This is a genomic window from Psychrobacter communis, from assembly GCF_014836505.1.
GTDB lineage: Bacteria > Pseudomonadota > Gammaproteobacteria > Pseudomonadales > Moraxellaceae > Psychrobacter > Psychrobacter faecalis.
Genome location: NZ_JACSQR010000009.1, coordinates 1 through 57,671, shown reverse-complemented (window position 1 = coordinate 57,671; position 57,671 = coordinate 1). Strand labels below are relative to the sequence as shown.

Genomic DNA, 57,671 nt, shown 5'->3' with positions numbered 1-57,671 from the left:
ACGCTGAGACATTCACGACAGCGCCACTGGCATTGACTGTGATGGTCAAGGTAGCACGCTGCGTCGAGCCTTTTGCTGCTGTCGGCGGATTATAGTTGCGTTTGATTAAATTGATGATTTCACTATTACTGGTGCCGCGACTACCGCTTGATGCCGAGCGACTGCTACCCTTTGCAGTACTGGAAGTGATGGCGTCACCAGACAGTGTTGATTGTCCATCATCTCCTAAGCTAAGGGTCTGTCCTGCGCTACCTGAGCCGCCCGTATTGATTTCTATATTTTTGTCATTGGCAGTAGGGCGTTTAATCTTAGGCGGATTGTTTTGTTTATTACGAAAATCTCGCAGCCTTTTTTGCTCTTCTATCAGCTGCGCTCTTCTTTCTTGTTCAACCTGATCATGCTCATCTAGTACAGATTCGTCCAACTGCGCTGCCCACTCAGCCATATTGCGCTCATATTCTTGATTTTGCTCAAGTAGGCGCTGGTGTTGCTCTTCGCTCATCAGCATCGGGCGAGGGTTCACCGCCTCGTCAGAACGAGTAAAAACAGGCACGCGCTGTGAAATCGGCTCGTTTGGATTGTCGTAGCTGACGCTGTCATCAAAGCTGGTTTCTGGCATATTAGTTGCTGAGCCACTTGCACCGCTATCGGCTGGCATCGCGCTCGCCGCTGCGGCACGATTGGCCAGTATCTCGCCTTGCATCTCAGCCAATTGCTCAGGAGATATCATCACGGTTTCGATGCTACCTGCGGTCTCGACTTCCATGTTTTGATACGTATAAGCCAGTATGCCAATCACAAGACCGTGTGCCAACAAGCTTAAAAGTGTCGGTAAAGTCAGCCCGTTACCTTCAGGTTCGGTCGGTACATAAACGGTGGGCGCATTACGCATAGTTGGGATACTCAAATACGATATTTATCAAATGAACGACTTTATTATAACCAGCTGAGCCAATCAAAGTTAATCTAAGAGCAGGGTAGACAGATTATAAAGAAGGGGCGGGTAACGGTGCACCTGTCAATAGTCCTACCTTTTGGATGCCTGCTTGTTGCAAAGTTGCCATCAGTGTCATGATAGCGCCGTACTGATTGTTTTTATCAGCGTTAATCATCACTTGTAAAGGCTGAGCGCCAGCATCGGTATTTTGATTTTGTAAGTTGGTTAAGGTATCAATCAGTTCCGGCTCACTAATCGGCAGGTCGATATTGTTCTCATAACTGATAAAAATCTCGCCGCTATCGGTCAAGGAGACAATCACAGGCAGCTGACTTTGACTGATGGTATTGGTTTGCTCTTTTGGCAAATCAACATCGACGCCCGTTATCAGCATTGGCGCGGTGACCATAAATATCACCAGCAGCACGAGCATGACGTCGATATAAGGAACGACGTTCATCTCCGCATTTAGCGCTTTTTTCTCACGGCGATAAGGGCTTTGTTTCATAGACCATTTACCTGAGTACTTTGGCTATTTTGAACGCTTTGATTGGTTTGGCTTACTTGCGTACCCGCTTGCGGAATCTCAATACTGGTCTCGCGCTGTAACATGCCTGTCATCTCGTCACAAAACAGGGCACGAGAGTCGTATAAGCGGCTCGCTTTGGCGGTAAAATGGTTATACGCCAATACCGCAGGGATCGCGGCAAACAAACCCATAGCAGTGGCAATCAAAGCTTCGGCAATACCGGGCGCCACAGTCGCTAAGGTCGCTTGCTCGCTTTGTGACAGTCCCAAAAATGCATTCATAATACCCCAAACGGTACCGAATAAACCGACATAAGGCGCCACCGAACCAATACTTGCCAGCGTCGTTAGCCCCGACTCTAACAATTGCTGCTGACGACCCAATCCAACCCGCAGCTTACGCTCAACGCCGTCAATAATGTCGTCTTTAGGCTGACGTTTTTTATGCATTCTTAGGTATTCAGAGAACCCAACATAAAAAATTTGTTCAAGCCCTTGGCGCTCAGGCGAGCCTTGGACGCCTTGATACAGCTTTGCCAAATCTTCCCCTGACCAAAACCAGGTTTCAAACTGCTGGTCAAAATTTCTGGCGGTACCAAGACGCGCACTCATACGAAAAATAATCACCCAGCTGAGCAATGACGCTAATAACAATAATGCCATCACAATCTGTACCAATAAACTGGCTTGGGTGATTAGGTCGATAATATTTAAGGATTCAGGCATGTAAGCGGCTCATGGATAATGAATAATAGTTAATCTAATAACGGGTTTTATATCAACCCGTTAGTGTACTGCTAAATCACGCAAATATCATTAATAATATGTTAATAGCAGTGCATAAATCGCTCTCAATAAATATATGAAAAAAATAATGACAGCACGAGTATTTTATAATATTGTCCATATGGTCAACTAATTTGCACTCTTATACTAAGAAGATGCGCCATACATTGAAATTTTGAGCGAATTTCACTAGAATGTTATGGTTTGTTGCTGTCATTTTTCATGATGGTTCGTATTTACCAAATTATGTGTGGCTAACGGATTAAAAACATCGTCTCTAACCTTAGTGTATCAGCGTCATTTACAGTCGCAATCTGGAAGCGTCATTTATCGTCGCAATTTGGGTGTATTTTATATGTTTGTTTTAAACGCAGTATCGAGCGTCGCAATTTGGAAGCGACACTTATCAATACAGTTAGATAATGATAATTTACTTACTGCAATTTGGAAGCGACTCTTATGAACGCAATCGAACGCTATTTTGGTATCAATGGTCAAAACACCACGATCAAAACCGAGATTTTAGCCGGTGTAACCACGTTTTTGACGATGGCTTACATTATTTTTGTCAACCCTAACGTCCTTGCTGACGCTGGTATGGATAAAGGTGCGGTGTTTGTCGCTACCTGTCTTGCCGCCGCAGTTGGGTGTTTTATTATGGGGATTTATGCTCGCCTGCCAGTCGCGCTAGCCCCCGGTATGGGACTCAACGCCTTTTTTACGTATGGCGTGGTTTTAGGAATGGGCTACGCGTGGCAAACGGCACTTGGCGCCGTATTTTTGTCCGGTTGTATATTTATATTATTAAGCCTTTTTAAAATTCGTGAATTGATTATCAACTCTATTCCGGACAGTATTAAACAAGGCGTAGTTGCTGGTATCGGTGCATTTTTGGCCTTTATCTCCTTACAAACCGCAGGCGTCATCGTCAATAATGATGCGACGTTAGTGGGACTGGGCGATATGACCGCGTTCTCACCTGCGATGGCGGCATTGGGCTTTATTGTTATCGTTGGCTTGTCGCATAAAAAAATACCCGGCGCGGTAACGATAGGGATTTTATTGGTAGCGCTTATCAGCTTAATTACTGGTAACACACAATTCACTGGCATTATATCGGCACCGCCACCGATAGCGCCAACGCTGATGCAGCTTGATATTGCTGGCGCATTTGACGTAGCGATGATTAGTGTTATTTTTGCCTTTTTATTCGTCGATTTATTCGATACCGCCGGTACCTTGATTGCAACGACCAGTCAAGCAGGCTTAATTGGTAAGGATGGCAAAATACCTAATATGGGCAAAGCGCTACTGGCAGATTCGAGCGCCACGGTTGCGGGTACGCTACTAGGTACCTCATCGACCACCAGCTTTGTTGAGAGTGTGTCAGGTATTGCAGCCGGAGGACGTACTGGATTAGTCGCTGTGACGGTCGGGGTGCTATTCTTATTAAGTATGTTTTTTGCTCCACTTGCTGGTATGATTCCAGGCTATGCAACAGCAGGCGCTATTTTTTATGTCGCTGTACTGATGATGGGTACTCTAAAAGATGTTGATTGGTTAGATCTAACAGAGGCGGCGCCCGTTGTCGTTGTGTTGTTGTTTACACCATTAACCTACTCAATCGCTGATGGTATCGCGCTTGGATTTATTACCTTTGCTGCTATTAAAGTCGTCGCCGGTAAGTTCTCTGACGTGAGCATTCCCGTTTGGATATTAACGGCCGTGTTACTTGCGAAGATTGTGTTTATCTAAGATTGCAATTTAAATTACAGTCATTTTCAGTCATTTGATAAATGCTCAGCTTTGCTCATTAAACCCTTCTTATTTTAAATGAGAAGGGTTTTTTATGCGAAAAGAAAAATACTATAAACAGCTATATTCAGCACGAAATAAAATGATTACGTTATTAATTCGCTCATACTCTGTATGGGTTTAAATTAAATGGATGAGATAAATAAAGACAAGTCATTGATTCAGAAACGATTAATTGGCTATAGTAAACATAAATTTATAACTAAAGCGTCACTTCTGGTAAGAAGTTAATAACCATTTGTTTTTAAACAGTATTTTGTTTGGTTAAAATAGGTAAATTCGTTAGTTGGAAATTTTTTTTCATGCTACTATGTCGAGGTTAAGCGCATCACCTCAATCAACGCCGTAGAGGTTTTTCTTACAGTGAATTAGTATTCTATAAGATGACAGATAAGTGTTTATTAGGCTTTAAGTTTCCATAAAACTCAGATGTTATAAATGTTAGATTTTATGAACGTAAACCTCTATGAAACGTCACTTGTCTTTGAGCATCACCTCCTTTCACTACTAACAAGAAGAAGGCACTAATGCCGCTTAGCTGTTTGTTGTTGCCTTTATATTGTTAACGTAGCCCGTTTAACACTAAAACGACCTACTTGACCGTTTCCAGCCTATGCTGGATTTTCTCGTTTTATAATGGCGCTGTTTGGTCTTTTGTATATTGCTAATTGGCTTATTTCTATAGTTGTTATTATTTATCCACTATTCGATATCAAAGATGTTTGTTATCAAGAATAGTAGGGATGAAATTTTAAGAATGTTTGACAATAATTGCCGCTATATCTTTAGCAATCAAAGCTCCCACCGCACCATTTATTATGGTTTTTAAACGATAGTTATGGAGTTGTTATGAACCCAGTAGACCAATTTACCCCGCAAGAGCCGATTTTATTTAATCCGCTCGATATATTAAAGCCCGCTTATCTCGGTCAATCGTCGAACGAGCTGTTCTCCCGTATTTCACCTTTATATAGTGTGGACGAGGAGCGCTGGTTGACGGACTTGTTGCCGCTCGCCAAACCAACGGATGCCGAGCGTGAAGGGGCTGCTACGCAAACTCGTCAATTGGTCGAGCATGTGCGTAATGATGGCAAAGCCGTAAAAATGGTTGATTCATTATTGCTTGAATATAGCCTTGATACCCAAGAAGGTATCTTGCTCATGAGTTTGGCAGAAGCCTTGATTCGGGTGCCAGACAATTACACCGCTGATGCGCTTATCCACGATAAAATGAGCGTCGCTGACTGGAAAAAACACATCAAAAATGACAATGGTTTTATGGTCAATGCCTCGACGTGGGGCATGATGATGACGGGCCGCGTTGTCAGTATTGATCGTGATACTACCGCTGCTGGGTTTTTGGACCGTATGACCAAAAAAATGGGCGAGCCGGTCATTCGCAGCGCCATGCAAAAAGCCATGCGCATTATGGGACATCAGTTTGTGCTTGGCGAAACCATTGAGGGCGCCAACAAAAACAGCCAGCCTTATCGTAATAAAGGCTATACCTATTCGTTTGATATGCTAGGTGAGGCGGCGATTACCCATAAAGATGCGGAAAAATACTTTAACGATTACCTGCATGCGATTAAAGCGACGGCCAGCATCAAGGTAAAAGAAGGTATGCCAAAGCCGTCAGTGTCTATTAAGCTATCAGCATTGCACCCGCGTTATGAAGCGACGCAAGAAGCGCAAGTGATGGGACTATTGCGTCAGCGTTGCTTGTTATTGATTGAAGCGGCTCGTGAGGTCAATGTCGATATCAGTATCGATGCCGAAGAAGCAGACCGGCTTGAGATTTCTTTAAAGCTGTTTGAGTCTCTTTACCGTGATAATTTAACCGCCGGTTGGGATGGCTTAGGGTTGGTGGTACAAGGTTACTCTAAACGTGCGATTGCCGTTCTGACGTGGCTTGCGCGTTTGGCAACTGAAGTCGGTGACCGTATTCCGGTGCGTTTGGTAAAAGGCGCATACTGGGATACTGAAATCAAACTGGCGCAGCAAAAGGGACTGTCCGGCTATCCGGTCTGGACCCGTAAAGAAGGCACGGACACCGCTTATCTTGCCTGTGCGCGCTTCTTATTGTCAGAGCATTTGCGCGGTTTGATTTGGCCACAGTTTGCTACCCATAATGCGCACACGCTTGCTTCAGTGATGACTATGAGCGCGCACCGAGAGTTTGAGTTTCAGCGTCTTCATGGCATGGGTGATGCACTTTATGACCATATTCTGCAAGCTTATAAAATCCCTGTTCGTATCTATGCACCCGTTGGCGCTCATAAAGACTTGCTACCGTACTTGGTACGCCGTTTACTAGAAAACGGTGCCAATAGCTCGTTTGTGCATCAGTTATTAGATAAGTCTTATCCGATTGATAAGCTAACGGTACACCCGTACGATAAGTTATTGACCAATGCTACTTTGCATAATCCTGATATTCCGTTGCCGCTAGATATCTATGGCGCGCGCCGAGCCAGCTTTGGCCCTAATATCTTTGTAGAGTCGCAGTGGCTACTATTCAAAGCCGCTATCGATAGCCATTTGCATAAAACCTGGTCGGCAACTTCTATTATTAACGGCAACGCAGTTGATGCACATAAAGTCGATGGCAATTCTGAAAAACTTGAGTCGCAGACCGTACGTGCGCCTTGGAATCATGAAGTCATCGCAGGTAAAGTCACCTACGCCAATGCTGATATTGCGCAGCAAGCCATTGATGCTGCCATTGCAGGTCAAAGCGTATGGCAAGCCGTACCTGCGGCAAAGCGCGCTGCTATTTTGCGCAAAGTAGCGGACTTGTATGAAGAAAACTATGCTGAATTGATGGCGCTTTGCCAAATCGAAGCGGGTAAAACCATGCAAGACGGCATTGATGAAATCAAAGAAGCGGTTGATTTTTGCCGTTTTTATGCCGATGAAGCAGAACGTCTCGACGCCAAGGTTTATGAGTTTACCGACTTAGCAGGCAAGCAATCACGTCAAGTGTATAAGCCGCGCGGCACCTTTGTTTGTATCAGCCCGTGGAATTTTCCCTTGGCAATTTATACTGGTCAAATCATGGCGGCACTTGCCGCAGGTAATACTGTGGTTGCTAAGCCTGCCGAGCAAACCAGCTTGATCGCGCATTTTGCTGTGCAGCTGATGTATCAAGCTGGCGTGCCGGAAGACGCTTTGCAGTTTGTCGTTGGCGCTGGCGAAGTTGGCGGCACATTGACCGCTGCCGATAATATTGCAGGCGTTATTTTTACCGGTTCAACCCAAACGGCGCAGCGTATCAATCAGAGCCTGCATCAGCAAGTCAGTGGTGAGTTGCCAGTATTGATAGCCGAAACCGGCGGTCAAAACGCCATGGTTGTCGATTCAACCGCATTGCCCGAGCAAGTGGTTAAAGATGCGGTATTATCTGCCTTTGGTTCGGCAGGTCAGCGCTGTTCTGCGTGCCGTATCTTATGTGTGCAAGAAGAAGTAGCGGACAATTTAATCGAGCTGTTACAAGGAACGATGGCTGAATTGGTCGTCGGCAACCCATTGTATGCGGCAACCGATGTCGGTCCAGTGATTGATGCCGACGCCAAGCAAAGTCTGGACGCGCATATTGAACGTATGGCAGCTGAACCAACGGCGACGATCTTGGCGCAGACGCCGATGAGCGCAAGCTCAGTGGTTAGCGAAGAGCGCTCTACCTTTGTCTTGCCAACCGCGATTGAGGTAAAAAGTATCGATGTGATTGGCGGCGAGCACTTCGGTCCGATATTGCATGTGCTACGTTATCAAGCGCGTGATTTAAATAAGCTTATTGATGCGATTAATAGCACGGGTTTTGGTTTGACTTTAGGTATCCACAGCCGTATTGAAAACATTGCTGAGCATATCGAGCGCCGTGCCTTTGTCGGCAACACTTACATTAACCGCAACCAAATCGGTGCCGTCGTTAACGTGCAGCCGTTTGGTGGTTGTGGTCTGTCTGGTACGGGTCCAAAAGCTGGCGGGCCGCATTACGTCGCTCGTCTGATGCAGCTGTGTACTGAGTCGAACACGGCGGTAGAAAATAATAGCACTGAAACCCAAACCCAAATCGCATAAGGAGTAGCAAGATGGCGAATGAATTTAAAAAGAATCATGCCCAAGTTTGTGAAGCTTGGCGGTTATTAAGCGCAGTAGAAAGAGCAACTTATCTGCAAGCGGCTGTTGCTAAATTGGCTTTGCTTACTGGTGACGCCAATAAAGCCCAGCGTTTATTTGCCCATTTATTAAATGCTGCGCCGATGCTCGATGACGTGCAGCGTATGACGGGCGCAACAGGTGAGTCCAATGATTTGTACGTGACTGCTCGCGGCAAAACCATGGTTATCGGCGGCGAATCTGCTCGCGCGATGGCGGTACTTGGGCAATTGGTTGCAGCTTTACTGACTGGCAACGAGGTGATACTGCATTGTCCAAGTCAGAGCGAGATGTGTGTTGAAGCGGCAAAAATATTGCATGACACTGGCATCAGCGATGATGTCTTAAGCGTTGCCAATGATTCGCAAACCATTACACTGCTATATATCGATCGATTGGCGCAAGTTGCGGTCGCAGGCAACCAAAGCGAAGTGCAAGCCATCAGCCAAGAGCTTGCTAAGACCGATGGTATCTTGACGCAGGTCATTGCGGTCACTGATATGGAGGGGATGTCAGAGATGCTAACGCCCGATTATCTGTACCGCTTTGTCACTGAGCGGGTGAGGACCATTAATACCACAGCGATTGGCGGTAATGCCAGCTTGCTCGAGCTTGGCACCGAGTAAGTGCTGTAAAGCTAAATAAAAAAACTAGGATTGTATAAGCGGCGGTCAGTAGCCATTTTCCAAGCAATTTGGGAAATGATTACTGACCGTTTTTTTATTGTTTTATGAAAAATTAAGGATAAAATTAATCAGAAAGGTTAGCTAAAAATATATAGTATTAAAAAGTTTTTGAATTATTAAACAAAATAATGTGCTTTTTTGAGTTGTAAGTTAAATAAAGTTAGTGCTAGTATAAGTTAACCGTTTAGTCAGCATTTATTCATTGAATGCTAATAGACAGCTTCAACACGGAATGTTGAGGTACTTTAAGCTAAAAAGGAGTGTGACCCATGCTTATATTCTCCGTTTTTTCGATAGGGTAGTTAGCTTTACCTTTACCTATACCCGACCTTTATGACCGCTTTTTAATTGACGCATAGATGATTGGTGAATTAAAAAGTTCAAACCGCAAACCGATTAAGCCTGAGCAAGTCAGTAGTCAGATAGGCAGTCAGCTTATTCAATACCCGTATAACTATCAGTATTGATGTAGGTATGATGATCGTCATCGTATAAACTTTATTAACATGATAATTGAATACTACCTTAGGGCGGTGTCGTAATCACGCCTAACCTTTGCAGATATTGATTGTTAACATTTTATATTCGATTTCAGATAAAACTATAGTTTTTATCTGCCTTTTATTCTGACAGCCGAGCGTTGCTATGATTCGTTTTTATTTGAACGGTCAGTACAAACAAGTCACTGATCTAAACCCGAACACCACCGTTCTTGAGTATCTACGCCTGCATGAAAAGCAAACCGATACCAAGGAAGGCTGCGCGAGTGGCGACTGCGGCGCGTGTACCATCATGGCGCAGCGCTTGCCTGCTCATGACGCAGACCAATCTACGCAAGCACCTTTTTATACCCTTAATGCTTGTATCACGCTACTGTCATTGATGGATGGTCATCATCTGATGACCGCCGCTTATATCGCAGATAATCCTACCAATCACCCAGATCGCGCCTTATTGCACCCAGCTCAGCAAGCCATGGTCGATTGTCATGGCTCGCAGTGCGGCTTTTGTACGCCTGGATTTGTCATGACGCTGGCAAGTACTTATGAAAACCATCGTCTGCAACTGGCAGCAGGACTGGCATCGGACGATCTTAGTTACGATGATATTGTCGCTGCTATATCAGGAAATCTGTGCCGCTGTACCGGTTATCGTCCTATTATCGATGCAGGTTTAGCGATGGGTAAGATTGGCAAGCAGCGCGATGTTGAGCAAATCATTGCTAAAGATTTAACGATAAAGCTGGCAACCGATGCGATGGCAAACGGTAAAAACGCTGCTACAAATACCAGTAAAACTATCACGCCTGCACTCACTAAAGCATCACGCAAACTTTTTATTCCGCAGTCCATTGACGAGCTTAATCAGGTGTTAGCCGCGTATCCAAACGCAACCATTTGGGCAGGTGGTACTGATTTAGGGTTAAGTGTGACCCAGCACTTGGTCGATCATGAGGTAATTGTGCAGCTATCAGCGGTTGAGGCGCTAAAAACTTGGTCGCTACAAGATTTACATCAACATACTGATGAGAAATCCGGCGTTAATGCGGATAAGGTTAATAATGAAATAGCGGCAGCCCCATTTTTAGTATTGGGCGCGGGCATGAGTTATCAGCAACTGCTGCCTGTCCTTGAAGAGTATTTTCCAAGTTTTGCGCATTTATTTGAACGCATTGCCTCGCCGCAAATTCGCAATATGGGCACCATTGGCGGTAATGTCGCTAATGCTTCGCCGATTGGCGATTTGCCGCCGGTTTTATTGGCATTAGATGCACAAATTCATTTGCGTCATTGCGCAGCTATCGAGGGCAGTGAGGCTGATAAAAATGGTTATATTGATGAGATTATACCTTTGCAGGCATTTTTCTTAGATTATAAAAAGACCAAACTGCGCGCTGGCAGTTATATCGTCGCGCTGCATATTCCACTGTTACAAGACCATCAGCATTTATATGTTCATAAGGTAAGTAAGCGTTATGAAGACGATATCTCTGCTTGCTTATTGGCAGCTAGAATCGATTTGTCAGCAGATGGGTTAACGATTAAGGATGCAAAATTCGGTCTTGGCGGTATGGCGGCGATTCCTTTATTGGCGACAAATTGTCAGGAAATGCTGGTTGGGCAATCTGTTGAGGTTGCCAGTTTTGAGGCGGCAGCGCAAAAGTTGGCGTTAGATGTCTCGCCCATGACGGACATTAGAGCCAGTCGCGAGTATCGTATGCATGTCGTGCAGCGCTTAATGATTAAATGCGGTAAGCAATTGGTCGCGGATATACAACCTGCGAGCGCTTAACGTTTATCGCCATTTGTAAAGAATACAAGGAAGAGACACTATGAGCCATCATTCTTCACTATTTGACAGTTATAGTATACGCCGACAGCGCCCGCCAAAAAATAAAATCGGTACGGGAGTTAAGCATGACAGTGCTATCAGCCATGTGATGGGAACGGCCACCTACGTCGATGACATGCTAAAACCGCAAAGCACCCTGCATTTAGCGATTGGTAAAAGCACTAACGCCCATGCCCGTATCTTACATATGGATTTGAGTGCAGTATGGGCGGCCGATGGGGTGGTCGATGTCATTACGTTTCAGGATTTGCCTGCTAAGACTGATATCGGACCGGTATTTGATGGCGATCCATTAATGGTAGATAAAATCACCGAATACGTCGGTCAAACCTTATTTGCTGTGGTCGCAACCAGTCACCGTGCCGCCAAAAAGGCAGTGCTGAATGCGCTGATAGAATATGAGCCATTAGCAGCCATTTTGACTATCGATGACGCCTTAGAGCAAGAGCAGTTTGTACGGCCGAGCCACTTTATGCAGCGCGGTGATACGCAAGCTGAGCTAAAATCAGCACCGACGCGTATTGCAGGGCATATTCATATGCTTGGGCAAGAGCATTTTTATCTTGAGGGGCAAGTATCATACGTTGTGCCTTGTGATGATGGCGGTCTTGAAGTTTATACGTCGTCGCAGCATCCAAGCGAAGTGCAGCAACTGGTCGCTGAAGTAGTCGATTTACCCTTTCATGCGGTGACTACCATTGTCCGTAGAATGGGCGGCGGCTTTGGCGGTAAAGAAACGCAAGCTGCGGCGTGGGCGTGTCTGTGCGCTATCGTGGCTAAGCGCCAAAATATGCCAGTCAGTATGCGCTTAGATCGACAAGATGACATGGTGGTGACTGGTAAACGGCACGAGTTTTCCAATCGCTATGAGGTCGGCGTCAATGAAGACGGACAGATACTTGGCGTCGATATGCAGCTAGCAGGACTATGTGGCTATTCGCCTGATTTGTCCGATGCTATTGTCGATCGGGCGATGTTTCATTGTGATAATGCTTACTATTATCCGGCCGCGCAGATAGCAGGTCACCGCTGCAAGACCCATACGGTATCTAACACTGCTTATCGCGGTTTTGGTGGGCCACAAGGTTTGCTAACCGCTGAATATATGATGGATCACATTGCTTATACGTTAGGTAGAGATCCGTTGCAGGTACGTCTAGCAAACTTATATCAAAACGGTCAAAGCACCCATTACGGTCAGCCGATTGAGCATTTTGATTTGGGGACTATCATGCGGACGCTCGCACAGGATAGCGATTACGATAAGCGCCGTCAGCAAATTATCGAAGCAAATAAAAAGGCTGAAGCTGAAGGCAATGATAAACGCTGGGGTCTAGCGTTAACGCCAGTGAAATTCGGTATCTCATTTACCGTGCAAACCCTCAATCAAGCTGGCGCTTTGGTACTTATTTATACCGATGGCACGATTCAAGTCAATCATGGCGGCACCGAGATGGGTCAAGGGTTATATATTAAAATTGCCCAAATCGTTGCTAATGAATTTGATGTCGATTTAGATACGGTAAAAGCCACTGCTACTCGCACCGATAAAGTGCCAAATACCTCGCCGACGGCTGCCTCATCGGGTACGGATATGAATGGTAAAGCGGCGCAAAATGCCTGTATCACCATTAAAAATCGTTTGCTTGAGTTTGCTGCCGAGCATTTTCAAGTCAATGCCGAAGATGTCCGTTTTGAGCGCAATCACGTTTATATCGGTGCTAAAGAGGTGCTTACGTTTGCAGATTTTGTCTTGCTCGCTTACCAGCACCGTATTAGCTTGTCTTCGACTGGCTATTACAAAACGCCCAAGATATTTTATGACCGCTCAAAAGCGTGGGGTCGACCATTTTTTTACTTTGCCTTGGGCGCTGCCTGCGCAGAAGTTGAGATTGACACTTTAACAGGAGAGTACAAAGTGCTGCGCTGCGATATCTTGCACGATGTCGGACAATCGATTAATCCTGCAGTTGATATTGGTCAGATTGAAGGAGGCTTTGTGCAAGGTATGGGCTGGCTGACCACTGAGGAGCTTATTTGGGATAAAAAAGGCAAGCTTGCTTCTAACAGCCCCGCTAATTATAAAATTCCTACGGCACATGATTTGCCTAAACAATGGCGCGTCAAACTGTTTGATCGTAAAAATGAAGAGCAGACCATTTATAATTCTAAAGCCGTTGGTGAGCCACCGTTTATGTTAGCAGCGAGCGTTTGGTGTGCGATTAATAATGCCATCGCAAGCTTGGGTAATTATAAGAAAAATCCAGAGCTGACTATGCCAGCGACGCCAGAGGCCGTACTAAAAGCCGTTATGCGTCTACAAGGTCAAGCGTGGGAAATCGCTTCTAAACCAGATACCGAAACTATTGAAAGCTTAACGCCAGCTGACGATGACTGCGGCATTGATGACGATCGCGTATTGCCGCAGCAAGTACCGCATGCGACAGACACGACACCGCCTGCGTCTGAAGGTCAATTGTTTGATGAAGAGCCTGAGGCGATAGAAAACCCCAACGTCTCAACGGCTCGTGGACCTGCGCACAGTGAATAAGTCACTTATCACGCCAATGCCACCAACGAAATGGTATGAGGGACTGGCGCAATATCAGCAGCAGGGGGTTGCCCATGTTTTAGCGACGGTCGTTGCCGTCAATGGTTCGGCACCTCGCGAACTACAGTCTAAAATGATTGTCACGCTCGATGACTGCTGCGATACGCTGGGCGGTGGGAGTTTAGAGCATGATGTAACGCTAACAGCGCGGCAACTATTAAATGGCGAGCTTGAGCCAAATAATTCGAAAGCTTCCTCTCAACCATTAAAAGCAGGCAGGTCTACAAAAGCACAAGCGGTACGCCGTGAAGCAGTCTACAGCAAACATTATCCATTGGGCGCTAAGTTAGCACAGTGCTGCGGTGGTAGCGTGACGGTGATGTTTGAATGCTTTCATTTGACACCGCCGATGTCGCTATTGGTCTTTGGTGGCGGCCACGTAGCTACCGCATTAATGAGTATACTGGCTGAGCTGCCATGTCAAGTCGATTGGATAGACAGTCGCTCTGAGATGTTTGAGCGTTATTTGAGCGCTGAATCTGGCACAGCGGACGGACAGGCAAATGACCAATTACCAGCGCATATTCGTGTGCATATTGACGACGATCCGGTTGACTTTATTCGCCCATTTTTGACCAATGGCGCTCGCAGACTATCTACAAATAAAGGTACGCAATATTTTATTTTAGTCATGACTCATGATCACAGTCTTGATTTTGACTTGGTGCGCGCGGCTTTAGATTGTTTGCTAGCTACTGATTCAAAGACTGCATTAAAGGAAAGCAGTGCGCGGCCTTATGTCGGCTGTATCAGCTCGGCAACCAAAGCCAAGCGCTTTAAAGAAAAGTTGCTACAGCGCGGTTATAGCGAAAAAGTCGTTGATAAGGTAACGATGCCAATTGGCCTTGAGATTGGCGGTAAAGAACCAATGGCCGTTGCGGTATCTATCGCCAGTCAAATTTTGCAGCTGTATCATCAAGCATAAATATTATTTCTAATTAACATTTATCAGTAAAACTTTATTGCCTTTTACTCTATTTAGGTGAGACGCCTTTATGACCATACATATTTATCAAGCACGACTGCTGCATTATCTAACCGAAGACAATCTGGCTAAAAGAGAAAAAAGCACCAACAGCAGTGATACAAGCACTAACGATACACATGCCAATGATGCCACACTACCAGTGGTTGATAAAAACGTCATATTGCGCCCTGTAATCGCAGGTATTAATGTTTATCCTGAGTATATTGCCGAAGGTGCTTTGGTCGTCGATGATGTGAGCGGTCGCGTGCTAGACTATGGCAGTAAAAATGTGATTATGGCGCGATATGCTAGTAGTAGCGCACAACAGAGCAAAGCGCCCGTACAGATTCACGATTATCAAGACAAGCTAATCATGCCAGGCTTTATTGACACTCATGTGCATTATCCGCAGATAGATATGATTGCCGCCTTTGGTGAGCAATTGCTTGATTGGCTCAACAATTACACCTTTGTCACCGAAGCCAATTTTGGTGATCTAAAAGTTGCGCACGATACCTCAAAGTTCTTTTTAAACCAGCTGCTTGCCAATGGTACGACCAGCGCTTTGGTGTTTTCGACCAGTCATCCTGAGTCTGTTGAAGCGTTTTTTGAAGAAAGTACTCGCCTAAATACGCGCATGATTACCGGTAATGTACTGATGGATCAAAATGCGCCCGAGCATTTGTGTGTACCGACTGAGAAAGGTATCCGCGATTCGCAAAATATCATTGATAAATGGCATGAGCGCGGCCGCCAGCATGTGGCGATTACGCCAAGATTTGCCATTACCTCGACGCCAAAACAGCTGCAAATGGCGGGTGAGTTATATCGCAGCTATGACAGTGTGTATCTGCAAACGCATCTGGCCGAAAACCTGGCTGAAATTGCCTTTGTACGTGAGCTTTATCCCAAACACATGGGCTATCTCGACGTTTATCATGATTTGGGGTTACTGGGAAGGCGAACTACTTTAGCGCATGGCATTTATCTTGAAACACCCGAGTATGAGGTGCTGCGTGATACTGGTACGCAAATTGCCCATTGTCCAACGTCTAATTTGTTTTTGGGTAGTGGTCTGTTTGATTTATCTAAGACTTTACGTTATACCGGCGTTAGTATCGCCACCGATGTAGGGGCAGGAACCAGTTTGTCGATGCTGACGACGTTATCGGAAGCTTATAAAGTGCAACAATTACAAAACAACCCATTATCCGCGCATCAAGGCTTGTATCATATTACTTTAGGTAACGCGCAGTCGCTATTATTAGACAATAAAATTGGTAACTTTATGCCGAATAAAGAAGCGGATTTTGTGATAATAGATATGGGCGCGACAGAGCTACTCGCGCGCCGTATGATGCAGACAAAATCACTCGATGAGCAGTTATTTGTGCTGATGATGCTTGGCGACGATAGAGTGATTGAAGAAACAGTCATTGCTGGCATGAGCCGTTATAAAAAAGGCGCGGTATAAAAAAGAGGTGACATAAAATAAGCTGACAAATAGCCAGCTTATTTCAAGGTGAATTTTTTAAATAACAATCATAATTGGCGAGTGGTTATAGGTATTATATTACTCAGCGTAATCTAACCATACCCAACCATTCTCTAACCATTCGCTCAAATCGTCTGGGTCAATACCCTTAACATCTTGAATTTGTAAATGCTCACCATTGGCCAAACGCATTAGCACAGCGGCCGCTTCCGCATCCAAACCATCAAGGCGCTGACCGTTGGCATATAGCGTCACGCCATCATTGGTTTGGCTATACAGCAAACGATTGCTATAGTCGGCTTGTAGTGTCGCGCCATCTGATAAAGCCTGCATCAACTCATCGGTATCTAGTGTTTCTTCTGGCACCAACGCATCATATTGGCGCTTGCTGACAACTTCGGATACTGCTTGACGAATGATATCGTCGCCGCGCTCAGTTTGCAGCATTTGTAAGAGCTGGTCTTTAATCGCCTCGATACTGCTTGCTGTCAATTCACCTGACGTTTGCAAAGATTGAGGCAGTAGCATTGGTATAAATAAATCGCTATCGTTGGTAGCAATATCAGCCAGACTGTCGATGATTTGCATCAAGTTCGGACGACGGCAACCAAAAGAGAAGGTTAAGCAATCATCTTGCGCAACGCCAAAGTGCGATAATTTTGGTGGCACATAAAGCACATCACCCGCTTCTAGTATTTCGTCAAAAATAATCTCGCCCATATCATCAAACAAGCGAATCGGCTCATCGGCGACAAACTCAGTGTTTTTATCACAAAATTTGCCAAGCTGCCAACGACGCTGACCGTAGCCTTGCGCTAAAAACACATCGTAATCATCATAATGCTTGCCGACTGAGCCGCCCTTTGGTGCATAAGACACCATGATATCGTCGCGTTGCCACTGCGGGATAAAATCAAACGCTTGCCACAACTGTCCGAGCTCAGGCGACCATTGTTCAAGGTTTTGTACCAGTACCGTCCATTGTTCAGGCAAATTGTCAAAATCGCTTTCAGTTAAGGGACTTTTTTTAAGTTGCCATTGCGCTAGGCCGTCTTGCTTAGTAGCGGCTTGGGTGAGCAGGCGTGCAGCCGCGTCTTCTTCAATAGCAAGACCAAGCATATCGTCTGGCTCAAACATGTCAATTAGCTGCGGTAAGCCTTGCTTAATAAGGAGCGGTTTTTTTTGCCAATATTCACTTAAAAATTGCTCAGGCGTGATAGAGTCGGGCAAGCAAAGAGGAATTGTGGTCATTGATAAATCCATGTCTAAAAATGGGTATAAGAGAAATAACAAGAGATGCTTTATAGGAAAGTTTTAATAGTTTATGATTATCGCCTAGCTGATAGCGAGTATTACCGTATGAATAGTTGCTGTCAGAACACCTCATCAATCGTAGGAAGTTTATGAAAAAATTACATTTTATCGTTATTATCGCCAGCGTATTTTTATTACAAGCTTGTGTGCACAAGGTTGTGACCGTGCCAGCTAAAATCGCTTATAAAACCACCAAAGGCGTGGTCAAAGGCACAGTGGCGGTCGGTAAAGCCATCATACCGGGCGACAGTGATGACGATGATAAAAAAGATAAAAAATAAAACCTTACCCATTAACTAACTGTCTTTTAAGACAAGTAATAGTAGGTAAGGTTAATGTTTTTCTTAATATAAATGAATAGGCAGTCCTACTCATTTATATTTATTTCAAAATATGTCCGCTAGCTACTTCAAGCTTGATCAGAGATTAAATCTTAGCAATCCAGTCTTTAATCGTGCGAGCTTGCTCAGCGGCATTACCAGTATAAGTCGCAGGCGTCAGTTCACGTAGGCGCGCTTTATCGCTATCTGAAACCGCAGATAATTCATCGCTTTCTACGAAAGTCAGCATGGCCTCACGTGTCATGGCATTGCCACGGGTCAAGGCTTTAAGTTTCTCGTACGGGTTCTCAACACGGTAACGACGCATGACCGTCTGAATCGGCTCAGCCAATACTTCTTGCGCGTTATCCAAATCGTCATTTAAACGCTGTGCATTCAATTCAAGTTTACCAACGCCTTTTAAGCACGCATCATAAGCAATCATACTTTGCGCCAGCCCAACACCAATATTGCGCAGTACAGTCGAGTCTGATAAATCGCGCTGCATACGTGAAATCGGTAGTTTTTCACCCAAATGTGCAAGCATCGCGTTCGCCACGCCTAAGTTACCTTCTGAGTTTTCAAAATCAATGGGGTTGACTTTATGCGGCATGGTTGAAGAGCCTACTTCACCGTCTTTTAGGCGCTGCTTGAAATAGCCTAAGCTAATATATTGCCAAATATCACGGTTAAAATCGATTAATATAGTATTAAAACGTTTGACTGCATCAAACAATTCAGCGATATAGTCATGCGGCTCAATTTGCGTGGTGTACGGGTTAAACGTTAGCGCTAGATGCTGGTCAATAAACTGCTCAGCGTGTGCTTGCCAATCAACATCAGGGTATGCTGAGAAATGGGCATTATAGTTACCGACTGCGCCATTGATTTTACCGAGTAGCTCTACTTGCCCAATTTGCTTGATTTGACGGGCTAAGCGATAAGCAACGTTTGCCATTTCTTTACCGAGCGTCGTTGGACTGGCCGTTTGACCGTGCGTGCGTGATAGCATTGGCTGGTCAGCATGAGTAATCGCCAAATCAACAATGCTATCGGTCACTTGCTGCATTTTTGCAACCACAATTTCGCGGCTGTCTTTTAGCATCAATGCGTATGACAAGTTATTGATATCTTCACTGGTACAAGCAAAGTGGATAAATTCTAGGCTATCTTCTAACTGCTGATTGCCGCGGAATTTGTCTTTGATAAAGTATTCAACCGCTTTTACATCATGGTTGGTGGTCGCTTCGATATCTTTAATCGCTTGCGCGTCCGCTTCGCTAAAGTCGTCAACGATGCTGTTTAGAAAGGCATTGGTATCGGCATCAAACGCTGCTAATTCACCAATTGCGCTATTATCTGCCAATGACTGCAACCAACGAATCTCGACGGTAACGCGAGCTTTAATCAGACCAAACTCAGATAGATAAGGACGCAAGCTGTCGGCTTTAGAAGCGTAACGGCCATCGATTGGAGAGAGTGCGGTAAGTGGAGTCATAGTGATGCCTCAAATAGTTGTCAAAAGTAACAGGAGTAAAAGTGATAAAAATAAGCAAAAATGAAGAAAGGTTGAAAGTTATTTAAAATCAAAACCCACAAGGCGCATCGATAGCGGCAATCACACCGCCACCAAGACACACCTCATCGATATAAAATACCGCTGATTGACCAGGCGTAACGGCTCGTTGCGGCTCATCAAATACCACACGGACTTCACTGCCATCATCATTTAGCGCGTAAACACGGCAGGCCTGATCGGGCTGACGATAGCGAGATTTTGCCATACAGCGTAAGCCTTCCGTGCTAAAAATATTGGCAGGCGGCAAGCCTTCGACCCAGTCAAGCTTATAAGCTTGTAGCTCATTACTCATCAGCATCGGATGCTCATGACCTTGACCGACGATCAAACGGTTTTTAGCCAAATCTTTTGCTAGTACAAACCAAGGCTCTTCTGGACGGTCTTTGACGCCGCCGATACCGATGCCGCCGCGCTGACCTAAAGTATAATACATTAAGCCATCATGCTGACCTATCACATGACCGTCGTCGGTGACGATATCGCCTTTTTGTGCTGGCAAGTATTGTTGTAAAAAGTCTTTAAAACGGCGCTCACCAATGAAGCAAATACCAGTAGAATCTTTCTTTTTAGCCGTCGCCAAGTCATGTTCTTCAGCGATTTGACGCACGACTGGTTTTTCAAGCTCGCCTACCGGGAATAGCGTCTTAGCGATTTTATCGCCGCCGACCGCATGTAAGAAGTAGCTTTGGTCTTTATTATTATCTAGTCCACACAAGAGCTGGGCGACGGTTTCACCGTTGTTATTTTCATAGTTCACGCTGCGGCGCGTATAGTGACCAGTGGCAATATAATCAGCACCGAGGGTCAACGCATAATCTAAGAACGCTTTAAATTTGATTTCTTTATTGCATAAAATATCTGGATTTGGCGTGCGTCCGGCTTTGTACTCTGCTAAGAAATGCTCAAACACGCGATCCCAATATTCCATCGCAAAATTAGCGGTGTGCAGCTTGATACCGATTTTGTCACATACCGCTTGCGCATCTGCTAGGTCGTCCATCGCCGTACAGTATTCGGTGCCGTCATCTTCTTCCCAGTTCTTCATAAACAGACCTTCCACTTTAAAGCCTGCTTGCTGGAGCAAAACGGCAGATACGGAAGAGTCGACGCCGCCTGACATACCAACGATGACGTGCTTGCTGCTAGGATTGTCAATATTGGCAAGCGTCAAAGGACGATGGATGCTAAAAGCGTCTGAAACGGGTAGACTTGAGGTGTTTGGCGTGGCTGACATAGAATTGCTCAACAATTTATACCTTACCCAAAGTATAAAATGCCCCTATTCATCGATAAAAAGACTAAGAGTGATAGACTTAGTCAGCGGATAAGGTCATCTCATTTTTTGGACGGGGTATTTTGGACTGGGTATTGTGATAAAATAAGCGTCATATTATAACAGTTAATCGTAAGCGGTGGCGAGCTATGCACGCTCATGTTGTCTAAAAGCGCTTTAGAAATTTAGATAGCGGTTCTAAATTATTTTAATCACTCTTCATTCACTTAGTAATTCACTTGGAATAATAATGATAAAAATTGGTCAAGGTATCGATGTCCATGCGTTTCATAATACGGGCGAGCAGCAGCAATATGTGATATTAGCAGGCGTGCCGATAGAGCATACCCATAGTTTGCTGGCACATTCTGATGGCGATGTGGTGCTCCATGCGCTTGCTGACGCACTGCTTGGTGCATTGGCACTTGGGGATATTGGGCAACATTTCCCAGATACCGATGCCGCGCACGCCGGTTTGGATTCGCGCGTCCTACTCCGTTATGTGTATGGTAAAGTCCAAGCTGCCGGTTATACTTTAGGCAATGCTGATATTACTGTGATGTGTGAGCGCCCAAAATTGGCACCCTATAATTTGGCGATGCGCGAAAATATCGCCAGTGACTTGCAAACAGCTGTGAGTAATGTCAGCATTAAAGCCACAACGACTGAAAAATTGGGCTTTACCGGTCGCCAAGAGGGCATTATGGCCAATGCCGTGGTATTATTGGTACCAAATATGATGATGTCTGACGACAATATGGATAGCAATACTATTTCTGATGTTAACGTTTCAGATGCTAATATGCCTAATGTTTAATCCCTAATGGCTTAGTAGTCAGTCATGATGGTTGCAATAAACGGCAATCGCCCCATGTAGCAGCCACAGGCCAAATTTAGCGTGACCTATCTTTTTTTGATAATAGTTTTAATAAATAGGAGCTTTTATGAGTGAGCAAACCCCAAATACTGCTGCAAACGATGTTGAACAGCTGATTCGTGATCAAATCAAAGACAATAAAGTCATCCTTTATATGAAAGGCACACCGCAGTTTCCACAGTGTGGTTTTTCTGCCAAGTCGATTGAGGTTTTGACCCAAATTGGCCGCCCGTTTGCTTATGTTAATATTCTAGAAAACCCAGAAATTCGTGCTACGTTACCGAAGATTGCTAATTGGCCAACGTTCCCGCAATTATGGATTGACGGTGAATTGATGGGCGGTTCAGACATCATTTTGCAAATGTACCAATCAGGCGAGCTAAAACCTTTGGTTGAAGCCAATAGCCCAGCTGCTTAATGGTTAAGCGTTTTTATTGGGCAGTTGATAAGCCTCAATAAATCATTTAGAAATTGCAGCAAAGTAAACCTGAATAGCCATTTCTCTTCATGAAGAAAGGCTATTCGGGTTTTTTATTGTCTATGCAATTTATTGTTTTTATCGCTTTTAGCCCCATATAGTGTCCAAGATAAATATATTTTGCCTAAAAGCGAGAGTTATATGAATAATCACTTAGCAAACACCGAATTACCAAATACAGAATTAACGGAGCAGCAGGAGGCGGCTGAACAAGCGGCTATCGAAAAACGCCGCGAGTATTTAAAAAACGAATCAACCCGTTTAATCGATATGGCGGGCAATGAGCCAAATTCTGCTCTTAAATGTATCCATCAGCTTAGCGTAGCAGGCGGCGCAACCGAAGCGACTTATATTGCCATTGAGCAGCGTATCGTCGCGGATCAAGATGCAGCTGGTGCTTATCATTTGGCATTATTGGCACAAAACACCCCTGATTTACCCATCGATGCGCGGCAACTTATTGAGATGGTTGTGCTAAAGGGTGATAACGCTCAGCGTTTGGCCTTGCTAAAAAACTTGCCATTGCCGCCAGTTGAGATGATTAAAGAGCAAATCTTGGCGACCAATGACGGCGACGCTATTGGGCAGATGAATGCCTATTTGCAGATTAACCCAGAAGCTTACGGCAGCCACCATATGCTGGCCAGTGGGCAGGCTGACCGCATTGTACCACTCAGTCCTGGTAAATAAATCCATTCGAGGTTTATCAAGCTTTTATTGATGCATCTTTATGATTAATGGCAATAGCAGTTAATTTAAATAGTTTTTCGTATAACGTTTTTTAAACGGTAAAAAATTGTTATAATTACCGGCTATTTCACCCATCTTTAATGGCTCATCTGAGTCGTTATCTCTTTTTTAAATTCGACTGACGCTTATTGACCAGCAGCCATGCTATGCAGCGATAGCCTCTGGCTCACGGTTGCGTCGAGAGTCAAGTGAGGCATACATGCAATACCCAAAAAATTACGACGTGGTAGTGATCGGCGGCGGTCATGCTGGCACAGAAGCAGCTTTGGCGGCCGCACGTATGGGTGCGCAAACGTTACTCTTGACGCATAACATTGAAACGCTAGGGCAGATGAGCTGTAACCCTGCGATTGGTGGTATTGGTAAGTCGCATTTGGTACGTGAGATTGATGCGCTTGGCGGTGCGATGGCACTGGCGACTGACAAATCTGGTATCCAGTTTCGAGTGCTTAATAGTCGTAAAGGTGCTGCCGTGCGTGCCACGCGTGCGCAAGCGGATCGCATTCTTTATAAAGCCGCCATTCGTCATACGTTAGAAAATCAGCCAAATCTTGATATATTCCAACAAGCAGCAGATGATATCTTAGTCGAAAATGGTCGCGCGACCGCTGTTGTGACGGCAACGGGGATTGTTTTTAACACCCAAACTGTGGTGCTGACTTCAGGAACGTTTTTAGGCGGTGTCATTCATATTGGTTTGGAAAATTCAAAAGGTGGACGCGCAGGCGATCAGCCTTCTATCAAGCTTGCAGATCGTTTACGTGAATTGAAATTACCGGTGGGTCGCCTAAAGACCGGTACACCAGCACGTATTGATGCGCGTAGCGTTGACTTTAGCGTGATGACAGTGCAGCCAGGCGATACACCGCTGCCGGTGATGAGCTATATGGGCGATGTGTCCATGCATCCTGAACAGGTCAATTGCTATATCACCCATACCAATGCGCGCACCCATGACATTATCCGTGAAAACCTAGACCGCTCACCGATGTTCTCAGGCAAAATCGAAGGCGTTGGGCCGCGTTATTGTCCATCAATTGAAGACAAGATTCACCGTTTTGCCGATAAAGACAGCCATCAAATCTTTATTGAGCCCGAAGGTTTGACCACGCATGAGCTATATCCAAACGGTATCTCAACTAGCTTGCCGTTTGATGTGCAATTAGACTTTATCCATAGTATGAAGGGTCTTGAGAACGCACACATCACGCGTCCCGGCTATGCGATTGAGTATGATTATTTTGATCCGCAGAACCTAAAACCAACGCTTGAGACCAAGTCAATCGACCGCTTATACTTTGCCGGTCAAATCAATGGTACAACAGGCTACGAAGAGGCGGGCGTCCAAGGTTTATTAGCCGGCACTAATGCGGCATTGGTCACCTGTGAAAACAGTGAATTTGATATTTGGACGCCGCGCCGCGATGAAGCCTATCTTGGCGTACTGGTCGATGACTTGATTACGCATGGTACCACTGAGCCATATCGTATGTTTACCAGCCGCGCCGAATATCGTTTGCTACTGCGTGAAGACAATGCTGATCAGCGTTTGACTGAGACTGGTCGCAAGCTTGGTTTGGTAGATGATGTGCGCTGGCAGGCTTATCAAGAAAAAATGGAAGCCGTTGCTACCGAAACCTCGCGCCTCAAAGATATTTGGGCAACTCCTGCTAATGCTTTAGGTCAGCAAGTGACGGCGCAGACAGGCGAGGTGCTGTCTAAAGAATCGACTGCGTATGATTTATTAAAACGTCCGCAAATACATTTTACTGATATCGCGGCGATTACTGGTTCAGAGGTTGATAGCCAAGTCGGTGAGCAGATTGAGATTTCTGTTAAATACGCCGGCTACATTGACCGTCAGCAAGAAGATATCGATCAGATGAAGCGTTTGGAAAATACTGCCTTGCCAATGGATTTTGATTATAGTGTGGTGTCGGGATTGTCCAATGAGATTGTGCAAAAGCTGGCGCAAATTCGTCCTGCCACGCTTGCCCAAGCGGGACGCATCAGCGGGGTCACGCCTGCCGCCATTCAGCTATTGGCGATGACCGTCAAGAAGCAGAAAAAAGCCCAAGCAGCGTTAAACTCATAATAATGGTTTAGCAAATCTTAAAGCTTTAAACTGTGTTTATAAAAGAAGCCCGTAATGACAAAGCGTTATGGGCTCCTTTATGGCAAATACCTTAACAATTTCAAAACAGTTTCCTGATTTAAAACTTGATAATTTAAGACGTGCTCGTTTAAGAGTAGGATAAAAGAAAAATAATTAGCAAGGAGTAATGATATGCCTTACGATAAATTATCTGAACTGCCCGATTCGGTAAAAGGTAATCTGCCTAAGCACGCGCAAGAAATCTTTTTGGCCGCATTCAATAGCGCCAGTAAACAATATGACGATGAATCACGCTGGTTTGCTACCGCATGGGCCGCTGTCGAAAACAGTTATGAGAAAAACTCGGACGGCAAGTGGGTGAAAAAGTCTGATTAGGGCGTGTTTTCATTTTAAAATTTTAACCATTTTTAGCCCATTTAGATATACATCGATTGAATTGAGAACACGCCCTCGTATTCAAAGCAGCAATAGCGGCGTTATATACACTATAATAAAATAGCTTTCCGTTATCCAAGCTAACCCATTTTAAAATACCTACTCACCATTGCTGTTTATTTAACAATATAGCTTTGGATATATTCATAACCTGAGCTTATTTATGACCGCTGCTATTATTTTTGCCATTACCATCGTATTGCCCAACCTTGTTTTGATGTGGTTGGGTTTTTTTATGCAAAGGCGCGGTGAGGCAAGCCAAGCTTTTATCGATCAAGCATCCAGCTTTGTCTTTAATTATTGTTTACCGTGCTTACTGTTTTTTAGCGTGGTTGATAGCGAGGTCGATTATGCCAAACAAATGACTTTAATCATTGCTGGTATTGTTGTGACCTTTATTTTGTTTATAGGCGCAGAGATTTATGCCAAGGCTTTTGTCGATAAGCCTGCCGACCAAGGGGTGTTTGTACAAGGTATCTTTCGCAGTAATATGGCGATTATCGGTCTGGCAACCGTCGCCAACGCTTATGGAGAGCAGGGTTTAAGTATTGGTGCCGTCTATATGGGCGTGGTGACGATATTGTTTAATATCTTAGCGGTCATTACCTTAAGTCGGGTGTCCAAAAGCGCCGACGATACATGGGTCAGTCGTAGCATAATGATTGTCAAAAAACTGTTTACCAATCCGTTAATTATCGCCTTGGTCGCAGCTTTTGCTTATAAAGCCCTGCCGCTGCCGCCTATTGGCGGCGTCATTCATACCACTGGCGATTTACTAGCTGCGGTGGCATTGCCATTGGCGCTGATTTGTGCGGGTGCAAGTATTGATTTAAAGTCGATGTTGCATCCGTCAGGTTTATCCATGCAAGCCAGTATTGGACGTATTGTGATTGCGCCTATAATCGCTATCGCAGTCGGATTGGGTTTTGGCTTATCAGGCGTGCATATGGGTGTGCTGTTTTTGATGGTGGCGTCACCGACGGCGGCGGCCAGTTATGTGATGGCGAAAGCCATGGGCGGTAATGATATATTGGCGGCCAATATTTTAGCATTTACCACCGTGGTGGCAATGTTTGGTATGGCGATTGGTGCGGCGATATTACGCGGATTAGGGTGGATATAGCATCGATAATAATGTTAGGTATATGAGAAATGCTTTCGCTTTTAATAAAAATAAAAACAGTCGTTATAAAAAAGTCCCCTTTTTAAATTAGAAAAGGGGACTTTTAAGATTTATTGTCGTTATCTCACATTGTCTTTATCATGATTATTCACGCGGCGATGTTTGCGTTTAGGGCTAACACGATACGTCAAATAACCGCCAATAATCAAGACCACAATAAAAGCGACGATGTATAAAAATATTGATGAGCCGATAAAGGCAGAAGGTTCCATGACCATAATCTCCTTAAGGTTTATCAATAATTATGCAAGCGGCGCGGGTTATTGTAAAGTAAACAAGTTTAACTCAGATGTAAGTTCCAGTGAACGCAGACGTGCTGCCTGGTCATAAACATTGGCGGTGACAATTAGCTCATCTGGTTGATACTTTGCGATAAATTCTGCCAGTTTTGGTTTGACCGTTTCGACAGAACCAACAAATGACACCGATAAAGCGTTGTCTACCATCATTTTTTCCGCAGGGCTCCAGATGCTGTCCATATCATGAGTTGGCATAGGCATTTGTCCACGCTCACCGCGGCGCAAGCGGACAAAGCTTTGCTGCGCTGAGGTAAAGTGATAATGCGCCGTTGCGTCGTCGTCAGCCAGTAGCAGGTTAGCCGCCAGCATTACATAAGGCTTATCTAGATGCGCTGATGGTTTAAACTGTTCGCGATAGGCATTAATCGCTTGTGCCATCATCTGCGGCGCAAAATGCGAGGCAAACACATAGGGTAGGCCTAAATGCGCTGCTAGAGTGGCGCCAAAAAGAGACGAGCCCAGTATCCAAATAGGAATATTAGATTTCGCCCCTGGGAATGATTGCACAGGACTGTCATCGGTGCCATCACCTAAGAAATACATGAGCTCTTGGACGTCTTGCGGGAAACGATCGGCATCTTGCATTTGACGGCGCAGCGCCTGAAATGTTGCACCATCGGTACCTGGCGCGCGGCCTAAACCTAAATCGATACGGTCACCGTATAACGCCTGTAAGGTACCAAACTGCTCAGCAATGATAAGCGGTGCATGGTTGGGCAGCATGACGCCACCAGCCCCGATGCGTATGCGCTTGGTTTGGCTACCGATGTGCGATAACAGCACCGACGTCGCCGCACTAGCGATACCCGGCATATTGTGATGCTCGGCCATCCAATAGCGGTTGAAGCCATATTTTTCTGCTTGCTGCGCGATAGCAACGGTTTGGGCAATGCCTTCAGCAATGGTTTTGCCTTCGGGAACGGGTGCTAAGTCTAAAAATGATAATGGAATTGTGTTGCTCATGATTCACCTATTTTTATGCGGTCGCCTTGCAACGACGTTTTTATAGTTAGTTTTTAAATATCAGGAATAAAAAGCAGGCTGATGATTCAATAGCTCATATGATGGGGCAGTTATAGAGAATATAAAGGTCAGCCCTTAAAATAATAACAAATCGTAATAATTCGCAGCATGTATAAGAGCAAAAAAACACCGCTATCTATTGAGAACGGTGCCATTTGTATTTATCAAAGAAATCATGATTAAGCAGAATGCTTGAAGTTATTATTCATTGCCTAAGTGCTGAGTTTTAAAAAGCTACTCACTACATTCAAAGCTACTGACTAAATTGCTTTTGGCATAGTTCCATAAAGGCGCGTCCGTATTGACGGATTTCTGCATCATCACGTACCGCCATCCAACTGGTAAAACGTCCAAAATGATCGACAGGAATGGCGGTTAAATTATGATAATGGCTTGGCTCAAATGCCATTTCAGCGATAATACCAATGCCCAATCCTAATCCAACATAAGTGCTAATCACGTCGGCATCAAGAGCTGCGAGTACAATATCAGGCTCAAGTCCTGCGTCGCTAAAGGTTTTGTCAATCGCGCCGCGTCCCGTAAAGCCGCCGTGATAAGTGACAATCGGGTAGCTGGCAAGGGTTGGCAAATCAATCGATTCTAAACCCGCCAGCTCATGGTCGCTCGGTACAATAACCCGATGCGTCCAGTCGTAATAACGGTAGCAGCGTAGATAATCATTGTGCAACAAGGATTCGGTCGCAATGCCAATATCTGCCTGCCCACGAATAACCATCTGCGCGATGGTTTCGGGATCTGCTTGTTGCAGGATTAAATTGACCTTGGGAAAACGATCTTTAAATTCTTTGACCACTCTTGGCAATACATAACGCGCTTGCGTATGGGTGGTCGCAATGGTCAGTGTGCCAATATTGGGGTTATTAAAATCCAAACTGAGGTTTTCAATGGTCCGGATTTCAGCAAAGATAGATTCGATATGCGGCATCAGCGCTGTACCCATGGTCGTCAGTCCTGTTAGACGTTTGCCTTGGCGCACGAACACTTCGGTTTTAAGCTGGTTCTCAAGTGCCGCGATATGCTTTGATAGACTCGATTGACTGGTATGCAGCACGGTGGCCGCTTGACTTAAATTATAGCCATTGATTACCGTATGCCACACTGTTTCCAACTGTTTGAGCTGGATTTGTAGATGCCGCTGATTGACCACTACGTCGATTGCCATCATTTAACCCTATGTATAAATATACAAACCTCGTCTGTATATAAAAATAAAAAACTACAAGCATTCAATAAGTCGCTAGTGTAAATCAAAGTTATTATTCTCGTATATAATAAATGGCTATGAATTTATACTAATTTGGAATATATAGTAATTTATTTTTCTTAAATTGACAATAGGTGTTTAAAGCAATAGACAACGAAAGAAAGATTGTTTTAATGTTTGGGTGAGCTACTGATACACGACGTTACCGTATTGAAATAAACGGTGTTGCCAAATGCTATGGTTATTAAGTTAATGCAAAAACATCTAGTCAAGGTTAGCGTTCTCAAGTACCATAATTCAATTTTGTGCTAACGATGGTTTTTATACAATGCTGAGCAATTTTTATCGATCTTTTTTATCCGTATTACTGAGAAATGATTGATAAAAATTGTGCGCAGTTGTGTTTTTTATCTCAATTTTTGGTGAGTGATTATGTCTGCTGTCCAACCTGTAACGCCTGAACAACCGATTGCCAAAAAATCATGGGCAGAAGCCGCCAAGGCTTATCTAGATTCGCGCGTTATTATCATGCTGTTTTTAGGGTTTTCGGCCGGTATTCCCATTTTGCTTATTTTTTCCAGTCTGTCGTTATGGTTAAGAGAAGCAGGCATTGACCGCGGTGTCGTCACCATGTTCAGCTGGGCAGCATTGGGATATTCCTTTAAGTTTATTTGGGCGCCATTAATCGACGCGCTGCCGGTCCCTTTTTTGACCAAATGGTTGGGTCGTCGCCGTAGCTGGATGGTGGTATCGCAGATGCTGATTGTATTGGCCATTTTTTTGATGGCGACGGTCAACCCTATCAGCGAAGACGTGTTGGTTTATATGGCGGGCGCGGCGGTTTTGTTGGGCTTTTCTTCTGCTACCCAAGATATCGTTATTGATGCTTACCGCATTGAGCTGGCACCGCCATCGATGCAGTCTATTTTGTCCTCTATTTATGTGTCAGGTTACCGCATTGGTATGATTGTCGCTGGGGCAGGCGCGCTGTATTTAGCAGATTATTTTGGTTCAACGGAAAGCTTTTATAGTTATGAAGCGTGGCGCAATACCTATTATATTATGGCTGGAGTCATGACTTTAGGTATATTGACCACCTTTGCCAGCTATGAGCCAACCGCTGAGATTTTGCAAAATAATAAACAAAGAAATAACCTCAAAGTTTTCTTAATTTACTCAGCGTTACTATTAATACCGGCGTTGTTGTTTAGCGCCATATATCTTGTCAATATTCTGATTAATAAAGTTTTTGATAGTAGCATTGCGCTGATACCGCTGATAGCAATGCCGAGCATTAAGTTCTACTTTTTAGCATTGGTTGCTTGTGCGCCATTGCTGCTGCTTTATTTTATGATTAATCAACCTAAAATTATTAATAAAGCGCCATTGGTGGCAGAAACCCGCGAAGACTATGTCAGATTGGTTTTATTGTTTGTGTTTGCCGTCGTCGCATTTATCGCCGCCTATGTTTTGATAGGACAAGGATTGCCTGAGTTTGAAGGCGTGTTTGTCAGCTTTATCAGTGAGACGCTGCATTTGCTAACAAGCTTAGCCGTAGCGCTGGCAGCGGGTTATGCCTTGGTAAAAGTTGGTTTGGTCAAAAAAGAAATTGCGATGGCGACGTGGATTGAGCCTATCTTAGATTTCTTTAGACGCTATGGTAAAAAGGCGTTATTGTTATTGGCCTTGATTGGTTTGTACCGTATCTCAGATATCGTGGCAGGGGTGATATCAAACGTCTTTTATCAAGACATGGGCTTTAGTAAAACCGATATTGCCAATGCGGTCAAACTGGTTGGCGTCATTATGGCGATCGCTGGTGGTTTTTTAGGCGGACTATTGGCGCAGCGTTTTCGTATCATGCATGCGATGATGATTGGCGCCATTCTCGCTTGTGCGACCAATTTGTTATTTGTGGTGCTGACTTACAATCCTGGCAGCTTGCCTATTATGTATATGGCGGTGATTTTTGATAACTTAGCCGCTGGTCTTGCTAGCGCGGTATTTATTGCTTTCTTATCGGCATTGACCTCTATACGTTTTACCGCGGTACAATACGCTATTTTTTCTTCATTGATGACTTTGATACCTAAAGTCATGGGTGGCTATTCGGGCTCTATCGTTGATAGCATGGGCTATCCGTTCTTCTTTATTTTTACCTTTGCGATTGGTATTCCAATTTTAGCGCTGATTTACTTTGTTGATAAATATATCGTTATTGGTGATAACGACGATATTTATGGCGATAGCGATGGTGAAGGCGGCAGCGGTATTGGCGATAAGTTAACCAAAGCCAATCCAAACCTAACGGATACCAAAGAGCCGCCCCGCGCTTCAGAGTAGTTAATGCATGACATATAGCCAGTTCAACAGGCTTATTTAGTAAACAGTAATTTTACGAGTTATCTATGACAGCAGTTACCATTGGGCAAATAAAACAAAAAATTCAGCAATTGACGAATGCAGCTGCAAGCAGTCATTTGCCCTCGTTTTGGCTCACGGATTGGCTGTTGTTTGTCATTGAGCAGCCAAGCTCTTTTTTAATCACGGATGAAAACTATCAACTGACCGATAGCGAGCTTACGCAATTTTATGCGGGTGTGACTAAGATGCAGCAGGGCACGCCCTTGGCGTATTTAACGGGACAGCAAGAATTTTGGTCGCTGAATTTTACAGTCAATGAGCATACATTGATACCGAGACCCGATACTGAGGTACTGATTGAACAAGTTTTAGCTTGGATAAACTCTCAACCAAACCGCAACGATGACGATAATAAACCAAAGCGCCTCTTAGATTTGGGCACTGGCTCAGGCTGTATAGCGATTAGCCTCGCGCATGAGTTAAATAAGCGTCAGCCAAACAATAAGGCTGAGAGATGGCAAGTGGTTGCCGTTGATTTATCGCTAGAGGCGTTAAAAGTGGCTAGGCATAATGCAATGGTAAATGAGGTGGCTGCTGATATTAAGTTTATCCAAAGCAGTTGGTATGAGGCGCTGTCTGTTCAGGATGAGCCATTATTTGATGTGATTGTATCCAACCCGCCGTATATCGATGAAGAAGATGAGCATTTAGCAAGACTGGTCGCCGAGCCGATTAGCGCCTTAAGCGCCCCCAATCATGGACTTGCCGATATAGCGCTTATTGTTAAGCAGGCACCGCAATATTTGAATGCAGCTGGGCTTTTAGCAATTGAGCATGGTTTTGATCAAGGTGCGAAAGTTAGTCAGCTATTTTTGGACAATCGCTTTGAGTCTGTTCATACTGTGCAAGACTTTGGCGGTAATGACAGGGTGACTTTAGGTCAGCTGTTATAATTGGTTTTTAAGAGTAAGTTTTTAAAGGTGAGTCTTTAAGAATAGGTTTTCAATAATAGATATTTTGCTTATAACTTGTGGTAAAAAATAGTGGTAGAAAGTATGACGCACTCCAAAGAAACAGGGCAGCTAACAGATGCAGAACTGCTGCGTTATGCGCGGCAGATTTTGCTTGATGGCTGGGATATCGATGCGCAGCTACGTTTGAAAGCCTCGCGAGTCGTGATGATTGGGGCGGGCGGTCTCGGTTGTCCTGCTTCTGAGATGTTAGTGCGGGCAGGGCTTGGGCAAGTGCAGCTGATTGATGATGATGTGATTGAAGCCAGTAATCTACAACGCCAAACGCTATTTTTACCTGAAGATATCGGCAAACCTAAGGCGCTCACGGCAGCTCATATGCTGACCAAAATTAACCCTTTGGTTAGGGCGCGTGGGACAGTGGCCAGATTGAGTGAAGACAATGCTTATGAGCTGCTTGAGATGGCATCTGGTAAGCCTGACTTACTTTTAGACTGCACGGATAATTTTGCCACTCGCGATATCATCAACCGCATTAGTGTGCGTTACCAGATTCCGTTATTATCCGCCTCAGCGATAGCCATGCAAGGACAATTGGCACTATATGAGCCACACTTAAATACCGGCTGCTATCATTGCGTCTTTGGTTCGGTAACAGACGATGCGGCAGCGGATGAACGTACTTGTGCCAATTCAGGGGTACTCGCCACCACGCCCGCTATTATGGGTAACTTGCAAGCCAATGCAGCGCTACAATATCTAGGATTAACCAAAAATCCACTGACAAATAAGCTGTTAATATGGGATGGTAGCCAGATGCAGCAACGACTGATGGGCTATCGCAAAGATGTGCATTGTCCGATTTGTGCCAAACATTAGCAAATTGCTCAAGCTTTTTAACTCTTCCTATCCTCATAACCTCCTTTTTATTACCATAGTTGTTTTTTTATGAAAATTCATCGTCCGCATTTATTAAAGCATACCTTTAATGTCGTTAATCGTGTGCGCCAAACCGCAAGCGTTGCTGGTTTGTCTGCATTGAGAGTTGCAAAGGGTGAAAAACCTGATGCGATGCTGTTAAAAGAAACCTTTGAGCAATTGGGCACGACTTATATAAAAATCGGGCAGTTTATTGCCAGTACGCCGTCATTATTTCCACGTGAATATGTAGAGGCGTTTCAGAGCTGTTTGGATCAAACGACGCCATTATCCTACACTTATATCGAACAGGTATTAAAAGAAGAGCTGGCCGCCACTGGCCTGACGCTTGAAAAGATTTTTGCTTATATCGACGAAAAACCACTCGCTTCAGCGTCTATTGCCCAAGTGCATGCGGCGCGATTGCATAATGGTGATGAAGTGGTATTAAAGGTACAAAAACCGGGGGTTGAAACCATTATGCAAACCGATTTGGGCGTCTTACATGGCGTGACTAAATTGGTTGAGCTACTAATGCCTTCGATGCGCTTTGCCAGTATTGCGCCAATTATCGATGAGATTCGTCTGCGGATGCTTGCCGAAACCGATTTTATCGCTGAGGCGCAAAATATCCGTGATTTTCAGCAGTTTTTAGCGATATCAGGAAATACACGCGTCGTTGCGCCAACTGTCTATGAGGAGCTGACCACCAAGCGCGTGCTGACTATGAGCCGCTTATACGGCGTTTCTATGGTAGATGAAGCCGCCATGCGTCAGTATAGTAATGATCCGGCACAAGTGATGGCAGATACCCTTAATACTTGGTTTGCCAGTCTCATGCTATGTAATAGTTTCCATGCGGATTTGCACGCAGGTAACTTGATGCTATTAACCGATGGGCGTATTGGTTTCTTGGACTTCGGTATCGTTGGTAAATTAAAAGCGGAAAGCTGGCGCGCCTGTATGGGTATGATGCAGGCAATGCAAGACAGTGATTATCAAGCCATGGCGCGCCATATGATTGATATGGAGATGACCCATGGCGGCAATCAAGTTGAGGTCGCGGCATTGGGCAATGATTTGCAGCGTATGATGAAAACCATTATGGCAGAAGACAAAGCCTTTACCAGCGGTGTGCCTTTTAATAGTAAAGAGCAAGCCGATGAATTAAATAAAATGATGTTGGAGATTGTCGAGGTCGGCAAGCGTCATGGCATTCATTTCCCACGTGACTTTGCATTATTGACCAAGCAGATGCTCTATTTTGATCGCTTTATGCGCACGCTTGCCCCTGATATGGATATGTTTAGCGATCAGCGCGTGCAAATGCTGGGACAAACAGCAGCAGATGAACAAGCAAGCAATCCAATTCGCAATATTTCTTAATAGTAAGCGCGTGATAGCAGTAAGTGTTGTATTGAGACGTTTTTCTATTTTTAATTGGTTAGGTATGGCTTTTTTTAACACAAAGGATTGTGGGCGTTTTGCCACAAAATGGCTCTGTCATGATGACTGCTCTTAAAAGCCGTGCTGCTACTATTATTACCCATCAAACGGCGATTGCTTGCATAGGGTTGTATTGTCTGGCAGTAGTGATGGGGTTTGGGCGCTTTTTATTTACCGCCACCTTACCTGATATCATGACGCAATTATCGTTATCGACGGTCATTGCAGGTTGGCTGGCTTCGGTCAATTATAGTGGTTATTTTATTGGGGCGCTGATTGCGATGTTTGTGCCTCAGCGTTTGACATGGCAAATGCTCATAACATGGACAGCCGTCAGCATCGTGACCACCATGCTATTGGTGGTGCCAAATCTGTCATTAAATAGCTGGTATGTCATTCGGCTACTATCGGGTATCGCCAGCGGGGTGGCCATGATTTTAAGCTCATCGCTGGTGATTCAAAGCTTTAGTGATGAGCGCCGCTCGGTACTTTCAGCCTTACATTATGCAGGGATTGGCGTCGGTATCAGTGCCTCTGCCGTCTTGACTTGGTGGCTATTAACGCTCGGTTATCATTTTGATATCATTTGGCTGGTAGCAGGAATTATCAGTCTGCCGTTATTATGGCTACTTTATGCTATCAGACCGCAAAGCTTGATTTCGTCCGCTTCACACTCATCTAAATCCACGTCTTCTAATTTACAATCCTTTCAGCAAAAGGCTCTCAAATCGAAGCCTGCCGAATTAAACCATAACAATCAACGCCTATCTGTACCGCAAGCTTATCGTAATTTTAAACGTTCGTTATATGAAGCGGCCGCTGGTCATAGCAAGGCGATTGCATTACTGTCGGCAAGTTATGTGCTGGCGGGGTTTGGTTATATTACGTCGGCGACTTTTTTGCCAGTCATGGCAACGCAGCGCCTGACGGCACAAAGCTATGCAGGGCTACTGATTTGGCTAGTGGTTGGTATCTTTGCCATGTTGTCAAACCCTATTTGGGGCGCGCTTGCCAAGCGTATTGGCGAAAGTAAAACCTTGATGGGGTTGACGTTATTGCAAGCATTTGGCATGTGTTTGCCGCTATGGTTTAATGGCGCCGTTGGCTTGTACGGTAATGCGGTGATTTTAGGTTTGACCTTTGTCGGTATGGTGTCAATGACGCTTAATTTGATTAAAAATATCAATCCCGCCTACTCAAATTTGTTGATTGGACTGGCAACTTTGGCTTATGCCATTGGGCAGTTCATAGGGCCGCTGGTCACGGTAGCGCTGGCAGGGAAACAGGATAATTTTAACGCGGGTTTGTTGGTCGCGGCTAGCGGTTTATTATTAGGGTTGGTTTTAGTCTTCTTTTTTCAGCGTCAAACACAGCGGCAGTCTCAGTCCTCATTTAATTGATAATTAGAGTTAATGAAAGGAAACAGCCACATTAACCGTCAAACTAAACCACGCTACGGCTAAAGACTTCTCGTAGCTCAAAACTGGTATGCACTTGAGCGACGCCTTCGATACGATTGAGCCTATGCAATAAAAATTCTTCATAATGTGCCATATCACGCACCCGTACTTTGATTAAGTAGTCTTCAGTGCGACCGGTGACGATACTACAGCTCACCACTTCCTCAAAACTTTGGATTTTCTCTTCAAAAAGCTCAAAGCGATCTGCAGTATGGCGATCCATACTAATCGCAATAAAAACGGCTAAAGGATAGCCAAGCTTTTGCGCATCGGTCTGGGTATGGTAGCCGGTGATAATACCTGCTTCTTCCAAGCGTTTGATACGGCGCGCGCAAGGGGTCGCTGATAAGTTAACCCTTTCGGCAAGCTCGGTAATACTCATACGTGCTTGGGTTTGTAGTAAGCGTAATAACTGTTTGTCGGTAGCATCAATATCTATAGGTAAAACACTGTTCGTATGATTATTTAACATCGAATATCGTCTATCTAGTGAAATAATCTAATTATAGGTGAGATAGTGGTTTATTTCACTAAAATATTATAAATAGTAGCTAAATAAAGCTGATTTCTAGTACAAAAACTTTGTTATTATAATGGCATAAACTTTTATTATCTCGTATGATAAAGAGTGCTTGGTCATTAGTTGCCCAGTTAAAATCTATACTTCAACTCAGCTCTTTATGTTATCTAAGGATTGATTATGCCTAATCAAGCAACACGCAATGCAGACCGCGCGCCTGCAAAAGTCACCCCAAAAAATGCCGCTTTTGATTTCCGTAAATATCGTCCATTTGCGTTTGCTCCTGTGCTAGCAGATCGTACATGGCCGAGCAAGACGATTGGGAAATCACCAATTTGGGCAAGCGTGGACCTGCGTGATGGCAATCAGGCGCTGATTGATCCGATGACCATTGAACAAAAAATGCGCTTTTTTAAAACCTTGGTCGATGTGGGTTTTAAAGAGATTGAAATTGGTTTTCCGTCGGCGGCGCAAGTTGAGTTTGATTTTGCACGTAAACTCATTGAAGAAAACCATGTGCCTGCTGATGTCACTTTGCAAGTATTGGTGCAGGCGCGTGAGCATTTGATTGCCCGTACTTTTGAGTCATTAAAAGGCGCGAAGCGTGCCATCGTTCACGTCTATAACTCAACCAGTCGTGTACAACGTGAAAAAGTATATGCTAAGGATAAAGTAGAAATTAAAGAAATAGCCATTGCTGGCGCTAATTTATTGGTCGAATACGCAGCTAAATACCCTGAAACAGAATGGGTATTTCAGTATTCGCCTGAAAGCTTTAGCCAAACGGAAACTGAATATGCGGTCGAAGTCTGTGACGCAGTTTGTGAGGTTTGGCAGCCTGAAAACGGCCAAGAAGTGATTTTAAACTTGCCAGCGACGGTTGAAGCATCAACGCCAAATGTATTTGCCGACCAAGTTGAGTATTTTTGTCGTCATATTGCCAAGCGTGAGCATGTCACCGTAAGCTTACATACGCATAACGACCGTGGCTGTGCGGTAGCGGCTGCCGAGCTTGGCGTGCTTGCTGGTGCCGATCGTATCGAGGGCACTTTGCTTGGCAATGGCGAGCGTACGGGTAATATGGATATCATGGTGATGGCGATGAACTTGTTTAGTCAAGGCATCGACCCCGAGCTTGATTTTAGTAATATGAGTGAGATTGTACAAGTGGTAAGCGAGTGTAATAACTTGCCGCTACATCCGCGCCATCCGTACGTTGGTGAGCTTGTGTTTACCGCCTTTAGTGGCTCACATCAAGATGCCATCAAAAAATCTCTTGATTACAATGAAAAACACCAAGATGAAACCGATAACGTCTGGGACGTTGCTTATTTGCCGATTGATCCGGCGCACATCGGTCGCAGCTATCAAGATGTGGTCCGTATCAATAGCCAATCTGGTAAAGGCGGCGTTGCTTATATCTTGCAGCGCAATTATGGCTTTAATTTGCCGCGCTGGATGCAAATTGACTTTAGCGGCGTGGTCCAAAAACAAGCGGAAAGCGCTGCTCGTGAATTGCAAAACGATGAAATTTTAAAAACCTTTGAAGAGACATATCTACAGCAAGGCAGCTTCGAGCTTTTAGATTATAGTGTCAATAATAAAGGCGGCGAGGTTTACTTTAACGGTCAAGTGCAGATGAATGGCGACACCATTACTATTGACGGAACCGGTAATGGTCCATTGTCATCGTTTATTGATGGCCTTGCGCAGCACACAGGTAAATCTATCCATGTTATCAACTACGCTGAGCACGCGATTAATCCGCAGCATAATAGCGGTGATGGTATCGATGATGATACCAACAATGACAATAAAACCAACGCCAATGCCGCAGCTTACATTCAGCTAAATGTTGACGGTGATGTTTACTCAGGCATCGGCACTTGTAGTAGCACGGTATCAGCGATGCTGAAAGGCGCATTGTCCGCCTTTGCTCAAGCGGCTAGCCCAGTTGCTGCTTAATATCGCCTTTAGCCGATAATGAAATAGTTCGATTTACGATGTTAGTTTATAACGCCATGGCTTTTGCAAATTAGCCATGGCGTTATTTTTGTGTATATACACTTAATATTTGGTAGGTGAGTTTTAAAAACAATATTGGGCATGAGTTTATTGATGAAGGTTTACGTTGAGGTCAGGGTTGGTCAAAGTCGTACGACTAATAGCATAATGTTACTTGTGTTTTTGGTGTCTAAGACTTACGCTAATGTACGTCTTATTTATTATTATAATATTAAAAAAGGTTAATTATGGAACCTATATCTTTTGCTTCATTTTCATTGGCCTCTATTTTAGCGTCACTGCCAGTGAACGGTGAAGCGGTTAGCAAACCTACCGTTACCACCCATATCAGTCCCGCTATCGCCGGACAGTGGGAGATAGATTTAGACAGTGGCATCACGATGACCAAAGATGCGCAAGCTAAGCAAGCGGCGTCAAAGATGGAGCTGGGCAAAATTGATGAACCAAAAGTAGGCACTGGCGCTGAGGGTGGCGTGTTGACCCAAAATGAAAAGCGTATCGTCAAGGTGCAGCCAACTAGCAGTAAAAACCTGTTAACCGCTAAGTCTACTCAATGTCGAGAGATTTATAATTTTGCGGCCGATAATGAGATGTGGGCAGTTAGTGGTAAAGAGTGGACCTACGGGCGCTACTTAGTCACCCATCGTGATGAAGGCTTACCTATTATTGCGCTAAAAACGGTTTATGATAATAACGAAGTCGATTGCTCGGGCAATCAGGTAGATCAAACTGGCGAGGCATTAATAGCGTTTTTGAACCATGAAGGCAATAAAATGCAGTGGTGCGCCGATCCTGAGGGTACAGAATGCTTTATGAATTTCACCAGAATATTACCTTAGCGTTATTTATAAAATTTAAGCAGCACTTTATAAAATTTAGACATATAAAAAAACCGCTATCTTTTAGGTAGCGGTTTTTTTTAATTTCTGCTTAAACAAAAAGACTAAGACTAACTAAGAAGCAGAATCAGCTTTATCCTTATTAGATGTTAATAATTCTCTTTCTAGGTAGTGAATGTTTTGCGCTTCATTAACAAATTTATCATCCGCTAAAATAACATCACGATGCAAGGATATATTGGTTTTGATACCTTCAATCACCAATTCGTCAAGCGCATGCAGGGTTTTAGATATCGCTTGCTGACGTGTTTGACCGTGACAGATCAGCTTGCCAATCAAGGAATCATAATAGCTTGGAATCTCATAACTTGGGTAGAGGTGCGAGTCAAAACGCACGCCCGCGCCACTTGGGGCAAACAACTGATTGACCGTACCTGGGCAAGGCATAAAGGTCGCTGGATCTTCGGCATTGATACGACACTCTATGGCGTGGCCTTGAATTTCAATCTCGCTCTGACGATACGATAAACCGTAGCCAGCCGCGATTTTAAGCTGTTCAACGACGACATCGATACCGGTAATCATCTCAGTGACTGGATGTTCAACCTGCACGCGGGTATTCATCTCAATAAAAAAGTATTCATTATTTTCAAATAAAAACTCAAACGTACCCGCGCCGCGATATTTGACCAGCTCGCAAGCTTTGACGCAAGCATCTAAAATGGGCTGACGCACATCGTCAGGGATATCTGGGGCAGGTGCTTCTTCTAAGACTTTTTGGTGACGACGTTGTAATGAACAATCGCGGTCATACAGATGAATGGCATTGCCATTACCATCGCCCAGTACCTGTACTTCTACGTGGCGCGGATTTTGGAGATAACGCTCCATATAAACGGTATCATCACCAAACCACAGTTCAGCCTCTTGTTTGGCAGCTTGTACTTGGCCGATAAGCTCATCAAAACGTTCAACAACGCGCATACCGCGGCCACCGCCACCAGAAGCAGCTTTAATCAAAAGCGGAAAGCCGATATTGCGCGCTTGCTCTTCAGCGTTATGCAAAGTGACGGCACCCACTGAACCAGGAACTGTTGGTACGCCTGCTTTTTTCATGGCATTAATGGCTGATACTTTATTGCCCATTAAGCGAATGTGGTCAGCATTGGGGCCGACAAAGGTCAAACCAGCTTCTTCAACGCGTTCAGCAAACTCAGCATTTTCTGCCAAAAAACCATAACCAGGGTGAATGGCATCAGCGCCAGTGATTTCAGCGGCGGTCAAAATGGTGCTAATATCGAGATAGCTTTGGTTGGCATTGGGTTTGCCAATACAGATTGCTTCATCAACAAAGCGTAGGTGCATTAAATTGGCATCCGCCGTTGAATAGACGCCGACGGTTTCTATGCCAAGCGCCTTGCAAGCTCGAACGATACGTAGGGCAATCTCACCTCTATTGGCGATGAGCAGTTTTTTTATCATGGGGTCATCCTTGTCGAAGCGGCAGTCATTGATAGCCTCGCTATTTTGGACATCGTAACAGCAAACGGCGCTAAATCAAATTTAGACAAATTGAGCGCTGATGTCGATGAATAATAACGAGGTCTCAATCATTACAAAGTAAAGGTTGGTAGATAGTGTTACGCTTTATAGCGTATGACTGGCTGACCAAACTGTACCACTTCAGAATTATCCACTAAGATTTCATCAATGACGCCGCTTTGAGTCGCTTCGAGAGGATTCATGATTTTCATGGCTTCGATGATACCAAGCGTATCGCCTGCTTGCACTTTTTGACCGACCTTTACAAATGGCGGGTCATTAGGACTTGGGGCTGAATAATAAACACCCACCATCGGCGAGGTTTCAACGCTGCCAGCTTTGACAGCGGCTTTTGCGGCGGCAGCGACAGGTGCAGCACCTGCGGCAGGCGCAGCCATCATCGTCGGTGCTGGCGCATCATAGTGACGAGTTAGACTGATGTGTTCGTCATCTGAGCTGATTTCTAAATTAACCAGTTCACTTTCTTCCATGAGTGCGATCAGGGTGCGTATTTTTTCAATATCCATAATTTTAATTTTGCCTTGTACTAATTTCTAGAAAAAATAGTGTAACTAAATATTGTATTGGTAATTGCTAATGATACCTATATTCACGCCAATGAGCAATCAATGTACAGTTGTTAACTGAGTTTTTTTACATATTATGACGTAAGCGTGCTTAAGCGTAAGAAATATTCAATGATTTATCATAGTCGATGTCACAAGGTAGCGCCAGTCATGGTTACTAGACGCTACGTTTGAACCAAGCGACCGCATCAAGCCCATAATGTTGTCAAGCGTTTTTGCTGATAGCGCAGACGCAGACTTAATAATATAGACGATAAGAATAACCCAGTGATGAGAGCCATCCAAAAACCCTGTGCGCCAACGTCGGTAAAGCGCACGAGATAAACGCCAAGTGGTAAAGCAACCAGCCAATAACAAAATAGCGTCACCCACATCGGCACAGTGGTATCTTGCATACCGCGTAATATACCAGCGACATTGACTTGCCAGCCATCAAATAATTGATAAGCGAGGGCAAAAATGAGTAAGTGCATGGCTTGCGCGCGTACCACAGGATTATCGGTGAATGCCGCCGCCAATTGCGGCCTAAATAACCAAACGCCGAGCATAGACGTCAGCGCAATGATAACCGTCCATACAAGCCCTGTAGTTAACACTTGACGCAGCGCCATCAGATTTTTTTCACCAAAGCGGTTAGAAATCATAATGGTTAGCGCCATCGCAACTGATATGGGAATCATAAACAGCTGCGAGGTCACCGAAAGTGCCACTTGATGCGAAGCGGTCGCAATCTCACCGAGCGGACTGATAACTAGCGCCCCTAAACTAAATAAGCTGGCTTCAAAAAAGATAGAAATACCAATCGGAATGCCAAGTTTTAATAGTTTTTTAATTTGCGTGCGGTTAGGGCTGGCAAAAGCATAAAAGAAGCGCGTACTGGCAAACTGTTGACGCTTGGTAAAGCTGGTATATGTCGCTAGTAATAGGACATTAATCCAAAGTACGATGGCCGTTGCTACCCCGCAACCAGCGCCGCCCATTTCGGGCATACCAAATAAACCGTGGATAAAAATATAGTTAAGCGGAATATCGGCAAGCAGCCCGATGATACTAATAACCGTCACCGGCTCAGGTCGGCCGAGCGCCTCACAATAACTGCGCAGCACGGCATAGACCGCGATTGCCGGAAAACCGAACGATACCCCATGTAAATATTGCGCAGCGATGGGTTGGATGTTTTCAGGTACGCCCATCACCCCAAGTATATTGGGCGCTAGATTGACAATGATGAAGCCGAGAATACCAATGACGCCGGCCGTCCATAACGATTGCTGGGTAATATGCGGCACTTGGCTATGATTGTTTTGGCCGATGGCTTCGCCGATAAGCGGCGTGGTGGCAATCAAAATACCGGTCGCCAATAAAAACAGTGGTAGCCAAATACCGGAGCCGACGGCCACGGCTGCCAAATCAAGGGCGGAGACTTTACCGGCCATAATGGCATCGACGACACCAAGCGCTGCTTGGCAAAACTGGGTAATTAAGATGGGGAGGGCGAGTACGCCTAAGCGTAAGCTGTAACTTTTAAAATCTCTAAAGGACAATGGGAAAACCATAATGAGCAACTTTTTATTCTTTGCAGTAATTATTGTGGATGAGCAAATGCTGCCATCAACAAGTTAATAGCGAAACAGTGAAATAGGATTGGTGCGACGATAATACTCCGATAAATAATATGAGCAAGTCCATTTTTAATGATTATTAATAACGACATGCCGATAAAGTAAAAAATTAAACAGTTAAGACTAAAATGAAAAATGACCCGTCAATCCGTAAGTAGAATTGAGAGGTCAAGATAAGAAAGTTTTGTTAAATTCGCATTAGGATTGGTATTTTTAAAATTTTAATGATTTACCAGTCCTACGTTATGGTTAAATGGCGCTAGGCGAATTTGGCAACAGATTCAGCTCTTCTGCCATATCCATAATCGTGTTCCAATGCTTGGGTTCAAGCGGCAAAATGGTCAGCTGCTCACAGCCTTTTCTTAGCAATAAAGAATCCTCAAGCGCCGGCAAAAATTTAAGCTGCGCTAATGGCAGTATATCCGTAAAAGCCTGCTCAAAAGTCACATCTACCATGTACCAGCGCGGCTCATCTTCAGTTGCTTTAGGATCATAATGGCGATGTTCGGGGTGAAACTGGGTGGGGTCGGGATAACCAGCTTTACTGATAGTCACGATACCAGCGACGCCAGAAGGTTTGGCGCTAGAGTGATAAAAAAATGCTTTGTCATCAACTTTCATATCATCACGCATAAAGTTGCGGGCGCGATAATTACGTACCCCATCCCACATCTCCGTGCCTGCACGTTGTAAATCTTCTATATTAAAACAGCGAGGATTGGATTTGATAAGCCAATATGCCATGGTTTTTATCCTTGTAAAATTATTAATGTAACCATAATGGTTTCATAGTGATGGCTTTAAAAGCTGCCCACCATCTATTTTTATTCCATATTTATTTTCATTCTTTGTAGTCATCTAGCTTATCTAGCATTACCACTATCGGCCATTGCTATAAACGCCGATTGTTCCCAATACTTTTATGGCCAATTTATGCTGATTAGGCTTTTCTTTAGCGCGTCCAGCCGTTATCCTAGCGCTACTTTCTGCTGACGACCGCAGCTACTCCTTTATAGATAAGTCCGCTTATGTCAAATATCAAATCTTCTCATTTTTCGAATCATCTTGACGCTACTAATCGTAACGAAACAAGTGCGCTTATAGTGAAAGATATTCCGTTAGCACTTTATATCCATATTCCTTGGTGCGTGAAAAAATGCCCTTATTGTGATTTTAATTCGCATGAGCTGCCGATGGACAGTCAGCTATCTATGTACGATGAGTACGTCGATACGCTATTACTTGATGCAGCGTCACAGCAAACGTTGCCCCAAGGACGAGAAATCAGCTCAATATTTATCGGTGGCGGTACACCGTCGCTACTGCCCATTGCCCAGTATCAGCGTTTATTTAACGGTTTGCGTGAGATTTTTCAGTTTGCAGGTGACATTGAAGTGACGATGGAGGCCAATCCAGGCACCCTTGAGCATGCACCATTTGCACAGTATTTAGATGTAGGCATCAATCGTTTGTCGATTGGCGTACAAAGCTTTGCTTCTGGCAAGCTCACCACGCTGGGGCGTATTCACAATCCCGCCCAAGCATTATCAGCTATTAAAGCCGCTCGTCGCGCTGGATTTGAACGTGTCAACGTCGATTTGATGCATGGGCTACCGCAGCAAACGATGAGTGAAGCCCTGAACGACATTCAAATGGCGCATGAGGCAGGTGCTACACATATTTCTTGGTATCAGCTAACGATTGAGCCAAATACGGTGTTTTATCGCAATCAGCCGATTTTACCCGATGAAGATAGTTTGGCAGATATTGAGCAAGCGGGGCAGACATTGCTTGAGCATTTGGGCTATGACAACTATGAAGTGTCGGCCTGGGCAGGTGCGTCCGATAAACCTTGCCGTCACAACGTCAATTATTGGCAATTTGGTGATTATTTAGCGATTGGTGCTGGTGCGCACGGTAAAGTTACCATTGATGATAAATATGTAAATCAAACATTAATGGTTGATAAAGTGTCTGATGAGGTATTGAAAAAGGTATTAGCAGAGGCGGGTACTTATCGCTTTAGCAAATCACGTATGCCAAAAGACTATATAACTTTTGATATCGACACGATGAATAATATAAAAAAAGAGGGCGCGCCAAAAATGGTCGGTTGGCAGGCAATCGCGAGTGATGAGTTGGTCAGTGAGTTTATGCTCAATGCTCTACGCTTGCATGAAGGCGTGACATGGTCTTTGTTTGAAGCTCGAACAGGGCTGAGCTATGACAATATTGCTCTAGAAGTAAGTCAACTTATTAAACAAGGGCTTTTAGTAGATGATAATGAACACTTACAGCCAACGGCGTTGGGTAGAAGATATCTTAATCAGATCTTAAGAGTATTTTTATAAAGCGTGCAGACAAAAAAAGAAGCTTACCAAATGATAAGCTTCTTTAATATAAGCCTAAAAAGGCTTAGATTTTGTTTTGTACTTCTTGTGCAGTACCAGTTACAGCGCCACCGGCACTTGATACGTCTTGGCCTAGACCTTTAAAAGTGTTGCAACCAGTTAGTACAAACATAGCAGTCAAAGAAGCGATAACTAATTTTTTCATAATTTTTTCCTCAAAAAAGACAGGGTTTATAAGTAATAACAGTAAACTATAGCGTTTTGCTTAAGTTTCACTGAGGGGTTACAGGATACAAGGACAATGTTTTTAAATTATCTCGTTATCCATTAGGGTCATGATAATCAAAGTTAAAATCAGTGCCCAGTATCAAAATGTAATTATTGGCAGTAAACTGTAACTTTTGATTACGTCTGCCATATAAGTTTAGACAATACGCTTAAATCATTTACGGAGTTTGTATGACCATTCATATCGTGTTGGTAGCGCCAAAGATGCCTAGCAATACTGGCAATATTATACGCTTATGTGCCAATAGTGGGGCGCAGCTACATTTGGTTAGGCCGTTAGGGTTTGAGCTCAACGATAAGAAGCTACGCCGTGCAGGTCTCGATTATCATGAATACGCTCATCTGCAAGTACATGACGATTGGGCAATGACCAAGCAAGCGCTACAAGCGGCTGGTTGCGAGATTATCACCGCGCTGACGACTAAGCTGAGTAAACCGTTTTATGACTATGATTTTAGTGGACAAACGACTCAGCATTTAGACAGCAGTGCGTCTAATAGCCCATCATCACATCATGTGGCGCTGGTCTTTGGTTCTGAAACGGCAGGGCTGCCAGAGGATATCCGTACCGATATCGGCGCTGATAACTGGCTACGCTTACCAATGCTTGCGGATTCGCGCAGTTTAAATCTTTCTAATAGCGTGGCAATATGCTTGTATGAAGTTTGGCGACAGCAAGGATTTGACGGCGATGAAGGTCGCAGTATCGGTTACGACACCTTGACCGTTTATGACCCAAAATAGAGTAGAGATAGAGAAGCTAGCAGGGTGATTGGGTAAAAAGAGGTTAAAGAAAATCAGTCGTTTAATTTTCTTTAACCGCTTTTTTGCTACTTTTTTTATAAACCACGTGTTTTATAAACAATTTGGCGGTTTTGGCAAGCCAGCAAGACGATTGACATGACGGGCAACCAAACCCGTATTAAATAACTGCTGGAGCTTTTGATTGCTGATGTCATGCTCAGGCAAGGTTTGCTGTAGCCATTTAATCAGCGGGCGGGTCGCTGGCGCGTGATTAAATTTGGTAAAAAATGCGCGTACCTGCTGTAAGATGGCTAAATGTTCAGCATTTAAAGTTACATCTAGAGTATTCGCGAGCTGCTGCGCAATCGCAGGCGTCCAAACTGTATGGTCGCATAAATGCCCGTCTTGGTCTAAGTCCACTGCAGTCATCTTCTCAGCAGGTGTAATATCATCTTTAGGATTCATCATAGAGCAATTGTTACCACTTTATCAAAGGTAGCGCCATTCGCATAAGTATTTTGAGTTAAGGCGACCCATTCATCATCGCTCAAAACAGCCGTTAATTTGGCGGATAAATTGAGCTTTGCCGCCGTATTATCATTCAGCTGCGCTACGTCCTCAGCGAGAGCATAAATAGCCGCTACATCTTTTGTTTCAATGTACTCAAGGTCTTCCAAATAAGCATTAAACCAGTCAATAAAAGCGACCGTTGTGCCCAATAATATAATGCTATCACCCGCACGCCACGTCGATGTCATTTGTTCTGTGCTGCGTCTGAGCGTATCCATACTGCTATGTAATTGATATAAAGTTGCCATAATCGTGTCCGCTTACTTACTATATTTGTTGTCATATTAAAATAAATATTAACAATGTAAATTCGTCCTAGCCTAAAAAGTTGCTACTAAAAGACTAAGATCTGGTCAAATTCTTGCGAATTTACCACCTCTGGTATCAAGGTCAGCTGCGTCGCCAAATCTGCCGGTAACATGCCCGCAATCCAACCGCTAAACACATCGTCCGGTAACCAAGCGGCTGGCATATCATATAACTCAAGCGACTGAATCATGCCATGCAAACGTGATTCAGGCTGCATTAAAAAACCAAAGACCGGCGCATCCAAATACAGCTGCACCTCATGACCAAAAGTCGCTAAGGTTAAAGCCAGCGCGCAGCCTTCATAACTTACCATCTCGGTAGGCGTATGCAAGCGAATGAGTAATTTCATGATGTATTCCTAATCTGATTATCGCCAACCACTATTATTCATCTGGTTATTATTAAGTTGGCTGTTTTGACAGCGAGTTGTCATGTAAAACGCTGTTTAAAACTGGAGTAAACGACAGTTACCTTGCATCATCATCGCAAGCTCACTCAGTCCTACCAGCTTAAAACTAGCTGCCAGATTTTCGCTATCTAACTGATGGCGAGTGCTATTTTCGCTATCTGAAATACCGCGGCTAAGCGCCGTACTGACACAAACAGGCAGCGTCAACTGATATTGCTCAGCAAGCTTTTGCCACTCTTGAGTGATATTCATCTGGTCTGCTGACTGCCAGCGCAAGCGATTGGCGGTATTGGCGGCATCGGCATAGAAAAAAATATTCAATGGCGCAGGTACGTTTTCATTATTATCGCTGTTATCGGTCTCATCATTATTGTTCGTGTCATTATTATTTGTATCAGTGTTTGCTAGATAGGTACGCGCATAGCGTAGCGCAAGATATGCCAGCGGATGGCTGGGATCAGCAGTAATTAATAATAGCGGGGTTGTGGTCGTCATAATCGCGGTGTCACTTATGATGAATGAGAATAAAGAAAAAAGCACAGCGTCTCAAGATTTTTAAGACCCAAAGTGTTTAAAACTCAAGATTTCTAGGTTTAGGTTTTAAGTCCTTTTAAGTATTGGCTATTGTAGCATTATTCGCAAAACTTTCTTATGTTCGTCAGTTCTTAGTCAGTAAAGTGCTGTCAGTAGCATGGCTGAGGATTTATGCTACTATAAAAATCCTAAAATAAGATTGTTTATAGCCGCGTTAATATTGTAAAAATAATTTTTGCGATTGATGTGGTTTTTATAGCTTTATGCTGCAAGGAGTTGTCGTCGTTATGCTATCTACCATGCCTAGTAGTACAGGCTTTCAGCCTAGCCCAGAGCAGCTACAAGTGCTACAGACTGCCAGCGAGTTTGCTTATCAGGTTTGGAAAAGTCGAACGGGCGCTTGCCAGACGTTTTTGCGCAGTTATCCATTACAGAGCACGTTAACGCGCCAGCAAATTGATGATTTGATTCAAGATTATACCTTGGATGAGAATTATCAGCTCGCCAATGAAGACAAGGTAATGAGTGGTTTGCGGCATTTGCGTATGCTGCTAATGATGCGCTGGATTTGGCAAGATGCCTTGGCCATGATTGAGCTTGAGCAATTGACCGATGAGCTGTCTGAATTTGCCGATGGCTGCATTTTATTTGCCAAAGACTATACCTATCAGCAGCTGATTGCGCAATATGGGCAGCCGACCTTTATTAATGCGAAGGGGAATGTGCAAGTCGATGATATGGCGATTATGGCAATGGGTAAGCTTGGCGCGCATGAGCTCAATTTATCCAGTGATATCGACCTTATTTTTGTGCATCAGGCGCGCGGTGAAACAGACGGTGACAAAGCAAAAGGCACGCGCAGTATTGATAACAAGCGTTTTATGACCCGGCTTGGACAAGGTATTATTAGACTGCTCGATAATAATACCGCTGATGGTTTTGTGTTTAGGGTTGATATGCGTTTGCGTCCGTGGGGCGATGGCAGTGATTTGGCGATTCATTTATCCGCATTGCAGAAGTACTTTGCCCAGCATGGGCGGGCGTGGGAGCGTTTTGCTTGGCTCAAAGCCCGCGTGGTTGGACACATCGAGCAGCCGTTTTACGATGACATACAAGCGCTGATTAAGCCTTTTGTATTTCGTTATTACGTTGATTATAGTGCTTTTTCAGCCCTCAGAGAGATGAAGTCTCTGATTCAAAATCAAGTCGCTCAGCGCGAAGACTTAGACAATATCAAGCTTGGCGCGGGTGGTATCAGAGACATTGAGTTTATCGTTCAAGCCTTTCAACTGATTTATGGTGGTCGGCATCCGCAGTTACAGGTTAAGTCTTGTTTGGCAGCGATGCAGGCACTGTGTCAACTTGGGTATTTAGAAGAAACTACTTATCAAGAACTGCAGGCAGCTTATCGTTTTTTACGGCGCCTTGAACACGGTATTCAAGCGATTAACGATCAGCAAACGCAGCGCTTACCGCATGACCCAGAGTGGCAGCATAATTTGGCAATGACCCTTGGCTTTGATGATTGGGCTGGGTTATTAGCGACGCTGAATGATCACCGCTATCATGTCAATGTGCCGTTTGAGCGTATGGTTACTGAACGGCAGATACCGGATCAAGACGATGATGAGTTTGAGCCTGAACATCTAAACGAGCAGATTGCGCGCTTAAATGAGGTATTAACTGAAGAAAATCGCGAGCGTTTACAAGGTTTTTGGCAGTCAAAAATGGTCGCCAATTTGAGCGATGAAGCGCGTGAGCGTTTGGATGATGCGTATCCTGTGATTGTCCACGCGCTCCTTGTCCATGAAGAGCAGCAGCAACTTGCTAATATCGCTTTGCCGCGTTTAATAAATTTGCTAGAAGCCATTTGCCGCCGTTCTATTTATTTGGTGATGATTGCAGAAAACCCCAATGCCACCGTTGAGCTGATTCCGATGTTGTCGGCTAGCCCTTGGATTGCAAAAGAGTTGGCGCAGTATCCGGTACTTTTAGACACGTTTTTGCAGCAGCGCTATCGACATCTGCCAGACAAGCTTGAGCTGCGTGATATTTTGCGCCAGCAGTTGTTGCGCGTAGAGCCTAACGATGAAGAAGAATTGCTGAGCGTACTGCGATTGTTTAAAAAGAACCAAGTGCTCGCAGTGGCTGCCAGTGACGTGCTGGCAGAGCGCCCTATCATGAAAGTGTCAGACTCACTGACCTACATTGCTGCTGTGGTGTTAGAGGCGGCGCTGGAGCGTGCCTTTGCGGAAATCGTCAAACGTTATGGTTACCCAATTGGTCAAGATGGCGATCCGGTCACCGAAGCGGATTGCGGCTTTGCGATTATTGGTTATGGCAAGCTTGGCGGGCTTGAGTTATCCTATTCATCCGATTTAGACTTGGTGTTTTTGCATAAAATAAAAGAGCAGGGCATGACCACGGGTGAAAAATCGGTCAGTGGTATGAAGTTTGCCGCCCGTTTGGCGCAAAAGCTGATGACTTATCTGAATACCCAAACTCGTGATGGCCGTGCTTATGAAGTCGATATGCGCCTGCGTCCCTCGGGCAATGCGGGCATGATGGTGGTTTCTTGTCATGCGTTTGAAACCTATCAGCTTGAGAAGGCTTGGTCTTGGGAGCATCAAGCATTGGTACGGGCGCGAGCTATCTGCGGTGATAAGCGCGTGACCGCCCGTTTTTGTGACATTCGTCGTACCGTTTTGGCGCTACCGCGTACCATTGAGCAAGTCCGTATCGAAGTAACCAGTATGCGTATTAAAATGCAAAAGCATTTGGGCACCAGTCAGCACCAGCAGCAAGCGGGCAAGTTCCATCTTAAACAAGATGCGGGCGGTATTGTAGACATTGAGTTTCTCGCGCAGTTTGCGGTATTGGCTTATTCGCATGAACATCCAAGCTTGACCAAATGGAGTGATAACGTACGTATTTTTGAAGAAGTTGCCGCGCTTGGTATTTGGGAAGTAGAAGTTTGCCAAGATTTGACCGATGCGTATTTACGTATCCGCGCCGCGACCCATCAATTGGCACTATCTGAGCAATCGTTACTGGTGGATGAGTCATTATGGACAGAAACGCGAGCACTGGTACAAGCGCAGTGGCAGCATTTGATGGGCGTAGAATCTGCTGAATAATCCTGCCATAAAACAATAATGCGGCGTTATAAGTTCATTGCAATAAGCGTAGGGCTTTGATAGCCATTGTAACGAATGGTATATGAATAAAAGCCATGCAGTGATAAACTAAAATATTGTATTTGCTTCTCGTGCCGGTGCTATAATCACTGGCACCTTAAATTTGCAGATAGAAAAATTGCATCTGAAATTGCATCTAAAAATAGGCACTCAGTGTCAGCAGGCAATTTTACTTAAAACACTTATTTAACCATTAACACTCAACAAGAAAAGTTAGACGTCAGCGCTAGCATAAGGACTATTAAATGAATATGGCAACACAAGAAGGTAAGCTTTGGATGAATGGCACGATGATTGAACAGCCAGATGCCAAGGTTCATGTGCTTACGCATAGCCTGCATTATGGTATGGCGGTGTTTGAAGGGGTACGTGCTTACCAAACGGCTGACAATCGCACTGCAATTTTTCGCTTAAAAGACCATACCGATCGTCTACTGGGTTCTGCCAAAATATTTCAAATGAATGTACCGTTTGATGCAGCCGCACTTGAGCAAGCGCAAAAAGATGTGGTTAAGCAAAACAACTTGGCAGAAGCCTATATTCGCCCACTTATTTGGGTTGGCGCCGAGAAATTGGGTCTATCATCGCGTGACAATAGTATCAATGCGATGGTCGCTGCTTGGCATTGGGGCGCATATCTTGGTGAAGACGGTATCAAAAACGGTATCCGTGTAAAAACCTCGTCATTTACCCATCACATGACCAACGTGACCATGTGTAAAGCTAAAGCCTCAAGCAACTATCCTGTGTCTATAATGGCTAACCAAGAAGTCACGCGTAATGGCTATGATGAAGCTATCTTGATGGACCCACAAGGTTATGTCTGCCAAGGCGCGGGCGAGAACTTGTTCTTAGTCAAAGATGGTGTACTGCATACCCCAGATTTGGGCGGCGGCGCCCTTGACGGTATCACTCGCCGTACTATCATTCAATTCGCTGATGATTTGGGTATCAAAGTCGTTGAGCGCCGTATCACTCGTGACGAGTTTTACTTAGCCGATGAAATCTTTATGACAGGTACCGCGGCTGAAGTGACGCCTATTCGTGAATACGATGACCGCGTCATCGGTAATGGTGGTCGTGGTCCATTGACTGAGAAGTTGCAAACCTTGTACTTTGATGTAGTCCATGGCCGTAATGAGCAATATATGGATTGGTTAAGCTTTATTGATTAATTTTTAAAGCTGCATTTTATTTTTAAAACCATATTGTATGAAATAAAAAAGCTAAGACTGAAACAGTCTTAGCTTTTTTCTCTTTATCATTGCGTCACTTTTATTATGACTTTGATAATTATTAAAGGTTCAAGAGGGTGATGTTATATCTGACCAGCGCATCAATTTTACTTCATACTGAGCTAATAACTCTGCAAACTCGTCACTGATTAACCACTTATACTCAATCTCACGAGCCCCTTTGATGTCATCCTGCCAGCTATTACTTCTACTTTCAGGAACAGCAGGATGACACATAATCAGTGTAGGTGATACGTTAGCTGTATGACAGGGTGCAGCTTGCAGCCACTTTTTCCATAACATTGCTAATTGCTGACGATCAGCATCAAAACCATAAACCCCACCAAATTTATCATTGGTTATAATTCGATGATGCTGACAAGATTTTCGCCAAGCATAACCACCTAGTATATAAATGATCCAAGACTTTACGTCATTGATAAGCGGTGTAGTAACGCGTGCGCTCAGCATGCCTTTTGCTATCTTATCACTATAGCGGTTAGTGAGCTCTTTAATCAAACCCTCACGAATAACAGGAAACTGATGAATATGTTGATGTCCGTCAATAAATACAGGCGCACGATTAAAGCGTTCTTCAAATCCATCTAATTGTTGTTTAATAATATCGGTTACTTGCATGGGATTAAAACGACGCAAGTAGCTAGCGATAATGATTGATTTTAATGAACCACGCAGGGCGGAAGCAAATATACCCGTCAAATCTAAATGCAAGCCAATATCGACATTGAGTTGGTTCAGACGATTGATATCGCTATCCGTAATTGTACCGCCAACCATATAGCTGCTGGCACCAATACGTCCAAGTTCAGCAAGATGAATGACGGCATCGTTAACGGCAGTCGACAATCCTAAATCATCAACGTTAATAATCACAGGGCGGGCATGGTTAGATAGCGCAGCAGCTTGCTCTTTATAATGAGGATGGCTCATGATTTAAACGCCCAAAACTTGCCCAAGGCAAAGGTCATAACGGTAATAACGCCCGTGACCAGTAGCCATATCACTATATAATACTGCTCGCCAAACCAACGTAACCCTAAAACAAATAAGCCTTGATTGGCAATAAATCCTGCAGCAGAACTACTAAACCATTTTCCTAAAGCAGGAAGATGCTTTTTTTTATGAATATGATTATTGTTGTGCTGAATGCTCTTATCTGAATACTCTGATTGTTTAAAGGTAAGATAAAAATGCCCGAAAAAGCTGACCATAAAAGCAAGTAAAAAAGCGCCTACGTTTGCCCATGCTGGCGTGGCAGTCGTGAAATTAACAATACTGACCAATACTAAAAAATGCACCAAAGCCGCACTGGCACCAACGGCTAAAAACCAAAGGGCTTGCATAGCATTCGATTGCGTTTCTGCTGTGTTATTCATCAGCTGGTTTGTCCATTGCACTTTTGGCCGTCGCCTGTAGGTAATTATCAGCGTATTGATGAGTAGTATGCGCAGACTTGCTATTGATGACTTCATCGATTAAATACAGTGGTCGCTGCTTAACCTCTTCATAGAGTCTACCGACATATTCGCCAATCACGCCAATACAAACCAGTTGTATACCAGTAGAGAACATAATTCCTGCGGCAACCGTTGCCCAGCCTGCGACATCGCTACCAAATATTAAGGTATCTATCACGATATATAAGCCGTATAAAAAAGCCAATGCAGAGACTGCAAAACCTATGCGGGAAATCAGTCGCAGTGGTCGCTGAGAAAAGGAGGTAATACCTACAAGTGCCAATTCAAACAAGCTGCCATAGTTAAATTTACTTTCACCAGTATCGCGATTGGCAGCGGTAAAGGGCAAATAGACCGTATTAAAGCCAACCCAAGCATACAAGCCTTTCATAAAGCGTTGGCGCTCTGGTAATGAGCGTAAAGCATTTAGCACCTTGAGATTCATCACCCGAAAATCACCGGCATTAGGACGAATCTCGTAGCGCTGACTGTCTTGGATAAAATGATAAAAACTGCCTTTTAAAGTTTTTGCAAGTCGGCTTTCATGCGGGCGATTGGCTTGAATACCCGCGACCATATCAATATCCGATTGCTCAATCATCGTTAGCATTTGTGCTAATACTGCTAAGGGATGCTGTCCATCGGCGTCAATCATAGCAACCATCTCGCCTTGCGCAGCTGCTAGACCAGCACTGAGCGCAGGCTCTTTACCAAAATTACGCGATAAACGTATGAGCTCTAATTCTGTATTTGCTGGACGAGTAGGCATTAACTGTGTGACTACCTCGACTAAGTTATCGCGGCTACCATCATCAACAATAATAATCTCACAGTTTGCTATTCTTGCTGTTGAGCTCTCTAGATTTTGCTTGGCCGATGCTATATCTACTGGCGCGCGTAGTGTCTGCGTAAAGGCGAAGACCTCTGGCAAAAAGGCTTGTAAGGCTTCAGCATCATTATACGCAGGCATAATAATTGACAAATAAGGGCGAGATTGTGACAACTGTTCTAGCATAAACACTCAATTATTTTATTCATATAAATGGCTATTTACCAGCCGCTGATAAGCAAATGCTGATAGGCAAAGTTTTATTTAGAATGCTTAAAGCAGCGACTTGGGACATAAGCCACCCAGTTTATCAATAACGGTTTTTCTATCTTACCGTCACGCCAATCAATCTGCCATTGACCTTGCTGCTTAATTAAGGCATTAGCGTTGTTATGGCTATTCTCTACTTCAGTAGTGGCAATAGCATCAACATCATCAAGCAACGGCAGGACGATATCTTCTTCGCCCTCTTGCCACATGACTAACGTGCCATTTTCTTGTAGGCGCTGGGTGTTAATCCAGGGCGAGTGACTGGCAGGACCGGATATCATTTGTGAGGGAAAGCCGCTATTCATCGCCACTAATGCGCCAAGCCAGCGATCACCTGAAACGCTATCAAGTGTACAGCTACTCAATGATTGCCAAGTAGTCTGTGCTTGAACTGTCAATGCCTGCTCCGGCCACTGCATACGAGAAGGCTTATGACGAATCTTGTCGCCGAAGCCCACATATACTACCATTAGTACGGTAACAAGGGACAACCAAATAGTCAGAGCTTTTCGTAGCTTGATGGCGGTTAATAATTGAGTGGCAGGTGCTATCAAGGAGGCAGCGAGCAACCCTGACAGTGCCCACATTGGCATGCCCCACATATCACGCAAGCCCACCCCAAACACCAAGCTTAAAACAACCAATACCGCGATTGGTGATAACCACATATACCAAAGCAGTCCTGCGTCCTGCGGTAAGCTGTGCTTGTAGTCATCAGTCTTTAATAAACGCTTGCGATTAACAGCAAGCATAATTAGTAGCGGAATATGGGCGACAAGCTGAGCAATGATAAATCCTATCCAGCTAAAATGCCGCTTGATGTTATATGCCCCCGCAGCAACCTCTTGCGAGCGTCCACTGGCATAACTAAGCGGCAACCAATCGTGCGTTGCTAACCAATATAAATGCGGTGCGAAGATAGCCAACATAATAAAAGCCGCTATCCACGGTTTCGGTTGTTTTAATAATGGCCACTGTTTTGGCAGCATTAAATAGAATGCCATTGGTATCAGTAAGAATATCACGGTGTACTTGGTTAGCATGCCAAGTCCACCAATCACACCCAGTAATATCCAATCTCTGAGACGGTTTTGAGTCAAAGATTGATAAAACGCTAAGTACAACCCTGCCCAAATGGGAAACTGAGCGACGTTGTGATTAAACTCAAGGCTAGGGTAAGTGTAGTACAGAACCGCTAAAGTTAACGCGCTACCGATTAGAGCGGTGGTTGGTGACCAAATCTTCTTACCTAACTGATAAATTAGGACTAAGGTCAGTAAGACAGATAATTGGCTGAGTAAATAAGGGCCAACATGACCAAACAATTGATAAAAGCTGTATAATATCCATGACGATAATGGGGGATGTTTATAATAGCCCCATTGCCATTCGCTGCCCCAATTTATACCCTCGCTAACATCGAAGGGTACACTGCTGGCTAGAAAGCTTGGAGTGATAGACCAAACCAAAAAGTAAGCCATTAAAAACAACCCAAACCCGCGCCAAGATTTAGGTTTTTCAGGCTGTTGTTTAGAGAGAATATCCATGCCATTATTTATAGGCTGAGCATAAGAGGACGATTGTTCAGCGGGTGTCATAATACGAGCCTTATAATAATACAACCAACTTAAAGTAAGTCTGGTCTATAAGTTTTTCCGTATTATAGAGACAATTGATAGATAGGCATAGTCGAGCACGATTTTTATCTGTCGTAGTATGAGTTTAGAATTTGTTAATATTAAAAAAGTACGACTATACGATTAATTGAATCAAGCTATAAATCTACCTTATTTTAAATAACTTGACATAATGACGTATTAACTAGATAACCCCAGTTCGGGATAAGGGCTCAAAAAAAGATAAAAAAAGAAGTCCAAAGTTGCTAAAGTAAGTTTACCAAGACCACTTAAGCAAAAAGGACTTCTTACATGGACAACCTAACCGAACTATACT

47 protein-coding genes and 1 pseudogene (1 of these 48 running past the window's edge) are annotated in these 57,671 nt (G+C 44.3%); 25 read left to right on the top strand and 23 right to left on the bottom strand.

What is annotated here, in order from left to right; genetic code table 11:
* The 3 genes from H9653_RS05125 to tolQ all read right to left on the bottom strand — a co-directional run.
* On the bottom strand, positions 1-892 hold the 5' portion of the coding sequence (locus tag H9653_RS05125) for a cell envelope integrity protein TolA (protein ID WP_191690940.1). Its footprint begins 125 nt before the window's first position; the window shows 892 of its 1,017 coding nt (coding positions 1-892); its start codon is at positions 890-892; its stop codon lies beyond the left edge, outside the window.
* 94 nt (positions 893-986) lie between these two features.
* Positions 987-1,445, bottom strand: coding sequence for a protein TolR (gene tolR, locus H9653_RS05120; RefSeq protein WP_068408657.1), 459 nt, complete (start codon positions 1,443-1,445; stop codon positions 987-989).
* Complete coding sequence (tolQ, locus tag H9653_RS05115; RefSeq protein ID WP_191690936.1) at positions 1,442-2,191, bottom strand: protein TolQ; 750 nt, start codon at positions 2,189-2,191, stop codon at positions 1,442-1,444. Before tolQ ends, tolR begins: the two co-directional genes overlap by 4 nt.
* 519 nt (positions 2,192-2,710) lie before the next feature.
* Between tolQ and H9653_RS05110 the strand changes: the two genes are divergently transcribed.
* The 7 genes from H9653_RS05110 (at position 2,711) to guaD (ending at position 16,317) form a co-directional block, all read left to right on the top strand.
* Complete coding sequence (locus tag H9653_RS05110; protein WP_191690933.1) at positions 2,711-4,006, top strand: NCS2 family permease; 1,296 nt, start codon at positions 2,711-2,713, stop codon at positions 4,004-4,006.
* Positions 4,007-4,915: 909 nt separating this feature from the next.
* Positions 4,916-8,149 carry a bifunctional proline dehydrogenase/L-glutamate gamma-semialdehyde dehydrogenase PutA gene (putA, locus tag H9653_RS05105; RefSeq protein ID WP_191690931.1) on the top strand — a complete coding sequence of 1,078 codons (3,234 nt, stop codon included), beginning with the start codon at positions 4,916-4,918 and terminating at the stop codon, positions 8,147-8,149.
* Between the two features lie 11 nt (positions 8,150-8,160).
* Positions 8,161-8,853 (top strand): 1-pyrroline-5-carboxylate dehydrogenase, encoded by a 693-nt coding sequence (locus H9653_RS05100; RefSeq protein ID WP_191690929.1) that lies wholly within the window; start codon positions 8,161-8,163, stop codon positions 8,851-8,853.
* Positions 8,854-9,558: 705 nt separating this feature from the next.
* Positions 9,559-11,205 (top strand): xanthine dehydrogenase small subunit, encoded by a 1,647-nt coding sequence (locus tag H9653_RS05095; protein WP_191690926.1) that lies wholly within the window; start codon positions 9,559-9,561, stop codon positions 11,203-11,205.
* A 40-nt stretch (positions 11,206-11,245) separates the two neighbouring features.
* Positions 11,246-13,816, top strand: a complete 2,571-nt coding sequence (gene xdhB / locus H9653_RS05090) for a xanthine dehydrogenase molybdopterin binding subunit (protein WP_191690923.1) — start codon at positions 11,246-11,248, stop codon at positions 13,814-13,816.
* A complete protein-coding gene (gene xdhC / locus H9653_RS05085) occupies positions 13,809-14,801 on the top strand; it encodes a xanthine dehydrogenase accessory protein XdhC (RefSeq protein WP_286985048.1) in 993 nt (330 codons plus the stop codon). The genes xdhB and xdhC overlap by 8 nt, the downstream gene beginning before the upstream one ends.
* Positions 14,802-14,871: 70 nt before the next feature.
* Positions 14,872-16,317, top strand: coding sequence for a guanine deaminase (guaD, locus tag H9653_RS05080; protein ID WP_191690921.1), 1,446 nt, complete (start codon positions 14,872-14,874; stop codon positions 16,315-16,317).
* A 99-nt stretch (positions 16,318-16,416) separates the two neighbouring features.
* Here guaD and H9653_RS05075 read toward each other — a convergent pair whose 3' ends face one another.
* Positions 16,417-17,589, bottom strand: coding sequence for a cupin domain-containing protein (locus H9653_RS05075; protein WP_191690919.1), 1,173 nt, complete (start codon positions 17,587-17,589; stop codon positions 16,417-16,419).
* Positions 17,590-17,741: 152 nt separating this feature from the next.
* Here H9653_RS05075 and H9653_RS05070 point away from each other — a divergent pair, with 152 nt between their 5' ends.
* The gene (locus H9653_RS05070; protein ID WP_068408670.1) at positions 17,742-17,933 is read left to right on the top strand and encodes an NF038104 family lipoprotein; all 192 of its coding nucleotides are present in this window, start codon (positions 17,742-17,744) and stop codon (positions 17,931-17,933) included.
* Positions 17,934-18,078: 145 nt separating this feature from the next.
* Here H9653_RS05070 and purB read toward each other — a convergent pair whose 3' ends face one another.
* On the bottom strand, positions 18,079-19,470 hold the full coding sequence (purB, locus tag H9653_RS05065) for an adenylosuccinate lyase (RefSeq protein ID WP_191690917.1): 1,392 nt from the start codon (positions 19,468-19,470) through the stop codon (positions 18,079-18,081).
* 88 nt (positions 19,471-19,558) lie between these two features.
* Positions 19,559-20,785: a tRNA 2-thiouridine(34) synthase MnmA gene (gene mnmA / locus H9653_RS05060; protein ID WP_144296903.1), complete on the bottom strand. Its 1,227-nt coding sequence runs from the start codon at positions 20,783-20,785 to the stop codon at positions 19,559-19,561.
* 289 nt (positions 20,786-21,074) lie between these two features.
* On the opposite strand from mnmA, the pseudogene ispF reads away from it, so the two are divergent.
* From ispF to H9653_RS05030, 6 genes and pseudogenes are all read left to right on the top strand, one after another.
* A pseudogene (gene ispF, locus H9653_RS05055) lies at positions 21,075-21,551 on the top strand (2-C-methyl-D-erythritol 2,4-cyclodiphosphate synthase); the annotation flags it as partial.
* A gap of 217 nt (positions 21,552-21,768) precedes the next feature.
* Positions 21,769-22,119: a Grx4 family monothiol glutaredoxin gene (grxD, locus tag H9653_RS05050; RefSeq protein ID WP_068408679.1), complete on the top strand. Its 351-nt coding sequence runs from the start codon at positions 21,769-21,771 to the stop codon at positions 22,117-22,119.
* Positions 22,120-22,320: 201 nt separating this feature from the next.
* On the top strand, positions 22,321-22,869 hold the full coding sequence (locus tag H9653_RS05045; RefSeq protein ID WP_191690915.1) for a hypothetical protein: 549 nt from the start codon (positions 22,321-22,323) through the stop codon (positions 22,867-22,869).
* Positions 22,870-23,128: 259 nt separating this feature from the next.
* Entirely contained in the window at positions 23,129-25,024 is a 1,896-nt protein-coding gene (gene mnmG, locus H9653_RS05040) for a tRNA uridine-5-carboxymethylaminomethyl(34) synthesis enzyme MnmG (protein ID WP_191690913.1), read from the top strand.
* Between the two features lie 192 nt (positions 25,025-25,216).
* Positions 25,217-25,420 (top strand): ChaB family protein, encoded by a 204-nt coding sequence (locus H9653_RS05035; RefSeq protein WP_191690910.1) that lies wholly within the window; start codon positions 25,217-25,219, stop codon positions 25,418-25,420.
* Between the two features lie 223 nt (positions 25,421-25,643).
* A complete protein-coding gene (locus tag H9653_RS05030) occupies positions 25,644-26,603 on the top strand; it encodes an AEC family transporter (protein WP_191690908.1) in 960 nt (319 codons plus the stop codon).
* A 119-nt stretch (positions 26,604-26,722) separates the two neighbouring features.
* Here H9653_RS05030 and H9653_RS05025 read toward each other — a convergent pair whose 3' ends face one another.
* The 3 genes from H9653_RS05025 to H9653_RS05015 all read right to left on the bottom strand — a co-directional run bounded on the left by H9653_RS05025 (position 26,723) and on the right by H9653_RS05015 (position 29,168).
* Entirely contained in the window at positions 26,723-26,875 is a 153-nt protein-coding gene (locus H9653_RS05025; protein WP_190295496.1) for a hypothetical protein, read from the bottom strand.
* Between the two features lie 48 nt (positions 26,876-26,923).
* Positions 26,924-27,925, bottom strand: a complete 1,002-nt coding sequence (locus H9653_RS05020) for an LLM class flavin-dependent oxidoreductase (RefSeq protein WP_191690905.1) — start codon at positions 27,923-27,925, stop codon at positions 26,924-26,926.
* A gap of 313 nt (positions 27,926-28,238) precedes the next feature.
* Entirely contained in the window at positions 28,239-29,168 is a 930-nt protein-coding gene (locus H9653_RS05015; RefSeq protein ID WP_191690903.1) for a LysR substrate-binding domain-containing protein, read from the bottom strand.
* A gap of 474 nt (positions 29,169-29,642) precedes the next feature.
* Between H9653_RS05015 and H9653_RS05010 the strand changes: the two genes are divergently transcribed.
* The 5 genes from H9653_RS05010 to H9653_RS04990 all read left to right on the top strand — a co-directional run bounded on the left by H9653_RS05010 (position 29,643) and on the right by H9653_RS04990 (position 36,309).
* The gene (locus H9653_RS05010) at positions 29,643-31,553 is read left to right on the top strand and encodes an AmpG family muropeptide MFS transporter (protein ID WP_191690900.1); all 1,911 of its coding nucleotides are present in this window, start codon (positions 29,643-29,645) and stop codon (positions 31,551-31,553) included.
* A 65-nt stretch (positions 31,554-31,618) separates the two neighbouring features.
* Positions 31,619-32,527, top strand: coding sequence for a peptide chain release factor N(5)-glutamine methyltransferase (gene prmC / locus H9653_RS05005; protein ID WP_191690899.1), 909 nt, complete (start codon positions 31,619-31,621; stop codon positions 32,525-32,527).
* A gap of 102 nt (positions 32,528-32,629) precedes the next feature.
* Positions 32,630-33,424: a HesA/MoeB/ThiF family protein gene (locus tag H9653_RS05000; RefSeq protein WP_144296910.1), complete on the top strand. Its 795-nt coding sequence runs from the start codon at positions 32,630-32,632 to the stop codon at positions 33,422-33,424.
* Positions 33,425-33,493: 69 nt separating this feature from the next.
* A complete protein-coding gene (locus H9653_RS04995) occupies positions 33,494-34,849 on the top strand; it encodes an ABC1 kinase family protein (RefSeq protein ID WP_191690898.1) in 1,356 nt (451 codons plus the stop codon).
* 119 nt (positions 34,850-34,968) lie between these two features.
* On the top strand, positions 34,969-36,309 hold the full coding sequence (locus tag H9653_RS04990; protein ID WP_191690896.1) for a YbfB/YjiJ family MFS transporter: 1,341 nt from the start codon (positions 34,969-34,971) through the stop codon (positions 36,307-36,309).
* 43 nt (positions 36,310-36,352) lie between these two features.
* Here the strand turns inward: H9653_RS04990 and H9653_RS04985 are convergent, their stop codons facing one another.
* Positions 36,353-36,841 (bottom strand): Lrp/AsnC family transcriptional regulator, encoded by a 489-nt coding sequence (locus tag H9653_RS04985; RefSeq protein WP_191690894.1) that lies wholly within the window; start codon positions 36,839-36,841, stop codon positions 36,353-36,355.
* Between the two features lie 228 nt (positions 36,842-37,069).
* On the opposite strand from H9653_RS04985, the gene leuA reads away from it, so the two are divergent.
* Together leuA and H9653_RS04975 are read left to right on the top strand one after the other, a co-directional pair.
* Positions 37,070-38,854, top strand: a complete 1,785-nt coding sequence (leuA, locus tag H9653_RS04980) for a 2-isopropylmalate synthase (protein WP_191690892.1) — start codon at positions 37,070-37,072, stop codon at positions 38,852-38,854.
* A 287-nt stretch (positions 38,855-39,141) separates the two neighbouring features.
* Complete coding sequence (locus tag H9653_RS04975; protein WP_191690891.1) at positions 39,142-39,753, top strand: hypothetical protein; 612 nt, start codon at positions 39,142-39,144, stop codon at positions 39,751-39,753.
* Positions 39,754-39,867: 114 nt separating this feature from the next.
* Here the strand turns inward: H9653_RS04975 and accC are convergent, their stop codons facing one another.
* From accC to H9653_RS04955, 4 genes are all read right to left on the bottom strand, one after another.
* The gene (gene accC / locus H9653_RS04970) at positions 39,868-41,235 is read right to left on the bottom strand and encodes an acetyl-CoA carboxylase biotin carboxylase subunit (RefSeq protein ID WP_144296916.1); all 1,368 of its coding nucleotides are present in this window, start codon (positions 41,233-41,235) and stop codon (positions 39,868-39,870) included.
* Between the two features lie 158 nt (positions 41,236-41,393).
* Entirely contained in the window at positions 41,394-41,822 is a 429-nt protein-coding gene (gene accB, locus H9653_RS04965; protein ID WP_144296917.1) for an acetyl-CoA carboxylase biotin carboxyl carrier protein, read from the bottom strand.
* A 248-nt stretch (positions 41,823-42,070) separates the two neighbouring features.
* On the bottom strand, positions 42,071-43,438 hold the full coding sequence (locus tag H9653_RS04960; protein WP_191690966.1) for an MATE family efflux transporter: 1,368 nt from the start codon (positions 43,436-43,438) through the stop codon (positions 42,071-42,073).
* Positions 43,439-43,753: 315 nt separating this feature from the next.
* A complete protein-coding gene (locus tag H9653_RS04955) occupies positions 43,754-44,248 on the bottom strand; it encodes an EVE domain-containing protein (protein WP_191690889.1) in 495 nt (164 codons plus the stop codon).
* 284 nt (positions 44,249-44,532) lie between these two features.
* Here H9653_RS04955 and hemW point away from each other — a divergent pair, with 284 nt between their 5' ends.
* Positions 44,533-45,855 carry a radical SAM family heme chaperone HemW gene (gene hemW, locus H9653_RS04950; protein ID WP_191690888.1) on the top strand — a complete coding sequence of 441 codons (1,323 nt, stop codon included), beginning with the start codon at positions 44,533-44,535 and terminating at the stop codon, positions 45,853-45,855.
* Between the two features lie 64 nt (positions 45,856-45,919).
* On the opposite strand, the gene H9653_RS04945 is transcribed toward hemW, so the two are convergent.
* The gene (locus tag H9653_RS04945) at positions 45,920-46,060 is read right to left on the bottom strand and encodes an entericidin A/B family lipoprotein (protein WP_144296920.1); all 141 of its coding nucleotides are present in this window, start codon (positions 46,058-46,060) and stop codon (positions 45,920-45,922) included.
* Positions 46,061-46,314: 254 nt separating this feature from the next.
* Here H9653_RS04945 and H9653_RS04940 point away from each other — a divergent pair, with 254 nt between their 5' ends.
* On the top strand, positions 46,315-46,887 hold the full coding sequence (locus H9653_RS04940; protein WP_191690887.1) for a tRNA (cytidine(34)-2'-O)-methyltransferase: 573 nt from the start codon (positions 46,315-46,317) through the stop codon (positions 46,885-46,887).
* 111 nt (positions 46,888-46,998) lie between these two features.
* On the opposite strand, the gene H9653_RS04935 is transcribed toward H9653_RS04940, so the two are convergent.
* The 4 genes from H9653_RS04935 to tusD all read right to left on the bottom strand — a co-directional run bounded on the left by H9653_RS04935 (position 46,999) and on the right by tusD (position 48,670).
* Positions 46,999-47,355, bottom strand: coding sequence for a TusE/DsrC/DsvC family sulfur relay protein (locus H9653_RS04935; RefSeq protein WP_369811270.1), 357 nt, complete (start codon positions 47,353-47,355; stop codon positions 46,999-47,001).
* A complete protein-coding gene (locus H9653_RS04930) occupies positions 47,352-47,705 on the bottom strand; it encodes a hypothetical protein (RefSeq protein WP_068408717.1) in 354 nt (117 codons plus the stop codon). The genes H9653_RS04935 and H9653_RS04930 overlap by 4 nt, the downstream gene beginning before the upstream one ends.
* An 86-nt stretch (positions 47,706-47,791) precedes the next feature.
* Positions 47,792-48,115 carry a hypothetical protein gene (locus H9653_RS04925; RefSeq protein WP_068408719.1) on the bottom strand — a complete coding sequence of 108 codons (324 nt, stop codon included), beginning with the start codon at positions 48,113-48,115 and terminating at the stop codon, positions 47,792-47,794.
* Between the two features lie 96 nt (positions 48,116-48,211).
* Positions 48,212-48,670, bottom strand: a complete 459-nt coding sequence (gene tusD / locus H9653_RS04920; RefSeq protein WP_068408721.1) for a sulfurtransferase complex subunit TusD — start codon at positions 48,668-48,670, stop codon at positions 48,212-48,214.
* A gap of 326 nt (positions 48,671-48,996) precedes the next feature.
* Between tusD and glnE the strand changes: the two genes are divergently transcribed.
* Together glnE and H9653_RS04910 are read left to right on the top strand one after the other, a co-directional pair.
* On the top strand, positions 48,997-51,846 hold the full coding sequence (glnE, locus tag H9653_RS04915) for a bifunctional [glutamate--ammonia ligase]-adenylyl-L-tyrosine phosphorylase/[glutamate--ammonia-ligase] adenylyltransferase (RefSeq protein WP_082894412.1): 2,850 nt from the start codon (positions 48,997-48,999) through the stop codon (positions 51,844-51,846).
* 305 nt (positions 51,847-52,151) lie between these two features.
* Positions 52,152-53,081, top strand: a complete 930-nt coding sequence (locus H9653_RS04910; RefSeq protein ID WP_068408726.1) for a branched-chain amino acid transaminase — start codon at positions 52,152-52,154, stop codon at positions 53,079-53,081.
* A gap of 129 nt (positions 53,082-53,210) precedes the next feature.
* Here H9653_RS04910 and H9653_RS04905 read toward each other — a convergent pair whose 3' ends face one another.
* The 4 genes from H9653_RS04905 to H9653_RS04890 form a co-directional block, all read right to left on the bottom strand.
* Positions 53,211-54,092, bottom strand: a complete 882-nt coding sequence (locus H9653_RS04905; RefSeq protein ID WP_068408727.1) for a ChbG/HpnK family deacetylase — start codon at positions 54,090-54,092, stop codon at positions 53,211-53,213.
* Positions 54,089-54,538: a GtrA family protein gene (locus H9653_RS04900; RefSeq protein WP_068408729.1), complete on the bottom strand. Its 450-nt coding sequence runs from the start codon at positions 54,536-54,538 to the stop codon at positions 54,089-54,091. Before H9653_RS04900 ends, H9653_RS04905 begins: the two co-directional genes overlap by 4 nt.
* Positions 54,531-55,634: a glycosyltransferase family 2 protein gene (locus tag H9653_RS04895; protein WP_068408731.1), complete on the bottom strand. Its 1,104-nt coding sequence runs from the start codon at positions 55,632-55,634 to the stop codon at positions 54,531-54,533. The genes H9653_RS04900 and H9653_RS04895 overlap by 8 nt, the downstream gene beginning before the upstream one ends.
* A 74-nt stretch (positions 55,635-55,708) precedes the next feature.
* The gene (locus H9653_RS04890) at positions 55,709-57,316 is read right to left on the bottom strand and encodes a glycosyltransferase family 39 protein (RefSeq protein WP_191690886.1); all 1,608 of its coding nucleotides are present in this window, start codon (positions 57,314-57,316) and stop codon (positions 55,709-55,711) included.
* Between the last annotated feature and the right edge of the window lie 355 nt (positions 57,317-57,671).

Bases quoted from the DNA above. Each gene is read 5' to 3' on its own strand.
- H9653_RS04955 (WP_191690889.1), bottom strand. From the start codon at position 44,248: ATGGCATATTGGCTTATCAAATCCAATCCTCGCTGTTTTAATATAGAA.
- H9653_RS05020 (WP_191690905.1), bottom strand. From the start codon at position 27,925: ATGAGCAACACAATTCCATTATCATTTTTAGACTTAGCACCCGTTCCC.
- H9653_RS04935 (WP_369811270.1), bottom strand. From the start codon at position 47,355: ATGATGAATCCTAAAGATGATATTACACCTGCTGAGAAGATGACTGCA.
- glnE (WP_082894412.1), top strand. From the start codon at position 48,997: ATGCTATCTACCATGCCTAGTAGTACAGGCTTTCAGCCTAGCCCAGAG.
- H9653_RS04900 (WP_068408729.1), bottom strand. From the start codon at position 54,538: ATGAATAACACAGCAGAAACGCAATCGAATGCTATGCAAGCCCTTTGG.
- H9653_RS04995 (WP_191690898.1), top strand. From the start codon at position 33,494: ATGAAAATTCATCGTCCGCATTTATTAAAGCATACCTTTAATGTCGTT.
- H9653_RS04895 (WP_068408731.1), bottom strand. From the start codon at position 55,634: ATGCTAGAACAGTTGTCACAATCTCGCCCTTATTTGTCAATTATTATG.
- H9653_RS05030 (WP_191690908.1), top strand. From the start codon at position 25,644: ATGACCGCTGCTATTATTTTTGCCATTACCATCGTATTGCCCAACCTT.
- H9653_RS04890 (WP_191690886.1), bottom strand. From the start codon at position 57,316: ATGACACCCGCTGAACAATCGTCCTCTTATGCTCAGCCTATAAATAAT.
- mnmA (WP_144296903.1), bottom strand. From the start codon at position 20,785: ATGTCAGCCACGCCAAACACCTCAAGTCTACCCGTTTCAGACGCTTTT.
- H9653_RS04975 (WP_191690891.1), top strand. From the start codon at position 39,142: ATGGAACCTATATCTTTTGCTTCATTTTCATTGGCCTCTATTTTAGCG.
- H9653_RS04930 (WP_068408717.1), bottom strand. From the start codon at position 47,705: ATGGCAACTTTATATCAATTACATAGCAGTATGGATACGCTCAGACGC.
- H9653_RS04985 (WP_191690894.1), bottom strand. From the start codon at position 36,841: ATGTTAAATAATCATACGAACAGTGTTTTACCTATAGATATTGATGCT.
- H9653_RS05025 (WP_190295496.1), bottom strand. From the start codon at position 26,875: ATGGAACCTTCTGCCTTTATCGGCTCATCAATATTTTTATACATCGTC.
- prmC (WP_191690899.1), top strand. From the start codon at position 31,619: ATGACAGCAGTTACCATTGGGCAAATAAAACAAAAAATTCAGCAATTG.
- H9653_RS04945 (WP_144296920.1), bottom strand. From the start codon at position 46,060: ATGAAAAAATTAGTTATCGCTTCTTTGACTGCTATGTTTGTACTAACT.
- H9653_RS05100 (WP_191690929.1), top strand. From the start codon at position 8,161: ATGGCGAATGAATTTAAAAAGAATCATGCCCAAGTTTGTGAAGCTTGG.
- accB (WP_144296917.1), bottom strand. From the start codon at position 41,822: ATGGATATTGAAAAAATACGCACCCTGATCGCACTCATGGAAGAAAGT.
- tolQ (WP_191690936.1), bottom strand. From the start codon at position 2,191: ATGCCTGAATCCTTAAATATTATCGACCTAATCACCCAAGCCAGTTTA.
- H9653_RS05045 (WP_191690915.1), top strand. From the start codon at position 22,321: ATGAATAATCACTTAGCAAACACCGAATTACCAAATACAGAATTAACG.
- H9653_RS04905 (WP_068408727.1), bottom strand. From the start codon at position 54,092: ATGAGCCATCCTCATTATAAAGAGCAAGCTGCTGCGCTATCTAACCAT.
- H9653_RS05075 (WP_191690919.1), bottom strand. From the start codon at position 17,589: ATGACCACAATTCCTCTTTGCTTGCCCGACTCTATCACGCCTGAGCAA.
- H9653_RS04925 (WP_068408719.1), bottom strand. From the start codon at position 48,115: ATGAAATTACTCATTCGCTTGCATACGCCTACCGAGATGGTAAGTTAT.
- putA (WP_191690931.1), top strand. From the start codon at position 4,916: ATGAACCCAGTAGACCAATTTACCCCGCAAGAGCCGATTTTATTTAAT.
- leuA (WP_191690892.1), top strand. From the start codon at position 37,070: ATGCCTAATCAAGCAACACGCAATGCAGACCGCGCGCCTGCAAAAGTC.
- H9653_RS05015 (WP_191690903.1), bottom strand. From the start codon at position 29,168: ATGGCAATCGACGTAGTGGTCAATCAGCGGCATCTACAAATCCAGCTC.
- H9653_RS05095 (WP_191690926.1), top strand. From the start codon at position 9,559: ATGATTCGTTTTTATTTGAACGGTCAGTACAAACAAGTCACTGATCTA.
- H9653_RS04960 (WP_191690966.1), bottom strand. From the start codon at position 43,438: ATGGTTTTCCCATTGTCCTTTAGAGATTTTAAAAGTTACAGCTTACGC.
- H9653_RS05000 (WP_144296910.1), top strand. From the start codon at position 32,630: ATGACGCACTCCAAAGAAACAGGGCAGCTAACAGATGCAGAACTGCTG.
- H9653_RS04990 (WP_191690896.1), top strand. From the start codon at position 34,969: ATGATGACTGCTCTTAAAAGCCGTGCTGCTACTATTATTACCCATCAA.
- H9653_RS04940 (WP_191690887.1), top strand. From the start codon at position 46,315: ATGACCATTCATATCGTGTTGGTAGCGCCAAAGATGCCTAGCAATACT.
- H9653_RS05010 (WP_191690900.1), top strand. From the start codon at position 29,643: ATGTCTGCTGTCCAACCTGTAACGCCTGAACAACCGATTGCCAAAAAA.
- H9653_RS04910 (WP_068408726.1), top strand. From the start codon at position 52,152: ATGAATATGGCAACACAAGAAGGTAAGCTTTGGATGAATGGCACGATG.
- tusD (WP_068408721.1), bottom strand. From the start codon at position 48,670: ATGACGACCACAACCCCGCTATTATTAATTACTGCTGATCCCAGCCAT.
- H9653_RS05035 (WP_191690910.1), top strand. From the start codon at position 25,217: ATGCCTTACGATAAATTATCTGAACTGCCCGATTCGGTAAAAGGTAAT.
- mnmG (WP_191690913.1), top strand. From the start codon at position 23,129: ATGCAATACCCAAAAAATTACGACGTGGTAGTGATCGGCGGCGGTCAT.
- tolR (WP_068408657.1), bottom strand. From the start codon at position 1,445: ATGAAACAAAGCCCTTATCGCCGTGAGAAAAAAGCGCTAAATGCGGAG.
- H9653_RS05070 (WP_068408670.1), top strand. From the start codon at position 17,742: ATGAAAAAATTACATTTTATCGTTATTATCGCCAGCGTATTTTTATTA.
- xdhB (WP_191690923.1), top strand. From the start codon at position 11,246: ATGAGCCATCATTCTTCACTATTTGACAGTTATAGTATACGCCGACAG.
- grxD (WP_068408679.1), top strand. From the start codon at position 21,769: ATGAGTGAGCAAACCCCAAATACTGCTGCAAACGATGTTGAACAGCTG.
- purB (WP_191690917.1), bottom strand. From the start codon at position 19,470: ATGACTCCACTTACCGCACTCTCTCCAATCGATGGCCGTTACGCTTCT.
- guaD (WP_191690921.1), top strand. From the start codon at position 14,872: ATGACCATACATATTTATCAAGCACGACTGCTGCATTATCTAACCGAA.
- hemW (WP_191690888.1), top strand. From the start codon at position 44,533: ATGTCAAATATCAAATCTTCTCATTTTTCGAATCATCTTGACGCTACT.
- H9653_RS05110 (WP_191690933.1), top strand. From the start codon at position 2,711: ATGAACGCAATCGAACGCTATTTTGGTATCAATGGTCAAAACACCACG.
- accC (WP_144296916.1), bottom strand. From the start codon at position 41,235: ATGATAAAAAAACTGCTCATCGCCAATAGAGGTGAGATTGCCCTACGT.